The organism is Umezawaea beigongshangensis (assembly GCF_016464305.1).
Classification (GTDB): Bacteria; Actinomycetota; Actinomycetes; order Mycobacteriales; family Pseudonocardiaceae; genus Umezawaea_A; species Umezawaea_A beigongshangensis.
The window spans coordinates 330,635-388,305 of sequence record NZ_JAEIOJ010000005.1 but is presented as its reverse complement, the minus strand read 5'-3'; the positions used below and the strand labels follow the sequence as shown (position 1 = coordinate 388,305).

Genomic DNA, 57,671 nt, shown 5'->3' with positions numbered 1-57,671 from the left:
GACGAACGCCGACCTCGTCGTGCACGCCGCACGCGCGTACTCCGTGCTCAGCGGACTCGGCAGGAGTTCGGGCGACCACCTGTGGGACCGGGCGACCCGGCTGGTCGACCAGCACCACGACTTCAGCCGCGCGTCGGGGCTGGAGCTGCCGCAGAACGAGTACGACATCACCGGCGTGGTCGCCCTGGCCCTGCGCGACCACGGACCCGACGCGGCGCGGGAGCGCGCCCTCGCCCTCGCGCAGCACTTCGGCACCCAGCGGCAGACCGACGACACGACCACCGGGAGCGAGGTCCGGGAGCGCGGCACGGCCGCCCCGGACGCGCCGCCGGCGAAGCCGAACACCGACGACCTGTCCTACGTGCCCTTCGTGGACGACGACGGCTCGGTGATCGAGGTCGGCTACAAGCCGCTGACCGACAAGAACGGCAACGTCGTCGGCATCGCCTTCCCCACCCGTACCGGCGACGCCGAGTTCATGCAGACCTCTGCGGAGAACCGCGCCACCAACGACCAGGACGGCACCTACCGCCAGTACCCCGGCGCGGTACCCGACCGCGGCGGCAAGCCCGGCGACTGGACCGACGTCAAGGCGCCCTGGGTCGGCAAGCCCTTCTACACCGACGGCCACGCCGGCGCCCGCGGCATCGACGTGCCCACCCCCAACGGCGTCAAGCCCCTGCGCGGCGACCAGATCGCCCGCATCGTCGACGCCACCGGGTTGATGGCCAAGGCGAACGCCACCCCCGACACCCCCGTCGTCATGCTCCAGTGCGAGACCGGCAGCAACACCGACGCCAGGACCGGCACCACCCAGGCCCAGTCCTTCGCCGACGAGATGCGCGCCCTGGGCCACCGCGGCGAGACCCACGCCGCGACCACGAAGGTCTACACCAGCAAGAGCACCGGCTGGACCGGCGTCCGCGACGGCGGCACCTTCCAGCGGTTCGGCACCCGACCCGGCACCAACGGCACCACCACCCCCACGACCTCCACCGACACCACCACCGAACAGCGCACCGACGGCGACGAGATCCTCGAACGCCCCAACCGGGACAGCGGCCCGTTCGACCTGCGCTCGGTCCTGGACGCCCTGGAGGAGAACTCGTTCGACCCGCTCAGCGACGAGAGCTGGACCAAGGCCAAGATCGAGTTCTTCGAGCGGGCCGAGGTCTTCGAAGAGCGTCTGGGCCAGTACCTCGCCCAGCACGAGGGCGCGAACGCCGAACTGGCCAAGGTGCTCGAAACCGCCTGGAACGCCATGCCGTACACGTGGCGCGAACAGATCGGCGAGACCAACCCCTCCCTGGTCGGCGCGATGGACAGCACCGGCTTCCACCAGGGGCAGCGCATCGTCTCCAGCGGAACCCCGCGCGAGCGGATGACGCTGTACTACTCGATCGTGCGCCACGGCGTCCTGGACTCCCTGCTCGGCAAGGTCCACCCCGCGCCCGAGATCACCGCTGAACGACCCGACCGCAAGTTCACCAGGGCCTCCGACAACCAGGAGAAGGCGCTCAACCGCCTGGTGTGGGACGACTCCCAGCGCGCCGAAGCCCTCGCCACCGCCTGGCAGGCACTGCGGCGTGCCCGGCGACTGGCCGCGATGACCGACGAGCAGCACGCCGAGCTGGTCGAGCGGACGCGCGCCGCGCTCGACCACGCCGAGCAGATGACGTGGTACGCGGACGCGCAGCAGCGCGATGAGATCGTCGGGGCGGCCAGGGCCGAGCACGAGCGCGCGGTGCGGGAGCAGAACCTCACGCCGGGTCAGCGCGAGCTGCGCGCGACCGAAGCGCAGGAGGACTACGACGCCGAGGTCGCGGACCAGGACGCCACCTACGAGCAGCGGTTGCAGCGGGTGGAGGACGCGGCACGCCTGCTCGTCACCAGCCGTCGCCCCGACGAGGTGCGCCCGCCGCTGAGCGAGGCCGAGCGCGCGATCGCCGTGGACGAGAACGGCGCGCTGCGCTGGCTCTCCATCGACAAGCAGTTCGACCTGGCCCTCAGCTCTGACTTCCAGCGCAACACCCACAGCACCGGCGGCATGGTCAAGGGCGGGACCTCCGGTTCGACCTACCTGCTGCTGAAGTTCGCCCAGCGGTTGCAGGAGCGGCGGGGCGTGGACGTCGACCTGGCGAAGCTGCAACTGGCGCTGATGGGCCACATGCTGCCCGGCCGCATGCACACCGTTCACGAGATCCGGCGCGCCGGTGCGCTGGCCGACCCGAGCCTGGCCTACCACGACAACTTCGGCCGCTACCGCAGCATCCCCGGACTGACCGAGCAGGAACTGCGCGACAACGTCGCGGAGAACGGACTCTTCCCCGACGAGTACGCCTTCGCCGACGCCGACGACCTGGCAGACGGCCTGACGACGGTCGACGAGACCGCACCGGACACACGTTCCGACGAGGACGAGGACGAGAACTCCCCCGATCAGTGGCTCGCCGACGTCCTCGCCCTCTCCGGCGACTCCGCGCAGAGCACCCGACCCCCTCGGCCGTCGGACCCCGCCGGGCTGGAGGCCACCGCGCTGGACCTGGCCGAGCGCGACCTGCTCTACCGCGAGGAGACGGGCGAACGGGGCCGCACGTTCCCGCCCGCGCCGCGCACCACCATCAGGTTCTCGAACAACGGCCTGGGGGTCGACAAGCACGAGATCGAGATCCTGCGCGGTCTCGGTCACGGCCTGTACGAGGAACTCGTCCAGCAGCACCGCGCCGGGCAACCCCCCACCGACATCTGGGTCACCGGTTTCGGCAACACCGGCGACACCGACGACATCCTCAGCCAGACACGCGCCAACGCGATCGTCGACGCGCTGGTGGGCTACTTCTACGAGGAGTACGACCGCCTCAGCAGCAACGGCGTCTCCCGCGACGGCCTGCCGCACCCCACCCGCATCCGGTTCCACAGCGGACCCGGACCGCTCAACAGCGTCAAGCGGCTCGTCACCGTCGACCTCTACCGGCCCACCGGCGACACCGGGTCGCCGGACCTGTGGACCCACGCCGACCTCGTCACCAGGGCCGACCACGCGCGCACCGTGCTCGCCGGGCTCGGCCGCACCTCGCGCGACCACCTGTCGCGGTCGGCGCTCGGTCTGGTCAACCAGCACCACGCCTTCGTCGGCGTGCCGAAGGTGAACCCGGACGACATCACCGCCGTGGTCGCCCTGGAGCTGCGCGACAACGGCCCCGCGGCGGCCTCGGACCTCTCGCTGAACCTGGCCCGCCGGTTCGACACCCACCGGCTCGGCCAGATCGTCCCGGACCCCGACGTCCTCGCCCGCGGCGACGAGGACGGCGACACCTCCGGTGCGGCGGACCGCGCGGCGGCGGACGCCCGCGCCCGCGCGGAGTTCGGGAAGCTCGTGCAGAAGCTGCACGACATCGACCCGTTCTTCGACGAGAACGACGGCATCGCGGACCTCGTGCAGAAGATGCACGACCTCGATCCCTTCTTCGACGAGCTGGACACGATCGTCGAGGAGCCCGAGCCCGAGGACACCCCGCCGACGCGGAGGCCCCGTCCGCAGCACCCCGCCGAGCAGGCCGACCCCTCCTTCGGGGACTTCGACGGCACGCACCGCTCCGACCAGGAGCTGACCGACGCCGAGCGCGACCTGCTCCGCCGCGAGGAGGCCGGCGAACGGCGTCCCACGCTGCCGCCCGCGCCGAGCACCACGATCGCGTTCACCGAGGAGTCGCGGAGCCTCACCAGCGCGCAGGCCGAGGCCGTGCGCGACCTCGGCCGCGGCCTGTACGAGGAACTCGCCCAGCAGCACCGTGCCGACCAGCCCTCCACCGAGGTCCGGGTCACCGGTTACGGCAACTCCCGCACCCACGCCGCCCGCGCGGGGCAGGAGCGAGCCGACGTCGTCACCGCCGTGCTGCGCGACGTCTTCCGCGCCGAGCACGACCGCCTCGTCCGCAACGGCGTGGACCCGGCGGCGCTGCCGTCCCCGGACGGCATCACGATCCGCAGCGAGTCCGGCGGGCGCAGCAGCGCACCCCGCACCGAGGGCGCGGACCTCGACGCCCGCCGCCGCGGCGTGGCCGTCGAACTCACCCGCCCGGCCGGGGACACCGCACCGCTGGGCCGGTGGAGCGTCGCCGACCTCGCCGCGCACGCCGACCGCGCGCGCGGTGTGCTCCGCGAGCTCGGCCGCAGTTCGCGCGAGTGGTTGACGGCCGAGGCGGCCCGGCTGGTCGACCAGCGCCACGACTTCAGCGACACGTCGGCGCGACGGAACCCGGCGAAGCGGGAGGACGTCGTCGCCGTCGTCGCCCTCGCCCTGCGCGACAGCGGTCCCGACGCCGCGCGCGAGCGCTCCCGCGCCCTGGGTTACCGGTTCGACACCCTCCGGCTCGGCCCGATGGACCCGGCCCCCGCCGACGGGGACGACGACGTGCTCGCCCGCGGCGACGAGGACACCGGCGACTCCTCGGCCGCCGACCAGATCGACCCGGAAGACCTCAGGGTCGCCGTCCTCCAGACGATGGACGGCAGGACGGCCGCCGCCTACGTGTACCCGCCCTCGGCCAAGTCGATCGACACCGACGAGTTCGCGGCCAGCACCATGGTGCGCACCCTGCGCAGTTACACGAGCCGAACCGGCGACGAGAACTCACCCGGCACCGAGGTGCGCACCGTCGATCCGAGCGCCCAGCCGCCGTTCTTGTTGATCGGGCACACCAGCGGTGACACCTACGAGATCAGCACCGGTATCGGCAGCGACGAGCAGGTGACCCGTCAGCGGTTCGGCGCCCTCGTCGCAGCCAACTCCGTCTTCCGGAGGCTGGCCGGCACCGATCCCGACCGCGCGATCGTGCACCTCACGATCAGCGACACCCCCCGCACCGCGCCCGACCCGGCCGACGTCGTCGACGGCCGGATCAGCGAGATCCAGCGGTCCATGCGCGAGAACGGCCTGCTCCGCGCCATGCTCATGGGCACCACCGACGCCCACCTCGGCCGATCGGGCAAGTACAGCCTCACCCACGGCGGCACGCTGGTCCGGCAGAACCCCCCGGCGCCCTCACCGCACGACCTCGACCTGATCGTCCACTCCACCCCCGGTTCTCGCTACGTCGTCGCCGAGTTCCCCAGCAAGCCCCACGACCGGACGATGAACGAGGAGTGGATCGGCAACACGGGCACGAACGAGCTCAAGCACTACTGGGTCCACCCCGGTGCGGTGTCCGACGACAACGCGCCGAAGACGAAGCAGGAGCGGGACGCGCACCCGAGCTGGTCCAAGAAGGCCGCCCCGTGGGCGCACGCGCTGGACCGCGGCGACGAGTCGGTGCTGAAGATCATCTTCCACGCGAGCCAGGGCGACGAAGCCGGCGCGCGCTACCGCGGCAACGACATGATCGTGGTCGACTTCGGCTTCATCGCCAGGACGCTCGCCGAGCGGTCCGTCCTGCGGCATCCGGAGATGCGCGGCAGGGGTGAGATCATCGCCGCCGCCTGCTACGCCGACTTCCCGAACCCAGACGGCCTGTCCGGTGCGATCCGCCTGTGGAACGACATCAAGCTGCGCGGCTACGACATGGGCATCAGCGCGGCCCCCACGGCTGTCGCCCGGATGGCCAAGACCGGTGGTACCGGCCTGGCGAACAACAACCAGTACCAGCACTACCCACGACCGAGCTTGACCGGGAACCGGACGCAGACAGCGTGGAAGAACGTGGTCGCCATCCCGATCGACCTCGGGGAGCACGGCACCGCCACGTACTTCCCGTCGAGCGATCCGCCCCGGCTGGACACCCGGGACTTCCAGAGCGGGGCATCTCGAAGCACGTTCAGCAGCTACCTCAGCCTGCACACCGACGCCACGTCCACGGCCACGTCGGTGAACCTGCCGACACGTTCCGACGGCAAGCCGGTGTCGCTGATCCTCACCGAGACGAACGGCACCTCTCACAAGCTGCTGCTGAACAACGGCGACACCGCGCAGGTGAACCCGCTGGGCTTCGGACGCATCGCCGGTTCCCACCAGGTCGTGCGGAACCAGGCCGGGCGGGACACCGACGTGCCGCTGATCGTGATGACCTTCGACAAGCACGCCGGCACCGGCCCGGTGCGGCCGGACGAGCAGTCGCAGCCAGCGGACGACATCAGGACCGGTCTCGCCGAGCAGGGCTTCCTGCGGCAGGTGCTGATGGGCGACACGAGCGCGACCCTGAAGCGGGGCGGCGAGTTCGGCCTGCTCAACAGCGGGCGCCTGCACAGCTTCGCGCCACCGAAGGTGCGCCCTCAGGACATCGACCTGGTCACGCACACCACGCCCGACGGCAAGGTCGTCGCCGTCGACGTCGTGAGCGAGCAGGACCAGGCCCTCAGGACGCAGGAGTGGTTGAACTCCCTCGTCCCGGACTCGCACAACCGGCGCCTGGAGCAGCCGCAGCTCACCGGCGACGCGACCGAGCACGCACGCCCCCTGGAACGGCCGTCCGAGTGGGGCGACGCGGCGACCAAGCCGGGCGAAACCCTCGTCTACGTCGTGGGCACCGGCGATCCCGGTTTCATCAGGGCTCAGTTCCGGGGTCACGACCTCGCCAAGATCAGCGGTGCGGTGGCCGCGTGGTCGATGGTGACCAACGGCGTGTTCGGCACCGGAGTCGCCGGCCGCAGGGGAAAGGTCGTCCTGCACGTGCCGGGCGCCGCCGCGGCGTCGACGACCGGTCCAGCGGTACTGGACGACATCAGCGACGTGCTGAAGACGCAGCGCCTGCAATTCGACGTCTACGGTGGCGCCGGTCGAATCGGCCGGGTCGCGCCACTGCCCGACACAGATGTGCCGAGCACGTTCGTCGAGGGCGTTCCGCCGCGACACGTGGAGCGTTCTCCCGCTCAACGGATCGACGCGCACTCGGTGACGAGGCCCGCGTCCAGCACGAGCGCGACCACCTTCGAGAACGTCGAAGGCCAGCCGCACGGGAAATCCGGCGGCTCGGCAGCCGACCGCTTGGCCCGCGTGCAGGAACGCGGCGGCAAGCAGGCCGCCGACACACCGGTGACCACGACCGCGGACCCCGACGTCCTGGCCCGCGGCGACGAGGACGGCGACACCTCCGACGCGGACTCCTACGTCGAGCCCTCGGTGCCGCTGATCAGGGACTCGGCGATCGACACGGGGCCGATCAACCCCGAGAGCGTCGTCCTGCACCCCATCACCACGCAGCGCGGCACGGTCATCGGCGCGTACGTGTACCCGTCGCACCTGAACATGGCGAACACGTACGGCTTCGCGCACAACAGCACCTCGGCCAACGTGCGCACCTACGTGAGCCGGGTCGGTGACGAGGCCTCGAACGGGTTGCAGCTCCCGACCGTGAAGGACGGCGAGAAGACGCCGTTCCTGCTGATCGCGCACGCCGACGGTGACGTCTACCAGCTCGGCAGCGCCACGGGCGTCGACCGGCACGTGGTCCGCCAGCGGTTCGGCGCGCTCATCGCCGCCAACTCGACCTTCCAGAAGCTGGTCGGGGACTCGCCCCACCCGATCGTGCACCTCACGATCAACGACTCGCCTCGGACCAGTCCCGACCCGGAGAGCCTGATCCAGGACCGGATCAGCGAGCTCCAGGGTCCGCTGCGCGAGCACGGCGTGCTCCGCGCGATGCTCATGGGCACCACCGACGCCCACCTGGGCCGGGCCGGCGAGTTCGGTCTCACCCACGGCGGCGCGCTGGTCCGGCAGGACCCCCCGGTCCCGTCGCCGCGCGACATCGACCTGATCGTGCACTCGGTCCCCGGCTCGCGGTACGTCGTGGCCGAGTTCCCGAGCAAGTCCTACGACCAGAAGATGAACGTCGACTGGATCGGCAACACCGGCGACGACGAGCGCCGGAACTACTGGACCGGCCCCGACGACTCCCCGCAGACGCGCCAGGAGCGCGACTCGGACCCGATCTGGTCCAAGAAGGCCGCTCCCTGGGCCGCCGCTCTGGACCGCCAGGACGAGTCGGTGCTTCAGGTCGTCGTCCACTCCGGTCCGGACGGCTCGGCCGACGTGCGCTACCGCGGGCACGACAAGCTCCCGGTCGACTTCGACTTCATCGCCAGCACGCTCGCCGCGCGCGATGTCCTCGACCACCCGGAACTGAGCCGGAAGGGCGAGGTCCTCGTCGCCGCGTGCTACGGCGACCACCCGAACCCCGACGGCCTCTCCGGCACCACCCGCCTGTGGAACTCGCTCAAGCAGCGCGGTCTCGACATGGGCGTCGCCGGAGCGATCACGCCCGTCACCAGGATGGTCCGCACCGGCGGCACGAGCCTGCCGCGGAACACCGAGTACCAGCACTACCCGCGGCCGAGCCTGTTCCCGTCGTCGCGGACGGAGACGGCGTGGAACAACGTCGTCGCCATCCCGATCGACCTCGGCGAGCACGGCAGCGCCACCTACTTCCCGTCGAGCGTCTCGCACAAGCTGGACACCTGGAAGTTCCGCAAGGGCGCGAGCCAGAGCACGTTCAGCAGCTACCTGAGCCTGACCACCCACGCCAAGTCCAGGGCCAGGTCGGTGGACCTGCCGACGCGGCCGGACGGCAAGCCGGTGTCGCTGGTGCTCACCGAGACGGAGGGCACCGAGCACGGGCTGCTGCTGAGCAACGGCGACACCCTGAAGGTGAACCCGCTGGGCTTCGGGCGCATCGCCGGTTCGCACGAGGTCGTGCGGGGTCAGGCCGGTCGGGACACCGACGTGCCGCTGATCGTGCTGACCTTCGACAAGCGCGGTGGCTCCGGCCCGGTGCGGCCGGACGAGCAGTCGCAGCCAGCGGACGACATCAGGACCGGTCTCGCCGAGCAGGGCTTCCTGCGGCAGGTGCTGATGGGCGACACGAGCGCGACCCTGAAGCGGGGCGGCGAGTTCGGCCTGCTCAACAGCGGGCGCCTGCACAGCTTCGCCCCGCCGAAGGTGCGCCCTCAGGACATCGACCTGGCCACGCACACCACGCCCGACGGCAAGGTCGTGGCCGTCGACGTGGTGAGCGAGCAGAACCAGGCGACGTCCACGCAGGAGTGGCTGAACTCCCTGACCAGCACCTCGCACGACGGTCAGTTGCGCTACGAGCAGCGGTACGCGCCCGGCAAGGTCGAATCCGCGGCGTGGAGCGGCGCGACGAGCAAGCCGGGTGAGACGCTCCTCTACGTCGTGGGCAGCGGCGGTCCCGGTTACGTCAGGGCGCAGTTCCGCGGCCACGACCTCGTGCGGGTCAGCGGCGCCGTCGCGGCCTGGTCGATGGTGGCCAACGGCGTGTTCGACGGCAAGGTCGCCGGCCGCAAGGGCGAGATCGTGCTGCACGTGCCCGGCAGCGCCACGGCGTCGAAGATCGGTCCGGCGGTGCTGGACGACATCGGCGACGCCCTGAAGAAGGAGCGCCTGCGGTTCGGCGTGACCGGGGCGGCCGGTCAGATGGGGCCGTTCGTCCAGAGGACGGGCAACGACCTGCCGGGCACGTACGTGCTGGGCACCCCGCCCCGGCACGTGGAACGCCCGCCGGTGCAGCCGATCGACGTGCACGCGGCGGCGAAGTCCACGCTCAGCCCGACCACGACCACCTTCGAGAACGCCGCCGCCGAGACGCACCCGATCCCCGGCAACGCGGCGACCGAGCAGCTCACCCGGATGCGCGAGCGCGGCGAGCAGCAGGCCGCGGACGCGGCGGCGAGCATCGAGGTGGACGTCGCCGAGCGCGGCACGGCCACCCCGGACGCGCCGCCCGCGAAGCCGAACACCGACGACCTGTCCCACGTGCCCTTCGTGGACGACGACGGCTCGGTGATCGAGGTCGGCTACAAGCCGCTGACCGACAAGAACGGCAACGTCGTCGGCATCGCCTTCCCCACGCGTACCGGCGACGCCGAGTTCATGCAGACCTCGGCGGAGAACCGGCAGGACTCCACCTACCGCCAGTACTCCGGCGGCGTCCCGCACCGCGGCGGCACGCCCGGCGACTGGGCCGACGTCGACTCACCCTGGGTGGGCAAGCCCTTCTACACCGACGGCCACGCGGGCGGACGCGGCATCGACGTGCCCACCCCCACCGGCGTCAAGCCCCTGCGCGGCGACCAGATCGCCCGCATCGTCGACGCCACCGGGTTGATGGCCAAGGCGAACGCCACCCCCGACACCCCCGTGGTCATGCTCCAGTGCGCGACCGCCACCAACACCGACGCCAGGACCGGCACCACCCAGGCGCAGTCCTTCGCCGACGAGATGCGCGCCCTGGGCCACCGCGGCGAGACCCACGCCGCGACCACGAAGGTCTACACCCACCGCACGCAGGGCTGGACCGGCCTGCGCGACGGCGGCACCTTCCAGCGGTTCGGCAACCGACCCGGCACCAACGGCACGCCCAAGCCGACCACGCCGTCCAGCGACACCACTGCCGAGCAGCGCACCGACACCGACGAGATCCTCGCCCGGCCCAACCGGGACAGCGCCCCGTTCGACCCGCTCGACGACGAGAGCTGGTCCAGGGCCAGGATCGAGTTCTTCGAGCGGGCCGAGGTCTTCGAAGAGCGTCTGGGCCAGTACCTCGCCCAGCACGAGGGCGCGAACGCCGAACTGGCCAAGGTGCTCGAAACCGCCTGGAACGCCATGTCCCCCGCGTCGCGCGAGCAGATCGGCGAGACCGACCCCTCCCTGGTCGGCGCGATGGACAGCACCGGCGTCGACCGGGGGCAGCGCATCGTCTCCAGCGGAACTCCGCGCGAGCGGATGACGCTGTACTGGTCGATCGTGCGCCACGGCGTCCTGGACTCCCTGCTCGGCGAGGACCCGTTCCCGCCCGAGATCACCTCCGAACGACCCGACCGCAAGTACACCAGGGCGTCCGACAAGTACGCCGACGCACTCCGCCACTTGTCGCAGGACGACTCCCAGCGCGCCGAAGCCCTCGTCGTCGTCCGCGACGCGATGCAGCGTGCCCGGCAACTGGCCGCGATGACCGACGAGCAGCACGCCGAGCTGGTCGAGCAGACGCGCGCCGCGCTCGACCACGCCGAGCAGACGACGGAGTACGCGGACGCGCAGCAGCGCGACGAGAAGATCGAGGCGGCCAGGGCCGAGCACGAGCGCGCGGTGCAGGAGCAGAACCTCACGCCGGGTCAGCGCGAGCTGCGCGCGACCGAAGCGCAGGAGGACTACGACGCCGAGGTCGCCGACCAGGACGCGACCCACGAGCAGCGGTTGCAGCGGGTGGAGGACGCGGCACGCCTGCTCGTCACCAGCCGTCGCCCCGACGAGGTGCGCCCGCCGCTGAGCGAGGCCGAGCGCGCGATCGCCGTGGACGAGAACGGCGCGCTGCGCTGGCTCTCCATCGACAAGCAGTTCGACCTGGCCCTCAGCTCTGACTTCCAGCGCAACACCCACAGCACCGGCGGCATGGTCATGGGTGGAACGTCAGGCTCGGCCTACAAACTGCTGAAGTTCGCCCAGCGGTTGCAGCAGCAGCGGGGCGTGGACGTCGACCTGGCGAAGCTGCAACTGGCGCTGATGGGCCACATGCTGCCCAGCCGCATGCACACCGTTCACGAGATCCAGCGCGCCGGTGCGCTGGCCGACCCGAGCCTGACCTACCACGACAACTTCGGCCGCTACCGCAGCATCCCCGGACTGACCGAGCAGGAACTGCGCGACAACGTCGCGGAGAACGGACTCTTCCCCGACGAGTACGCCTTCGCCGACGCCGACGACCTGGCAGACGGCCTGACGACGGTCGACGAGACCGCACCGGACACACGTTCCGACGAGGACGAGACGCGCTCGATCCCCGGCGACGACACGACCACCGGGAGCGAGGTCCGGGAGCGCGGCACGGCCGCCCCGGACGCGCCGCCGGCGAAGCCGAACACCGACGACCTGTCCCACGTGCCCTTCGTGGACGACGACGGCTCGGTGATCGAGGTCGGCTACAAGCCGCTGACCGACAAGAACGGCAACGTCGTCGGCATCGCCTTCCCCACCCGTACCGGCGACGCCGAGTTCATGCAGGCCAGCGCGGAGAACCGCGCCACCAACGACCAGGACTCCACCTACCGCCAGTACCCCGGCGCGGTTCCCGACCGAGGTGGCAAGCCCGGCGACTGGACCGACGTCAAGGCGCCCTGGGTCGGCAAGCCCTTCTACACCGACGGCCACGCCGGTGCCCGCGGCATCGACGTGCCCACCCCCAACGGCGTCAAGCCCCTGCGCGGCGACCAGATCGCCCGCATCGTCGACGCCACCGGCCTCATGGCCAAGGCGAACGCCACCCCCGACACCCCCGTCGTCATGCTCCAGTGCACCACCGGCACCAGCACCGACACCGAGGACAGCACCAAGACCCAGGCCCAGTCCTTCGCCGACCAGATGCGCGAACTCGGCCACAAGAACGACACCTACGGCGCGACCACGAAGGTCTACACCAGCAAGAGCACCGGCTGGACCGGCCTGCGCGACGGCGGCACCTTCCAGCGGTTCGGCACCCGACCCGGCACCAACGGCACCACCACCCCCACGACCTCCACCGACACCACCACCGAACAGCGCACCGACGGCGACGACGTCCTCGTCCGGCCCGCCGCGGGCACGAAGGTCGAGACCGGGAGGATCGACCCCGAGCGGATCTTCGTCCAGGGCTTCACCACGGCGGACGGCCACGCCGTCGGCGCCTACGTGTACCGGTCGCACGAGAGCAAGAACGCCAGCAGGTTCGCCTTCGCGGAGGGCATCACCCGGCAGGCCGTGGAGACGTACACGAGCCGCGACGGCGACGAGAACTCGAGCGGGATCGAGTTCCGGACCGTCGGGGCGAACGACTCGTCGCCGTTCCTGCTGATCGCGCACACCGACGGCACCGACGTCTACGAGTTCGGCACCCAGTTCAGTGGCGGCGACAAGCGGGTGACCCGTCAGCGGTTCGGCGCGCTCATCGCCGCCAACTCGACCTTCCGCGAGCTGGTCGGCAGGCACGGCCGGCCGATCGTCCACGTCACGCTCAACGACTCGCCCCGCGTGGTCGCCGACTCCGAGATCGACGTCGACGCGCGGATCAGCGACCTCCAGCAGTCGATGCGCAAGAATGGCCTGCTGCGCGCGATGCTCATGGGCACCACCGACGGCTACCTCGGCAGGGGCGGCGCGTTCGGCCTCACCAACGGCGGGGCACTGGTCCGGCAGGACCCGCCGAACCCGTCGCCGTGGGACCTCGACCTGGTCGAGCACCGCGAGTTCGGCTCGCGGTACGCCGTGGCCGAGTTCCCGAGCGAGCCCGGCGACCGGACGATGAACGCCGAGTGGATCGGCAACGCCGGGACGAAGGAGCGCAAGAGCTACTGGACCACCCCCGGTGACATCGACGAGAACCGGGACCCCAAGACGAAGATCCAGCGCGACCTGAGCACGACGTGGTCCAAGAAGGCCGGTCCCTGGGCCGCCGCTCTCGCGGACAAGCAGGACTCGCTGCTGGAGATCGTCGTGCACGGCGACGACAAGGACGGTTCGGCCTACGTCGGCTACAAGGGCCACGACCAGCTCCGGGTGCAGTACTCCTCCGTCGTCCAGGCCATGTCCACGCGCAGCGTCCTGCCGGAGGACGGCGGCACGCGGGGCGAGGTGCTGCTCGCGTCCTGCTTCGCCGACCGGCCGACCCGCGACGGCTCGTCCGGCGCGACCCGGCTGTGGAACCTCCTGAAGGAGGGCGGCCACGACCTCGGCGTCAGCGCGGCGCCCACCGAGGTCTTCCGCATGGTCAAGACCGGTGGCGCGGGTCTGCCGCGCAAGGCCGTGTTCCAGCACTACCCGCGCCCGAGCCAGAACCCGAGGCAGGTGGAGGTGGCGTGGCGGGGCGTCGTCGCGATCCCGCTCGACCTGGGCAAGAACGGCACCGCCACGTACTTCCCCGGAGCGGGCCGCACGGACGACGCGGTCCAGACCTTCGCGAAGCACGCGCGGAAGAACACGTTCAGCACGTACCTCAGCTCCGCGGACCAGACCGCGACGAGCGCCGACCACGTGGATCTCCCGAAGCGCGCGGACGGCAGGCCGCTGCCCCTGCTGATCACCGAGACGGACGGCCGGGACCACTCGCTGCGGCTGGCCAACGGCCAGACGGTGGAGGTGGCCCCCGAGGGCTTCGGACGCATCGCCGGAGCGCACGAGGTCGTGCGCAAGCAGCTCGGGAACGACACCGACGTGCCGGTGCTCGTGCTGACGCTCAACACGAACCCGGACGACCGGACGGGCCCGGTGGCCTCCTGGTCGTCGAAGACGGCCGACGGCATCAAGCAGGGCCTGAACGAGCAGGGCGTCCTGCGCGCGATCCTGATGGGCGACAGGGGCGGGTTCGTCGGCGAGTTCGGCGAGTTCGGCCTCTACGACAAGGGGCGGTTCCACAGCTTCGACGCGCCGAAGAACCCCGTGCCGAGCACGCTGTCGGGTCCCGGTGGCCTGACCACGACCGCCCTGCACGCCGCTGCGCGGGTCAGCGGTGGCGACCGAGCCAAGGTCGACGACGTCCTGGCCGCCTGGTCGATGCAGACCGGCACCACCGGCCGCGGGGGCGACGTCCTCCTGCACGTGCCGGGCACGGACGAGGACGCCGACCTGCTCGCCCGCGGCGGCGACGACGCCGCGGTGACGGACCGGCCGGTCGCGGCGGTGGACAACGCGGGCATCGACCCCTCCCCCACCGTGCCGGTGACGGACGACGCCGAGCGGTCCGGCGACGCGAACGAGCGCGAGTCCGGCACCGGCCAGGACACGACCACCCGGCCGGAGACCACCGCCGAACGGGGCGACGACGCCGAGCAGGGGAACGACGCCGACCGCCGGGGCGACGACGCTCCGCAGGACGGCGGCACCACCGGGACGGCAGCCGCGGGCGAGCCGTCGTGGCCCGCGGGTCGCCTGCCGTCGTTCTTCACGGAGAACAAGTCGCTCGGCACGATCGGCGCCGACGAGGTCGACGCGGGCAACGCCGTCGACGACGTCGAGCGGCTGGTCCGCGCCGCGGAGGCCAGGCGCCTCTCCAACTCCGCCTCGAAGCCGGTCGAGGGCCTCGACGCGATCAGCTCGGCGCTGAGCCAGGACTTCCCGTCGTTCGTCGGCGACGGCCGCTCGTTCCCGGTGCAGGTGCGCGGCCACGCCTACGAGGCGCACGTGCAGGCGGTCCTGGTGCCGCCGGACGACTTCGACGCGGAGCTGAAGGACTCGGCGCTCGGCGGCAAGACGCTGGCGGTCAACCAGGCCGAGATCACCTCGACCAAGACGACCACCCTCGCCAACGCCGTCGACGTCGGCCCGAACGTCCTGCTCACCCAGGGCGCGGGCGGGTACGTCCAGGTGTCCGTCAAGGGACAGCTCGCCACGCCCGCCGAGAGCCACGCGCAGTCGCTGACCGCCAGCGACAACCGGCAGGTCCACTCCGGCTCACCGGCGAAGAACCTCACGCCCCGGGTCCGCTACGTCGTGACGCTCACCGACGCCTCCAACCAGCCGGTCACCCCGCTGGGCAGCAAGAACACGCAGCTCGTCAGCGAGGGCAGCGTGAAGCTGCACGTCCCCGGCGAGCTGCTGGACCTCGACCACACGCACGACTCCACGACCCCGGTCGCGCTGCCGCCGTCCGCCGGCACCGACCTGGAGAACGCGGTCGCCGAGGCCGTGGTCATCCACCCGCCGGACCCGTTCGCGGCCGTGAGCTCGACGATGCACCCGTCGATCACCAAGATCGGCGCGCCGGGACGCACCGAGCTGAAGCACGTGCTGAGCCCGTCGTTCCTGCGCGACCACACGAGCAGGATGCTGCACGGCTGGGTGCAGTCGCCCGACCTGCTCAGCCCGCACGGCAGCCGGGCCGGTGCGACGAACCTGACGGCCGTGATGCGCTCGGCGAAGCTCGCGGGCGTCACGTCGAGCGGCCACACCAGGACGTTCAACACCGTCACGACGGACAGCGGCGTCCAGTCGACGTCCAAGACCGGGTTCGACGTGGCCGCCGGCGCCGGTGGCGGTGTGGTCGCGTCGTCGATGATCGATTCGGTCGGCGGGACCGGTGGCGTCACCACCTCGTTCTCCACGCGCACCGCGGACACCTCCCCGGCCGGCAACTCCGACTCCAAGAAGTCGGCCCTGTTCGCGAGGGACACGGCGGGGATGTACGAGGTCGAGATCGACGTCGTGGCGCACTCGCCGCACGGCGACCCGGTCACGATCCGCACCACCACCTTCATGCGCATCCCGCTGTCGGAGGCCAAGGACGCCGGTTTCCCCGTGCCGCCCGGCACCCCCGACCTGTTCACCAGGCCGAAGCAGCAGGAAGCGGGGTCCACACCGGAGTCCGTGGCCGAGGACACCCGCTCGGTGTACGCGCGCTCCGTCGCGCCGCAGGACAACGACGCGCCGTCGTTCACCAGGGAGCGGTCCACCACGGTGTCGAGCGACGGAACGCGGTCCGGCGCGCCGACGCTCACCGGGCAGCCGTCCAGCCGGGCCGCGGGTGATGACGCGCGGTCCACGGCGAGCGCCCCCGTGGACTCGGCCAGGTCGGTCCTCGATCCGGTCCTCCGGACCGGCACCGAGGAGTCCTCGGCCCAGCAGTCCACCCTGGACATCCCGACGATCGGCGCACCCGAGCTGTGGGACGGGGACCACCCGTCCACCGAGAACGGCTCCCAGGCGAACGACTCGCAGCTGATCCGCTCCCAGCTCGCGCCCACCGACGAGGGCTCGGTGCTGGACAGCTCCGCCAGCACGACGAGCAGGGACACCAGCGAGCGCTTCCTGCCGCCCTACTTCGGCGCCGCCGGGGCGGCGGGCGACGTCCACGTCGGGCGGTTCCCGGCGCTGGAGCAGGTCCAGGGCAGGGTCGAGAGCGCCCTGCGCGGGTTGAAGGGCTTCGAGGACTTCCTGCCGAACTGGGGCTCGTCCAAGAACAAGAACAAGATCGGCCGCAACGCCTTCGACCTGACGCAGCAGCTGGCCAACCAGCGAGACCTGACCGCGCAGCTGAGCCCGACGGCTCTGCGCGGCCAGATGGACAGCCTGCTCGGCGAGGGCGTGCCGGTGCGGATCAAGAGGCGCGGTCTCTGGACGAGCGACTACGTCAACATCGTCGTCAAGGCCAAGCGGCGCGGCCAGGAGACCTACCTCGGCCAGGCCGAGAAGCACACCGTGCGCGACGCGACGTCGGGGGCGTCCAAGCTCGACGCCGCGAAGACCAGCACCAAGGCGACCTCCGTCGGCCTCGAGGGCAAGCTCGTCATCCCGAAGAAGGCGAACGGCATCTCGGTCGTGCCGACGCCCGTGGGCGGCGTGAAGTACAACTACACCCGCAGCAAGAAGAGCGCGGCCGGTCCGTCCACGCAGATCTCGACGGCCACCGCGGGCAGCCTCGACGCCGAGGTCTTCGACGTCGAACTCGACTTCGACATCGAGATCAGCTCGTTCAGCAGGCACCGGTCGTGGGTGAAGCGGCTGTCGCCGGGACACCCGAAGCTGCGCGTGCCCGAGCCGAAGACGGTGGCGACGACCGGCGACACCACCGGCACGGACGCGAAGAAGATCGAACCCCTGGGCGGCAGGGGGCGGCTGTGGTGGTCGCAGTTCGCGATCTCCAAGACCGATCTGTCGCAGTTCAAGCCGAAGGACCCGAAGACGTCCGACCTGGACCCGATGCTGGTCAACGAGCTGCTCGGCAACATCAAGCCGAAGTCCGCGGACTCGTCTCCCGCCAGCACCGCGCCGAGCACGCCGACGAGCGCCACGTCGAACTCCCCGCTCAGCACCGCGCCCACGACGCCGTCGGACACCGCGCCGTCCAGCCCGGTGGACACCCGCCCGCCGGCGCCGACCGGCGACGTCACCGACCCGAACACCGGCACCGACCAGGCCCCGCCCGCGCGGAAGGACCAGCTCGCGCCCGAGCGCGCCGAGGGCGGCACCAGCACGCCGGAGACGGCCCCGGAGGTCGAGCCGGAGCGCACGCCGGACAGCACCGACCCAGACGGCACCACCCAGGACGGCACCACCCCAGACGGCACCACCCCAGACGGCACCACCGCTGACGCCACTCCGGACAGCACGACCCCGGCGGAGACCGGCCCGGTGAAGCTGCGCAGCGACCAGTGGGCGCACGTGGTGGCCATCGCGCACACCGGCGCCGTCCGCCAGGCGGGGATCGACGTCGTCACCGGAGCCGCGAACGGCGACTCCTCGCTGGTCCAGCCCGGCACGGTGTCCCGTCGGCAGATCGACCGGATGTTCAGCCCGGAGCACCTGAAGGCGCACCTGCGGAAGCTGATGGCCACGGGTGACCAGGAGGGCGGCCTGAAGTACGGCCGGCGCTGGAAGGACCGGGTCGGCGCGGTCGGCCTGAAGGTCGAGCTGAGCAACCCGGTCGTCATCTCCGTCGACGAGAACACCGAGACGGAGAACGCGACCGGCGCCACGGTGAAGGCCGGGTACAGCAAGAGCGTCACCAAGGGCTACGACCTCGGCGTGGGCCTGGGCGCGCCGATCCGCGGCGGCAGCACGCCGACCGGCGCTGGCGGCCTCACGGTCAGCGCGAAGCTGCGCAGCTGGTTCCGCACGAAGGTCCGCGGCCTGGAGATCGGCGCGTCCGTGGACCGCAACCGGGTCACCCCGTACTCCGGACGCTCGGTGCTCGTGCAGGTCGACGCGAAGTGGACGGTCGTCGGCGAGAGCAAGAACCGCAACGTGCTTCCCCTGGGTGGCGGGAAGGCGAAGGGCAGCGCCAAGCTCGTCGAGGTCGAGGGCGGCATGTACCTGCGGCTCAACGAGCAGCACGCCCGCGAGCTGAAGCTCCTGCCCGAGCTGACGAAGAAGGTCGACCCGCCCGGCGTCCTGGAGACCCCGGCCGGTCTGCGCAAGGGCGAACCGGCGACGATCGGCATCGGCGCGTTCGAGGAGTCCCCCGACCTGGAGGAGATGCGCAACGAACTGCGCGAGAGCCTCGGTGAGCTGGGCAAGCGGCTGCTGCCCGACTCGGTGCTCGACGACTCCATGAACAACCTGCGCAGGCTGACGGACTTCACGACCCCCGGCAGCGTCCAGTCGCTCATGGACGGCGCGCTGGACGGCGGCGTCCCGCTGCTCCTGCACGACCCGAAGATCTTCACCAAGGACTCGTACCAGGTCCTCCTCGAAGCCGAGATCGACGAGGACGCGACCTTCCGCGACGTGATCAACGACGGCATCGGCTTCGAGTACCTGGGCTCGGGCCAGGTCAAGGTCAGCGAGAGCGAGGGCACCGGCAGCGGCTGGGGCATGGGCGCGCGCGCCACCGCGTCCGGCGCTCCGGACACCACCAAGGCCAACCTGAACGCCGGCACGGGCACCGGCACCGGGACCTCGACCGGTTCCGGCACCGGCATCGGCACGAACATCGGGCCGAGCGGCGGCGTCAACTACTCGCAGACGAAGTCCTCGGTCCAGAACCGCTCGGTGACCGACAGGCAGGGCCACGTGCGCCTCGCCAGTGGTCCGAACGCCCTCTACGACGTGCCGGTCCGCTTCACGATGACCGTCATGAAGGGCGGCAAGCCGGTCGGCAAGCCGGTGCGCACGTCCACGCCGCAGCGCCTGCCCCTGCGGTTGTTCGCCGACGACGTGAAGACCCCCGGCGGTACTCCCCCGAAGCCGTTCGCGCCGACGACCAGCGAGGTCTCCGCCGAGCCGCCGACGCCGGACGAGTTCCGCGGCAAGGCTCCCGTGGTGATGCAGACCATGTCGTCGGTGGAGACGCTGCGCGGCAGCGCGGCGATCCGCAAGGCCGTGACGCACGCGCTGCGCGACGCCGGAGCGCGGCCCGAGCTGACCGGCGAGGGCGACATGGGTGCGCACTCCCTGTTCTCCGCGATCTCCCCGGAGATGCTGAAGGCCCACGTCCCCAGCACGCTCGGCCACCACGCCGATCCGTTCTCGGTCCCCGGCCTGCGCGCCCACGCGCTGCTGGCCGGGCAGGAAGCCGACGTCAAGATCTACCCGCGGCTCAAGAACCCCCGGCTGCACGCGGTCAGCGACGGCGTGACGGTCTGGGACCTGCGCAGCCGGACGCACTCGTCGAGCGCGGACGTCAAGCAGAGCGACGCCTTCGACGTCTCCGCCGCGCCGGCGGGTGGTGGCGTCTCGTCCACGAAGAGCCCCGACCTCGGCTTCAACACGGCGCCGGTGGAGAGCAAGCACGCGGCCGAGGACGCCACGACCGACGGCAGCGACGTGTCCGACACCAGGGGCAGGACCGCGACCTTCACGGGCACCAGCGGTCTCGTCGGCTACGACGTGGAGTACCTCGTCGTGGTCGAGGTCGACGGCAAGAAGCGCGGTGTCGTGGTCGACGCGCCGGAGTCCACGACGTGGCGGGTGCCCGAGCAGCACCTCGGAGCGCTGTTCCCGGAGGCCGACGGCAAGCCGGGGACGGGCCTGCCCGAGCAGATCACCCGGCTGCGCACCGAGCTGACCACCAAGCAGGTCACCTGGCGAGAGGCGAAGGTCGCCGCCGACAAGGCGGAGCGCGACGCCGTCGACACGATCAACAGGACGGCCGCCGAGCAGCAGAGGGCGCGCAACGAGATCGACCGGCTGAACACCGAGGTCGACCGGCTGAACTACCAGAGCTTCGCCGAGGTCGAGCAGCTCACCACCGCCTCGAAGGAGCTGTCCGAGGTCGAGGCGGAGCGCGACCGGTCGACCGAGCGCCTCCAGGCCCTGGCCGACCTCTCCGAGGACCAGGCGGAGGCGGTCGCCGAGGCCGAGGCCGCGGTCGACCCGCGCAACCCCGCCACGCGCGCCGGGCTGGAGTCCGCGCGCGCCGCGCAGAAGGCGACCTTCGAGACCATCCGGTCCCTGACGCCCGAGTGGAACCGGCTCGACCGTCAGGTGCGCGCGGGCGAGGCGCGGCTGGAGGAGATGCGGGCGGAGCACACGAGGACGCTGGCCGAGCGCACGCTGGCCAATCGGGACGTCCGCGCGAACGCCTCGGTGATCGAGGCGCAGGAGGAGCTGAAGAAGGCCGCGGCCGAGCGGCTCGACGAGGCCCACGGCGCGCACGTGGAGGCCGTGCGGGCCTGGATGGAGACCAAGGCCGAGCTCGACCGGGCCGTCGACGGGTTCAACGACGAGCACGCGCGGAAGTCCGCGCCGCCCTCCGGTGACGACGCTCCCGGCGACGACACTCCCGGCGACGACACTCCCGGTGACGACACCGCTGGCGACACCCCGTCCGCGGTGGAGAACGACGAGCGCGGGACCGGCGGAACCCCGCCCGAACCGGCCGTCCAGCAGGACGACGACCTGCCGGGCGGTGACCGCGACGACATCGCGCTGAACGACCTCCGACCGCGCGACCCCGCCCACCGCGACACCCCGCCCACCACGGCGGACGACGTGCGGGAGACCCCGTCCGAACCGGTCTCGCAGCACGACGACCCCGCTCGCCGCGGCAGCGAGCCGGACGACCGGGTGCCTCCGACGACGACGCCCCCCGGCACCCCGACCACCACGAGCGAGCAGGGCGTGCCGGCCACGGCGGCGGAGATCGCGGAGGCGCTGGTCGCGGACGCGGACACCCGGATCGCCGAGGGGCGCCGCGCGCTGGAGGAGATCGGCAGGAGGATCTCCCCGCTGGAGCGCGCCGTGTTCGGCCGCATGACGGAGGACCAGATCGCGAAGGAGGCGCACGAGACCGCGACGAAGCGGTTGGCGGAGCTCGCCGACTCCGGCGACCTGGCGACGCGGCTCGCCGCCTCCGAGGAGCTCACGTCGCGGACCCGCGACGTGACCGCGGCGGCGCGGGCGCTGCGCGAGGCGCGCGACGCGCTGACCGCCGAGAAGAAGAAGCGGTCGAAGGTCGAGCGGCAGGTCGAGTTCGCCGAGGACGACCGCGCCGAGGCGCGGAAGGTCCTGGACGAGACGGCCGCGGACGTCTCCGACACCGGGTCGGAAGCGTCCGCGGAGCAGGAGGTCCCGCGGCTCCCCGAGCAGGTGCCGCACGTGGACCTGCCGGCCGACTTCGTGCCGGGCAGGTTCGTCGAGGAGCTGTTCGACTCGCTGGACGACAGCGGGGCGACCCGCCTGGCGGACCTCACCCCGGAGGGGCGCGACACCGTGGCGGACGGCACGACGCCGATCTCCTCCACCCGGCTGCGCGACGAGATGGGCATGCCGGTGGTGAACCAGCGGCGGCTGCAGAACATGGCCGACCGGTTCGGGCTCGTGCTGGACGTCCGCCCGACCAACCCCGCCTCGGTGGCGTGGCTGGAGAAGGGCGCCGTCCCCAAGCCCAAGGAGGTCAAGGCCAAGACGATCGGGCCGTGGGACGTCCACCTCGGCGCGCGCGGCGAGGACGTCGGCCTCGTCGGCTACTTCCAGCCCGTGCTGCCCCCGCAGGACGTGCTGGACGCCATGCCGCCGGCGGACGCGGCGAAGGTCCGCACGCAGTTCCAGCGGCGCAGCGAGGAGTACGCGGCCCTGGCCGACGAGGTCGCGGCCCTGGAGGAGAGCGGTCGGTTCCAGCGCGACGGCCAGGTGATCAAGCAGCGCACCCCCGACGGCGCGTTCGCCGACATCACCGGCGACCACGACGTGTACAACGTGCTGGTGTCCGGCGACAGCCGGATGACGGACGAGGCGTACGAGGCCATCACCTGGTTGATGGTGCAGCGCAACGCCGGTGTGCAGCACGGCGCCCACCTGTACTGGAAGCCGCAGAACGAGGCCCAGCAGCGCATCTACCAGGCGATCGTGGACCGGCACAGCGGCGACGAGCGCAGCGGCGCCGAGCCCCTGGTCAGGTTCGCCCCCGGCAGGCTGCCCGGCCTGGTGTACGCCGACGGCGCCGGACCGTCGCGGCGCTCCGGCGAGGACACGGCGACGACGACCGGCGGCGACACCGCACTGCCGACGTACCACGACCTCACGGCGGACGACGTCGTGATCGTGCCGCTGCACGACTCCGCGGGCAACGTCGTCGGCGCCGGTTTCCCGTCGCGGAGGGGCGACGCGGAGAAGATGGCCACGACGGCCGTCTACGACGACGTCTCCGCCTACCGCAGGTACACCGGCGAGCACACCGGGGACGACGGCGCCGAGGGCCTGGACTACACCGTCGAGTCGCTGACCGGCCCCGACGGGGCCCGCCCGTTCATCCACGACGGCCACGGCCAGCGCGACGGCGGCGAGCGGGGCGGCTTCGACGTGACGCGCCGCAACGGCGTCGTGGAGCGGGTGCCGGGCGACGTCCTGGAACGGCTGATCCGCGGCAGCGGCCTGATGTCGAAGGCCGGCGCCACGAACCTGACGCCCGTGGTGTCGCTGGCGTGCTACGCCGACCACGTCCGCCAGGACGGCACCAGCCCGGCCGGTGAGCTCCAGGCCGCCCTGCGGCGTGCCGGGCACGACGGCCCGGTGCGCGCCGCGCGCGGCGAGGTCCTCGTGGAGGACCGCCGGGGCCGGGTTGCGTGGATCGGCACGACGAACGGCGACTCCTTCGGCACCGTCGGGGAGCCGCGCACCCGCGACACCGCCGAGCGGCGCGACGACGCGTCGGACGGTCCCTCGCGACGGAGCGGTCCGACGCGGGCGACGGGAAGGGTGCTGCGCACCGGCAGGGAGATCACCTTCAGTTTCGACGCGGTCGACAAGCAGGCCGTGCGCGACCGGAACGGCGATCGCACCGGCCTCGTCTTCAGCAGCGACCCCGAGAGCAGGCGCACGGTCCAGGAGTGGCTGGACAGCGCGCCCGTCCACGACACCGTCATCAGGACGCTGCCCGGTGAATCCGTCACGGACGCGGCGGACAGGGCGTCGAGCCGGCCCGGTGGAGCCGTGTACGCGCCGTGGGCCGCGGACTACGACAACGGCGGCCCCGGCCCCGTCATCATCGACTTCAAGACCGATCTGGGCCAGATCGTCGTCCCGGTCGAGGACCGCCGGCAGGACGAGGACGTCGCGATCAGCGGGAGGGCCTTCGCCCACCTCCTGGACGACTCCAGCAGGTTCCGGCGGATGCTCGAAGGACGTCCCAACCGCTCGCTGGTCCTGACCATCGACGCCGCCGAAATCGGCCTCCAGGGAGTGCGCTTCGCGAACACCCTGCGCGAGCTGGGGTACCGGAACCCGATCCACATCGCCGGTGGCCCGGTGGCCCTGACGAGCACCACCCCCACGAGGGTGGGTGTGCTCGACAACGGCGGGTGGGGAACCTACGTCAACGGATCGATCCGCTGGGACACCGACAGCCGGTTCACCGCGACGGAGATCAACCAGATCCTGGACGCCGAGCGAACGCCGCCGCCGTCCCCCACGGAGTCCTCGGAGTCTGTGTCCTCGGAGTCGGGGTCACCGCACGGGTCGCCGCCGCTCTCGCCCCTGCCCGACGGCACGCCGCCGTACTCCTACATCCCCGCGACGTACGACGACTCGGCGCCGCCGTCGCCGGTCGCCCCGACGCCCGAACCGCAGCCCGCGGTGACGCCACAGCCGGCGACGACGAACACCTCGCCGCCCGTGGCGCCGGCACCCGAGGCGACCGTGGTCCGGGGCGAGCGGATGGACGACGGCGAGCCGGTCGTCCTCTCGGCGGACGACGTCGTCGAGGCGGTCGTGCGCAACGGCAAGGGCGCCACCACGACCATCGCGTACTCCCAGCGGCAAGTCGCGACGGACTTCGTCCGCCAGTGGGCCGCGCACAGCGACCGGCACCACGAGATCGTCAAGACGCTGCCCGGCGAGACCCTGGCCGAGGCCGAGGCGAAGCTCGGCTCGCGTCCTGGCGGTACCGCTCCGGCCCCCTGGCTGGACGACTACGCCGACGACGGCGACGGCCCCATCGTGCTGGTCTACCGGGCGCAGGAGAACAAGCTGGTCGTTCCGGCCGGCGACCACGAGGGCGACGTCGCCGACGTGCTCGTCAGCGGTGACGCGGTCGCCACCCTGACGGAGGAGTCCGGCCCGTTCCAGATGCTGTACGCGAAGAACCCCGACCGGTCCGTGCTGATCGTCACCGACCTGCACGAGGCCGGGCGCGCCCTGCACGACTTCGTCGCGAAGATGCGCGAGAGGGGCTACGACAACACGTTCCACGTGGGCGAGGGCCGCGTCGAACTCACCCGGAACGGCCGGATCGGCGTGGCCGACAACGGCAGGTGGGGAACCTTCACCGGCACCACCCTCCGGTGGAACGACGGCACCCGGTTCACCGGGGACGAGGCATCGGAGATCACGGCCGCCGAGCAGGCGCCGCCGACGCCCGACTCCCCGTCCACGTCGTCGAGCGACGCCGAGACGCCGCCGCTCTCGCCGGTCGACCAGACGCCGCCGCTCTCGCCGGTCGACCAGACGCCGCCGTCACCGGTCGCCCCGGCACCGCAGCCGACCCCGCCCGCTCCGGCGCCGCAGCCGACCCCGCCCGCTCCGGAGTCCGCGACGCCGAGCACTCCGCCGTACGTCGCGCCGGAACCCGAGATCACCCCGGTCCGGGGCGAGCGGATCGACAACGGCGAACCGACCACCATCTCCGCCGACGACCTCCTCGAAGAGATCGTGCGCAACCGCAGGGGTGTCGCCACGACCATCGTGTACTCCCGGCGGCCGGCCATGACGGACCCGGTCCGCAAGTGGAACGCGCAGAAGGACCGGCACGACGAGATCGTCAAGACGCTGCCCGGCGAGACCCCCGCCCAGGCCGAGGCGAAGCTCGACTCGCGGCCCGGCGGCATCGCGCCCTCGCCCTGGCTGGACGACTACGCGGACGGCGGCGACGGCCCCGTCGTGCTGGTCTACAAGGCCCAGGAGAACAAGCTCTCCGTCCCGGCTCGCGACCAGGACAACAAGGCCATGGACGTGCTCGTCAGCGGCCGCGGGCTGGCCACGCTGATGGACGAGTCCGGCCCGTTCCAGATGCTGCACGCGAAGCACCCCGGCCGGTCCGTCCTGATCGTCACCGACCTGCACCAGGCCGGGCGCGCGGTGGACGAGCTCATCGCGGCCCTGCGCGAGAAGGGCTACGACAACACGTTCCACGTGGGCGACGGCAGCGTCGAGTTCACCCCGAACGGCCGGATCGGCGTGGCGAACAACGGCGGCTGGAAGTCCTACCGGAACGACGGGGTCGTGCAACAGGACGCCAGCACGTTCACGCCCGCCCAGGTCGCCGCCATGACCACCCCGCCGGCGCCCCCCGCCCCGCAGCCCGGCACGGATCAGCAGAGCACCGGTCAGCAGAACGCGAACCAGACCGGCCAGACCGGCCAGACCGGCCAGACCGGCACGCCGCCCCGCCCCCCGCAGAGCGACCAGACCGGCACACCTCCGCGCCCGCCGCAGACCGGCCAGACCAACACACCTCCGCGCCCGCCGCAGACCGGCCAGACCGGCACACCCCCGCGCCCGCCGCAGAGCAGCCAGACCGGCCAGAGCAGCACGCCGCCCCGCCCCCCGCAGAGCGGCGGGCAGTCCAACAACACCCAGCAGCAGCACAAGCCGTCCCTGAAGGTGAGCGGCAAGGTCCGCGACAGCGAACAGGTCATCTCGTTCAGCTTCGACGACCTGAACGTCGGCGCTGTCAAGGACCGGCGCGGACGCAGGATGGGCTTCGTCTTCTCCCCGAAGTCCTCGCGCATCAAGGGCATCCAGGAGTGGGCGGCGACGAAGGACCAGCACGACCGCATCGTGAAGACGCTCCCCGACGAGAGCGTGGCCGACGCGGAGAGCAAGGCTCAGCGACGGCCGGACGGTGAGGTGGAGGCGGCGTGGACCGCCGACTACGTCGACGACGGCACCGGGCCCGCGCTCCTGGACGTCAAGGCTCGCGACGGCAAGTTCATCGTCCCGGTGAAGCGGGGCGACGGGCGGATCAGCGAGGTCGAGGTCACCGGAAAGGCGTACGCGATGCTGCTGTCGGGCAGCCACGCGTTCAGCCGGCAGATGGTCGAGCAGCCGAACAGGTCCCTGGTGATCAGCGCGAACCAGGCCGACCTCGGCGACGCCTTCGAGGAGTTCGTGGCGACCTCGCGAGAGCTCGGCTATCGCGGTGACGTCTACGTGGCGAACGGCGTCGTCGAAGTGACGCCGACGGGCTCGATCGGCGTCGCCGGCAACGGCGGCTGGTTCGTCAACCGCAAGGACCGGACCACCGCGCCGGTGCGGAACACCGCCTACACCGCCGAGCAGATCAGCCGCATCCAGCAGGACGAGCAGGGCACGGCTCCCGGCGGCCAGCCCCAGACCGGGTCGTACGGCCCACCGCCCCAGACCGGGTCGTACGGCCCACCGCCCCAGACCGGGTCGTACGGCCCACCGCCGCAGACCGGGTCGTACGGCCCACCGCCCCAGACCGGTTACGGCACGACCGGTTACGGCACGACCGGTTACGGCGTGCCTCCGTACTACGGGGCGTACGGCACGCCGCCGTACTACGGGACGTACGGCACACCTCCGTACTACGGCGCCTACGGCACACCTCCGTACTACGGGACGTACGGCACACCTCCCTACGACGGGACGTACGGCACACCTCCCTACGACGGGACGTACAACGCCTCCAGCTCGTACAACCCGCCGCCTCAGCAGAGCAGCGGGCCTTCCGGCAGCACTCCGCAGGGCAACCAGCCGGGCACGTCCTCGCCCTTCACCGGGCCGCTCCACGACGTCGTCGTGTACGTGCCCGACCTCAACGCCACGGTCACGATCACCGCACGCGACGTGTTCTTGCGGCCGATCAGGAACTCCCGCGGCGACCACCAGGCCATCGTCTACTCGCACGATCCGTTGCAGACCGAGAGTTTGCGAGACCTGTTCCGCGCGCGCCCGGTGATCGACACGGTCGTCAAGACCAAGCCCGGCGAGTCCGTCGAGGTGGCCAACGGCTTGGCACGCCGGAACGGCGTGGCTCCCGCTCCCTGGGCAGCCGACTACGCGAACGGCGGCACGGGACCGGTGTTCCTGGATCTCGGCGCCAAGCACATGCAGTTCGTGGTTCCGACCAGGTCCTCCATCGGCGAGGGGCTGGCGACCGGTAGGGCCTTCGCGGAGCTGCTGACCGACTCGCCCTCCTTCCGCCGGGGGTTCGCCGAGCAGCCGTCCCGATCGCTGGTGCTGTTCGTGGGTGTCAAGGAGCTGGGTCCGACCATGGACCAGTTCGTCGAGGCCATGCGCGCCCTGGGCTTCCGCAACGACATCCACATCGCCAACGGGCAGGTGGAGATCGGCAAGAACAGCACACTGGGCGTCAGTGACAACGGCGGCTGGATCACCTACCGGAACGGCGTCAAGCAGGCCGCGAGCGCGACCACGTTCGCTCCGAACGTGCCGCCTCCCCACCAGGGCACCACGTCCAGCGCGCCCCCTCAGCCGTCCACGTCCAGCGCACCCCCTCAGCCGTCCACGTCCAGCGCACCCCCCCAGCCGTCCACCTCCACCGCACCCCCCCAGCCGTCCACCTCCACCGCGCCCTCCAGCGACCCGGTCACGACCTCCACACCCCTGACCACCCCGCCCCGGCCCGTCTCCGTGCGCATGCGCCGCACCGGGGGCACGACCGTGATCACCGCGAAGGACACGAGCACGTTCGAGTGGCCGATGACGAACAAGCGCGCTGGCTTCCTGGGCATCGTCCAGTCGGGCGACGTGACGCAGGCCGCGCACTTGCAGGTGCTGTTCGACAAGCGCCCCAAGATCGACACGGTCGTCAAGACCATGCCGGGCGAGCACATCTCGGACGCCAGCGCTCTGGCACGTCCCGACCACGACGCCCGCGCTCCCTGGGTGGAGGACTACGCGAACAACGGCCAGGGGCCGCTGTTCGTGGACGTCGAAGGCTTGACCGGAGCGTTCGTGGTTCCGTTCGGCTACTCGGAGGCCCCGATCGACGGGCTGGCCAGCGCTCAGGGCTACGCGCACCTGCTCACCGACTCGAAGAACTTCCGCAGCGCGCTGGCCGCCCAGCCGTCCCGGTCGCTGGCGTTGTTGCTGAACGTCAACGACGTCGGGGCGACGACGGTGGACGAGTTCGTCCGGCACCTGCGCGACCAGGGCTTCCGGAACAAGGTGCACATCGCCAACGGGCCGGTGCAGCTCGGCACCGGCAGCTCCGTCGGCGTCGGCGACAACGGCGGTTGGATCACCTACGAGAACAACGTCGGGAAGGTCGCGAGCGGGACCACGTACGACCCGGCCGGGTCGACCCCCCAGCAGGGGAGCACGACCGGTCCGGCCCAGCCCGGCGGGTCGAGCTCCACCGGCGGGCAGCCGCAGCCGTCCACGTCCTACCCGTCCACGTCCTACCCCTACTCGTCCTACCCCTACTCGTCCTACCCGTCCGCGTCCAACCCGCCGCCGCAGCCGTCCGCGTCCAACCCGCCCCCGCAGCCGTCCACGTCCAACCCGCCGCCGCCGCAGCCGTCCGCGTCCAACCCGCCGCCGCCGCAGCCGTCCGCTCAGTCCTCGAGCCAGGCCAAGCCGAAGACGGGCACGCTGCCCTCGGTCATGGACTACGTGGACCAGTGGACCGACGGCTACCACGTCGTCAAGGGCCAGGTCAACGAGAGCGACCACAACCTCGCGGGTACTTTCTCGAGCGGCGAGACGATCCGGTTCTACGTGCGCAACGTGAACCAGCGTCCGGTCCTGAACAACAAGAACGACGAGATCGGCGTGTCCTTCATCGAGAAGAACAACCAGTACCGGGCCACTCTCGACTGGTCGCAGGCCGACGACCAGTTGTCGGACGTCTGGCGCTCCATGCCCGGCGAGAGCAGCAGCGACGCGGTCAGGGCAGGCCGCGACGACGGTCTCGTGGTGGCGCCCTGGTGGAAGGACTACCGCGAGGGGCCGAAGATGGGGCCCATCATCTTCGACACGCACGGCAGCAAGAACATCTTCAGCACGCCGCTGCACCCCGGTGCGGTCCTGCCGGACGGCCGGGTGCTGCACAAGACCCTTCACGTCGTCGTCGATGGAGACGCGTTCGGCGACATCGTGCACCGGTCGCAGATCTTCCAGCGGGTCTACGCGAAGAACCCCGGTGCGTCGTTCATGGGGTGCATCTGCCACGTCGGCGGCGGGTACGGCGCCACGGACTTCATGAAGCAGATGCGCCTGCTCGGCTACCGCAACGCCGGGCACTTCGCGCGCGACACGCTGTCGGTCCACAGCGGCGACCTGGGGCGGTACGGGCGAGCAGGCGCCACGTCCGTTGCCAACAACGGCGGCTTCATCACGATCGACCGGGGCAGCAGCACCTCGCTGAACGTCTGGACCCGGTTGGAGACGCGGTACACCGACGACCAGATCATCCAGATCCAGGTCGCCGAAAACCTGGGCATGGGACGGCGAGGGCTCTCCGAACCGTCTGCCCCGCCACCCGTGCAGACCTTCGGCACGCGGCCGGCCCGGCGGCGCGACGACGAGGACCAGGACACGCCGTGATCGAACGGCGTCCCCCCTCCCGGCCGTCTCGCCGGCCGGGAGCACCCGACACGATCGACAGGACGGAAAGCACATGACCGCCACCGACCGATCCGACGGCCGCGGAGCGAACCGCACGTGAGCGCACGACGGGAGAGCCCCGCGGACGAGGCGCCCCGACCGCGGGACGGTGGGGAGGAGACCGGCGGGGCACGGTCCGAGCGGTGGGCCTTCCTGATCGACCCCGCGTGGCGACCGCACGAGGAGGGCGCGACACCGCCCGCCGAGGCGATCGTCGGCGGCTGGTTCGTGACGGCGGACGACCGCCAGGGGCGCTTCCGCCCCAATCCCGCCTACCAGCCGTCCTCCCCCGACTCGCCGACCGATCCCGCGGACGCGGCCGTGCGGCTCGTGGCCGGGGGCGACGCGAGCGGCGACGACGTGCTGACCGCCCTGCGGCAGGTCGTGCTCGGCGTCGCCGTCGACGAGGACGGTGACGCGATCGTCATCCCGTCCCCGGACGACGTCCCGTCGATCGTCGTCACCACGGCGCCCCTGCACCGCAGGACGGTCCGGGTTCCGGGGTGGCGCGACGCCCTGCTGCCCGAGGTGGCGGCCGCCCTGTCGGAGTCCGGGGTCGACCTGCTGGTCAACCCCGGTTCGGCGGCGTCGATCCGGCTGCTCGCCTCCGCCGTCGTCGAATCGCTGGCCGAGGCGGAGGACGACGACTTCGCCGACGACCCCTTCGGTCCGTCCTTCCCCGTGCCGGCCGACCCGGTCGACCTCGCCCTGCACGAGCTGCTCGACGAGCGGGCGACCCCGGAACGGCTCCAGGTCGCGCTGCGCGGCGCGGTGGTCGACCTGGCGCTGGACGACGACGACCGCGCGCTGCTGGTGACGACGTCCGACGACGACGCCTGTGTGATGGTCGCGACCACGCAGGAGCAGCGCGACCGCGTGAAGGTCGAGAACTGGGCCAGGGTGGGCCTCGCGGGACTGGTCGACGCCCTACCCGACGACGCGGCGGTGCTGTTCAACCCCGCGGGCGGCGCGTCGGTGCGCGTGCCGGGCGACTTCGTGCGCGCCGCGCTCGCCATGACCGACGAGGAGGCCTTCGCCGTCGTGAGCGCCTCAGAAGCCGGACGCCCGGTGCAGGACTGACCTGGTGAGCCGTACGATTTCACCGCTGACGCGACAGAAGGGGCTGCCGTGACGAACGGAACGGCCGGTACCGGGGCCTACGAGAACTACTTCCTGCTCATGGACCCGCAGTGGCGTCCGGCGGAGGGCTCTCAGGTGCCCGATCTGAAGTCGATCGTCGGGCTGTGGCCGCTGGACGACGACGGCGGCATGGGGCGCTTCCGGAGCAACCCGGACTACGAGCCCATCGACGAGAACTCGCCGACCGACCCGGTCGACGCGGGCCTGCGCCTGATGCTGCGCGACGAGCTCGCGCCGGAGCAGTTGCAGGTGCTGCTGCGCGACGTGCTGGTCGAGGTGGCCGTGGACGGCGACGGGCGCGCCGTGTTCGCGAAGTCGCCCGACGACGTGGCCTGCGTGATCGTGGCCACCGCCGAGCGGCACCGCGCGCGGGTGGCGCTGGAGAACTGGGACCGGGTGGGCGTGGAGACCCTCGCGGGCCTGCTGCCCGAGGGCGTCGACGTGCTGTTCAACCCCGGTGGTCCGGCCTCCGTGCGGCTCGTGGGCGACTTCGTGCGGAAGGCGGCTGAGCTGACCCCGGCCGAGGTGAGCAGCGCGCAGGCCGTCAACGAGGACGAGCGGCTCCTCGTCCTCCCGTGGGACGTGCCGGCGGACGGGGAGCAGCAGCGAGACCGGTGAGGTGACCCACGCCCAGCCGTACTGATCCTCCAGCGGGGAAGAGCATGTCGAGGCGAACCGAGTCGAGCGATGGCGTGCTTGCGCTGCCGGACCCCGACTGGACTCCTGCGGAGCCGGACGACGTTCCGGCCGCCGACGCGATCGTCGGCGGCTGGCCCGTCGTCGACGGCGCTGTCGGCCGGTTCCGCAGCGCGCCGGGACGCGCCCCCGCGGGAGATCCCGTGGGGACGACGCTGCGCCTGCTGCTGGACGGCAGGGTGGAGACCGGCCTGCTGCTGCTCGCGCTGCGCGACGCCGAGCTCCACCTGGCGGTGACCGAGGACGGCACGCCGCTGGTCGGGACCGGTGACGACGGAATCCTCAACGTGGCCGTCACCAGCTCGGCGGAGTACCGCGCCGAGGTCGACGCTCCCGGCTGGCACCGGGTCGACGTGCGCACGCTGCTCGAACTGGTGCCCGACGACACCGGCGTGATGCTCAACGCCGGTGGCCCGGCACCGGCGCAGCTGTTCCAGGACTTCGTCTCGTCGGCGCTGTCGCTGAGCGACGACGACGTCGACGCCGCCACCAGCAGGGGTCTCCCCCTGCTGGACCCGGCCGCGCTGGACGACCCGCTGGACCTGGACGGGTTCGGCCGGTTCCAGGTGGACGAGACCGGTCAGCCGACCGGGTTCCGGCCGAACCCGGCCCACGTCCCGGCCGACGACGGCCCCACGGACCCGTTCGACGCCGTGCTGCGGCGGTTCGCGGCGAGTCTGCTGAAGATCGACGCCCTGCGCTTCGTGGTCGACGCGGCGGACTTCGCGCTGGCGCTGGACGAGTCCGGCGCACCGCTCGTGATGTCCTCGCCCGACGAGGAGAAGTACGCCGTGCTGACGACCGCCGAGCAGCACCGCGAGCAGTGGCCCGCGCCCGACTGGCGCCGGGGATCGCTCGGCGAACTGGTGGCACGGGTGCCGGACGACGCCGACGTGCTGTTCAACCCGGCGAGCCCGGCGGCGATCCTGATGGGCGCGGGCTACCTGACCACGAACATCATCGCCGCAGCGGCGGCCGAGCCCGACCCGGTCGCGCCCGAGCCGGAAGCCGTCGCGCCGGAGCCCGAGCCGACCGGGGTCGAGCCCGGCACGGTCGAGCAGGAGCCCGAGCCGGTCACTCCGGAGCCCGACGAGTCGGCGGACACAGAGCCGGAGAACACAGAGCCGGAGCCCGCTGAGCCGGAGGACACAGAGCCGGAGAGCACCGTGGCAGGACCCGAGCCCGACTCGGCCACTCCGGAAGCCGAGCCCGCCGCGGCGGAGCCGGAGCCCGTCGCGGACGAGCCCGTCACCCCCGAGCACGAGTCGACCGCTCCGGAAGCCGAGCCCGTCCCGGTCGAACCGGAGCCCGTCGCGGTCGAACCGGAGCCCATCCCGGTCGAGCCCGAGATCGCCGCACCGGACCCCGTCACCCCGGAGCCGGACCCCGTCACCCCGGAGCCGGAGCCCGTCACCCCCGAGCCGGAGCCCGTCACCCCGGAGCCGGAGCCCGTCGCGGACGAGCCCGCCACCCCCGAACCCGAGCCGGTCCCGGAGGCGGAACCCGCCACCGCGGACCCCGAGCAGGTCACCCCCGTGCCCGACGCGGGCGACACGGGCACGGCTGGCGCGGCCACCGCCGGTCCCGTCGCGGCGAGCGGTGCCGAGACCCCCGCGCCCCCCGCCGAGCCCGCTCCGCCCGCCGAACCCCCGGCGCCGCCGAAGAAGCGCAAGAAGGGCGTCGTCAAGGTCAAGCCGCGCCGCCCCGCACCGCGCCGCGTGCTGCGCGTCGCCGAGGTGCCCGCGCTGCGCTTCGCCGTGCGGACCGGCGACGCGAGGACCCTCGCCGTCGCACGGCCGCACGTGCCGCCGCACGGCGTGCAGATGACCACCGAGCAGGTGATCGCCCGGTTCGCCGGCACCTACCAGGGCGCGACGGCCGGTCTGACCACGCTGGCGCTGGGCGTGCACGAGCTGGGGATGCTGCTCCACCAGTTCGCGGCGATGGCCGTGAACGGCAGGCTGGAGGAGTACGCGCCGGACGTGCTGGGCGCGCTCGACGTGCAGCAGCTCGTCCGCGACGTGGACCGGGCGCTGGGCGCGACGGGCGACGCCGTGCTGCGCGGGCGGGTGCGCGCGCTCGTCAACGACGCGGTGCTGCTGACCTGCCTCGCGCCGTCGCGCGAGCACGACTTCCCCGACTCCACGGGGCTCGGCGTGCTGCGCGACCGCAGGGCCGTGCAGCCGCTGTCGGCGAACCGGCTGCGCCAGATCCTCTCCGACGTGGCGTGGACGCTGCTCGGCCGCGCGAACCCGTTCACCGAGGAGCAGTCGGCGCTGGTGGGCGTCGACTACCGGGTGGACGAGGCGCTGCCCGTGCGGATCGCGCGGCTGAGCCTGGTGAACTTCGCCCCCGCCGCCCGCGAGACCCTCCAGCGCGACGCGCTGTTCACGTCGCTGGTCGCGAACCCCGCGGCGATGACGGAGGCGCTGTTCGCGAGCGCGGGGCACGACCAGCGGCACTTCCCCGGCACCGGGGGCGTGGCGGCGGCCACCACGGACCTGCGCGACGACGTGCCGGGGCTGCCCGGTCTGCTGATGATCGGGCGGGCCGTCCTGGGCGCCACGATCCAGCGTCTCGGCGTGGCCGCGCCGGAGGAGATGGCGGCGAGCGACCCCGTGTTCGGGCGCACGCTCGGCGACGTCGCGGGCAAACGGATCGCCGAGGTCATCGCCGAGTTCGAGAGCGTGGAGAAGCGCGGCCACGCGCTGCTCGCGGTGCCCGGCGGCGACTGGGACGAGCTGACCACGGCGTGGAGCCGCGCGCTGCAACGGCTGGCCGCGCGCCCGTCCGGCCGGCTCCACCTCGGACGCGTGCTGTTCTCCCCGCTCCGCACGGACGCCGCGGGGGAGCAGCTGTTCCCGCTCGACGTGCTGTCCTACCAGGACGCCTCGGCGCGGGTGCTCGCCCCGGACCCGCTGGAGAGCGGTCCGGGCGAGCTGGCGCGCGACGAGCTGGAACCGCTGACCCCGCTGCTCGGCGGGGAGGCCGCTCGGGTGGAGTTCTGGCGGCGCGTGCGCAACCGCGGCGGGTTCCCGGTGCTCGCGCGGGGCCGGGCGCTGCACCTGCGCGCGGTGCGCCAGCCCGGCGTGCAGGCGTTCGTCGTCGGCGACCCGGAGGAGCGCGCGTTCCACTACCTGACCGCGGCGGAGTTCGCCGACTGGACGTGGGAGCACGAGGTGCTCGCCGGTTCGGGTGTGCTGCACGGCACACCGGTGCTGCGCAAGCCCGACGAGATGTCCACGACGACCGTCATCCCCTTCCCCGGAGCGGCGCCCGCGACGTCGGCTCCCGGCGTGCCGCGGCCCGCGCCCGTGTCGCCCCTGCGCCAGCCCGACCCGCAGGAACTGGTCTCGCTCAGCGCTCAGGTCGGCGTTCCGGTGGCCGATCTGACGTCGATGGTGACGTTCATGCACAAGGGGCTCCCCGACGACGCCATCGCGACCGCGCTGCGGCTCAACCCGCCGTTCGTGGAGCGCTTCCGGGAGTGGCTGCACGGCTGATCCGGACGCCCCTCTGCGGCCCGGATCACGCTCGGGTCTCGCTCGTCCACGCGTCTGAACCGGTGCAGGTCACCCGGGCGCCCGGGAGCGTGTCTCATCCATCACAGAGCGGGTGGAGCCGTTGGGTCGGTCGGCTGGGGCGGGGCTAGCATTCCAGTGGTCACGGTCCCCGCACCCCCTGTGAGGTGGACCAGTCCACCACTGACGTTGGAGGCCGCTGCACATGGCCAGTACCACCGCAACAGAGCGGACGGGCACCTCCCGAGGAGGCGGAACGCTGTACCGCGGCGATCTGGGCATGTGGTCGTGGGTCGCCCACCGCATCACGGGTGTGCTGACGTTCTTCTTCCTGTTCGCCCACGTTCTCGACACCGCTCTCGTGCGGGTGTCGCCGAACGCGTACGACCAGATCATCGAGACCTACAAGAACCCGATCGTGAACCTCTTCGAGGTCGGTCTGGTGGGCGCAGTGCTCTACCACGCGCTCAACGGCGTCCGGGTCATGCTGATCGACTTCTGGGAGAAGGGCGCGAAGCACCAGAAGACGATGCTCTGGACGATCCTCGTCGTCTGGGCCCTGGTGATGCTTCCCGGCACCTACTTCATGATGGAGCGCACGGTCTCCGAGCTGCTCGGAGGACACTGATCATGAGCGACGCACTGATCCTGGACAAGCCGCGCTCGCCGCGCCGCCCCGCCGCCCGCCGCAGCAACTTCGAGCTGTACAGCTGGCTGTTCATGCGCATCTCGGGCCTCGCGCTCGTGGTTCTCGTGCTGGGCCACCTGTTCATCATGAACATCCTCGACGGCGGTGTGCACCGCATCAACTTCGGGTTCGTCGCCGGTCGCTGGGCCTCGCCGTTCTGGCAGGTGTGGGACCTGGCCATGCTGTGGCTCGCCCAGATCCACGGCGGCAACGGCCTGCGCACGGTCATCAACGACTACGCGCGCAAGGACAGCACCCGCTTCTGGCTGAAGATGCTGCTCTACGTGTCGATGGTCCTGATCATCTCGCTCGGCACGCTCGTGATCTTCACCTTCGATCCGAACATCACCGGCTGACTCGCCACCCCACCACACTCGGACCGGGCGGCCAGGGAGAACTCGCATGCAGTTCCACAAGTACGACGTCATCATCGTCGGTGCCGGCGGCGCCGGTATGCGCGCGGCCATCGAGTCCGGCCAGCGCGCCCGCACCGCGGTGCTCACCAAGCTCTACCCGACGCGTTCCCACACCGGCGCGGCCCAGGGCGGCATGTGCGCCGCCCTGGCGAACGTCGAGGAGGACAACTGGGAGTGGCACACCTTCGACACGATCAAGGGCGGTGACTACCTGGTCGACCAGGACGCCGCCGAGATCATGGCGAAGGAGGCCATCGACGCGGTCCTCGACCTGGAGAAGATGGGCCTGCCGTTCAACCGGACGCCCGAGGGCAAGATCGACCAGCGCCGGTTCGGCGGTCACACCCGCAACCACGGCGAGGCCGCCGTGCGCCGGGCGTGCTACGCCGCCGACCGCACCGGTCACATGATCCTCCAGACGCTGTACCAGAACTGCGTCAAGCACGGCATCGAGTTCTTCAACGAGTTCTACGTGCTCGACATCCTGCTCAGCGACACCCCCGACGGCCAGGTCTGCACCGGCGCCGTGGCCTACGAGCTGGCCACCGGCGAGATCCACGTGTTCCAGGCCAAGTCCGTGGTGTTCGCCACCGGCGGTTTCGGCAAGGTCTTCAAGACCACCTCGAACGCGCACACCCTGACCGGCGACGGCATGGGCATCGTGTTCCGCAAGGGCCTGCCGCTGGAGGACATGGAGTTCTACCAGTTCCACCCGACGGGCCTCGCGGGCCTGGGCATCCTGCTGACCGAGGGCGCCCGCGGCGAGGGCGCGATCCTGCGCAACGCCTCCGGCGAGCGGTTCATGGAGCGCTACGCGCCGACCATCAAGGACCTCGCGCCGCGCGACATCGTCGCCCGCTCGATGGCGCTGGAGGTCCTGGAGGGCCGCGGCGCCGGTCCCAACAAGGACTACGTGCTGCTGGACTGCACGCACCTCGGCGCCGAGGTGCTGGAGACGAAGCTGCCCGACATCACCGAGTTCGCCCGCACGTACCTCGCGGTCGACCCGGTGAAGGAGCCGGTGCCGGTGTACCCGACCGCGCACTACGCGATGGGCGGCATCCCCACCAACGTCCACGGCGAGGTGCTGCGGGACAACGACAACGTCATCCCCGGCCTGTACGCCGCCGGCGAGTGCGCGTGCGTGTCGGTGCACGGCGCGAACCGCCTGGGCACCAACTCGCTGCTGGACATCAACGTCTTCGGCCGCCGCGCGGGCATCGCCGCCGCGGAGTACGCCTCGACGCACGAGTTCGTCGAGATCCCGGAGAACCCGACCAGGGTCGTCGAGGAGCAGATCGCGCTGGCCCTGTCGGAGCACGGCCACGAGCGGGTCGCCGACATCCGCACCGAGCTCCAGGCGTCGATGGACGCCAACGCGTCGGTGTACCGCACCGAGGACACGCTGAAGCAGGCGCTGCACGACGTGCAGGCGCTGAAGGAGCGCTACTCCCGCATCCAGGTGCAGGACAAGGGCAAGCGGTTCAACACGGACCTGCTGGAGGCCGTGGAGCTGGGCTTCCTGCTGGAGCTGGCCGAGGTGCTGGTCGTGGGCGCGCTGGCGCGCAAGGAGTCCCGCGGCGGTCACGCGCGCGAGGACTACCCGAGCCGCGACGACACGAACTTCATGCGTCACAGCATGTACTACAAGCAGGGCGACGAGCTGACCTCCGACATCCGGTTGGACTACAAGCCCGTCACCTTCACCCGCTACCAGCCGATGGAGCGCAAGTACTGATGTCCGCACCCGCTGAAGAGAAGACCGCTTCCGGCTCCAGGGGTTCCGAGCCGCCGGTGCCGGACGGCGCGATCACGGTCACCGTCAAGATCCGCCGGTTCAACCCGGAGTTCGACGACGAGCCGCGCTGGGACACGTTCGAGGTGCCCGCGCTGCCGTCGGACCGCGTGCTGAACCTGCTGCACTACTTGAAGTGGTACGTCGACGGCACGCTCACGTTCCGCCGCTCCTGCGCCCACGGCATCTGCGGCTCCGACGCGATGCGCATCAACGGCGTGAACCGGCTGGCGTGCAAGGTGCTGCTCAAGGACCTGCTCGCCGGTGGCGGCAAGGCCACCACGATCACCATCGAGCCCATCAAGGGCCTGCCGGTGCACAAGGACCTCCTGGTCGACATGGAGCCGTTCTTCGAGGCGTACCGCGCGGTCAAGCCGTACCTGATCTCCTACGGCAACGAGCCGACGCGCGAGCGCATCCAGTCGGCCGCCGACCGCGAGCGCTTCGACGACACGACCAAGTGCATCCTGTGCGCGGCGTGCACCACGTCGTGCCCGGTGTACTGGACCGAGGGCTCCTACTTCGGCCCGGCCGCGATCGTCAACGCCCACCGCTTCATCTTCGACAGCCGCGACGAGGCCGCCGAGGAGCGCCTGGACATCCTGAACGACGTGGACGGCGTGTGGCGCTGCCGCACGACGTTCAACTGCACCGACGCGTGCCCCCGCGGCATCCAGGTGACGAAGGCGATCCAGGAGGTCAAGCGCGCGCTGCTGTTCAAGCGCACCTGATCCGGGGTTCTCCCGAAGGCCGTCCGCGTCCGCGCGGGCGGCCTTCGGCGTTCCGGAGGGCGGTTTCGGCGGACAGGCGGACCGGGCTGCTGGCTGGCGTCGTTCACCCGGCCGTACCATCGGCGGTGACACCACCGGAGGAGATGCCGTGGCAACCGAGACGACGGAAGCCGGATCGCAGGCGGAGACCACGAGCCAGGAGAACTTCTTCCTGCTGATGGACTCCCAGTGGAAGCCGAAGGAGGGGCAGCTCACCCCCGACCTGGAGTCGATCGTCGGTGTCTGGCCGCTCGACTCCGAGGGCAACGTCGGCCGCTTCCGCAGCAACCCGTACTACGAGCCGATCGACGAGAACTCGCCCACCGACCCGTTCGACGCGGGCCTGCGCCTGCTGGTCGACAACCGCATCGAGGGGCCACAGCTCCAGCTCCTGCTGCTCGACGTCCTGTTCGACGTCGCGATGAACGGCGACGGCCGGCCGCTGGTCGCCAAGTCCCCCGACGACGTCCCGTGCATGGTGATCGCGACGTCCGAGCGGCACCGCTCCCGCGTGGCGTCGCCGGACTGGCGGCGGATGAGCGTCGAGCAGCTCGTCGAGGTGATCCCGGACGACGTGGAGCTGCTGTTCAACCCCGGCGGCCCGGCGATGGTGCGGCTGTCGGCGGAGTTCGCGACGTCCGCGCTGGAGCTGACGCCCGAGCAGGTCGAGAAGGCGCACGACAGCTTCCGCGACGAGGACGAGGGCGTGCACGTCCTGCCCTGGGAGGTCACCGAGACCACCGGGACCGACGCGACCGACGAGGGTGCGACGCCGCAGAAGTCGTGACGACGCACGACGGGGCCCCGCCGGATCGGCGGGGCCCCGTCGCACGCGTGGATCAGCAGGCGTCGTAGACGTACTCGCCCTCGTCGTCGTCCTCGTCGCCCGGCGTGGTCAGCGGCACGTCGCGCAGCACGACCGACAGCTCGTCGCCGAACTCGTCGCACGTCGCGTCGAAGTACTGCCGCTGGTACTCGACGACGAGCACGGCCGAGCCGTACTCCCCGACGTAGTCGTCGCACTCGTTCCACTCGCCGCACTCCTCGGCCACGGCGAAGTCGAACCCGATCGCCCTGCCCTCGGCCACGATCTCCGCGGCGTTCTTCTGCCCGATCGCGAGCCCGGCGTCGTGCGCGGTGGTGACCAGCAGCTCGGCGTACTCCAGCGCGTCGGACTGCTCGACGAACTCCGGGAAGCGGTGGAACGTGTCGAAGTTGTCGATCTCCACGGCCTGGAAGCCGTCCGCGGCGCAGCCCTCGATCCACCCGCCGACGATCCCGGCCAGCTCGGCCCTCTTCTCCGGCGTGGTGACGTCGAGCACCAGCTCGTCCCACTCGACGTCGCCGACGTACTCGCCGTCGTCGTCGCGCAGCAGCAGGTCGTCGTGCTCGGACTTCCACCAGTCGATCTCGTCACCGGGCTGGGTCTGGAAGCCGTTGACGTAGCAGACGTTGTAGAGCTCGTCCGCCGGCTCGGCGGTCCGGTCGCGCACGACGACACCGGTCCCGCTCGGCGGCGCGTACGCCCCGCCCAGCTGGTAGTCGGCCTGCACGTTCGCGGGCAGGTTCGCCGGAGCGTCGGCGGACGCCTGCCCGTACGTGGTGCCGACGACCAGCGCGGTGGCCGCCGTGAGGACGAGCGCGGTCGCGGTGCGACGCGCGGTGAAGAACTGCGGGGTCACGTTCTCTCCAGTGCGGGTGCGAAAGTGGTTCGAACCCGTACGAACCAACAGGTGATCCGCGGTGGAGTCAACCTCCGGCGGCCAACACGCGATTTTCGCGATACCCGGCCGGATCGCGCCCGCCCGCCGCCGCTCAGGTCCAGAAGACCGCCAAGCCGACGTTGAGCACCACGAGACCGGCCAGCGTCGGCGTGAGCCACTTCGGCGCCGCGGGCTTGCTCACGAACACCGCCGCCAGGCCCGCGACCACCACGAGGACCGCGAGCTTCACGCCGATCTTCGCGTGCGAGTAGTCCTGGTCGGTCAGCGGCGCGAGCCCGACCAGCGCGACGCCGGTGAGGAGCTGGAAGGCGGCACCGTGCAGCCAGCCCTTGTTCAGCGGCGCACCGGCACCCGCCCCGAGCTGCACGAAGACCATCGCGATCAGCATTCCCATGCCCAGCAGGTGCAGGAACACCAGCAGCAAGCGCACGAACTCCACGGTTTCAGACCTCCGGATCGGACGGGGTGCGCAGCGCCCGCAGGCCGCGGACGCCCAGGACGGCGATGACGGTGCCGAACACCAGCGACACGACGACGAGCACCAGGTGCACGAGGAAGAACGACGTCGGGCCGTCCTCCCAGGACCTCCCGTCCTTCCAGATGTTGCGCAGGAAGGTGGGCCAGATCACCCAGGACCAGGCCCCGAAGGCGAGCAGGAACAGCGACGCGCCGCGGGAAAGCCTCACCGGAGCAGTATCCGCCGTGGTGGGTGAAAGTCCGTCGGGCGGGGTGGATAGCCTGGAGGACGTGCCTTCCACCGCTCGACGGCCCGTCGTTGCCCTGGTCCTGTCCGCGTGCACGCTGATGGCCACCGCGCTCTTCGCCGCGCCCGTCGGCTCGGCGCAGCCCACCTCGTCGTCGTCGACGCAGCCCTCGGGCTCCGGTCGGCCGTCCGCGCCGGGCACGTCCGGCGCCGACGAGCCCGACGACAAGACGTCCGCGCCGCCCTCCTCGGCCTGCACCAACCGCGAGGCGCCACCGCCCGCCGTCACCGAGTCGGAGAACCCGGCTCCCGGTGAGCGCGCTCCGGCGCCGCTGCCCGTGCCGGAGAAGCCGCTGGGCGGCGACCGCATGGGCGAGTGCGGCCTGGTGCTGCCGCCGAACTCCGACTCCCCGCCCGCGACGGTCACCGCCGACTCGTGGCTCCTGGCGGACCTGACGAGCGGCGCCGTGCTGGCCGCGAACGACCCGCACGGCCGCCAGCGGCCCGCGTCGACGACGAAGGTCCTGCTGGCCGTCGCGGTGGCGCGCGAGCTGAACCCGAACGCCACGGTGACCGCCACGCAGGAGGACGTCGAGCAGGAGTGCACCTGCATCGGCCTGCGGGTCGGCGGCCAGTACACCGTGCAGGAGCTCACCCAGGCGCTGCTGATGGCCTCGGGCAACGACGTGGCCAACGCCCTGGCCCGCCAGCTCGGCGGTCAGGCCAACGCGCTGCGCAAGATGAACGCGGTGGCGAAGGAGCTGGGCGCCCAGGACACCAGGGCGGTCACGCCGACCGGCCTGGAGGCCCCCGGCACCAGCACGTCCGCCTACGACGTCGCCCTGATCTTCCGGGCGGCCATGAAGTTCAGCGTGATCAGCGAGGCGTTCGCGACGCCGCGCATCGACTTCGGCGCGAACAGCGGCAAGGGCACCGTGCCGGTGCTCAACGACAACCGGCTCCTGGAGTCCTACCGGGGCGCGCTGGGCGGCCGCAGCGGCTACACCGACGACGCGCTGCACACCTACGTCGGTGCGGCGGAGCGCAACGGCAAGAAGCTGGTGGCGGTGCTGCTGCGCGGCGAGGCCCAGCCGCTGCCGATCGCCGACCAGGCCGCGAAGCTGCTCGACTGGGGCTTCACGATCCCCGAGGCGGACGCGAACCCGGTGGGTCAGCTCGTCGCGGGCGCACCGCAGGCGAACACGAACGAGCCGCAGACGTCGACCAGCGGTGCCCCGGACGACGAGGCGGGCGCCTCGACCGCGTCGCAGCCGACCGCGATGAACCGGGCGTTCGGCAACGTGGGCGGTCCGATCACGGCCGTCGCGGCCGTCGGCGTGCTGGCCGCGATGGTGCTGGCGCTGCGCAGCCGTCGCGCACGGGCGGCGCGCGCCAAGCGGATGGCGCAGCAGCAGGCCCAGTTCTGACGCGCACCCGGCCCTGAGACGCCGGAGCGGCCCTCGCGAGGTGGATTCCCACCCGCGGGGGCCGCTCCGGCGTGTGCGGGGCTCAGCGGCGGCGCAGGAGGCTGCGCAGCGCGATCCCGGTCACCGCGCCCAGCCCGAGCAGACCGGCGGCGGACCCCGTGCCCGCGGCGCGGACCTCCACCACCGGCTTGATCACGGCGGGCGGCGGCGGCTCGATCGGGTCCGCGAGCAGGTTCTCCCGCGCCGTGGCCGTCCACGCGGCGATGAACAGCAGGAACTGCGCCACGAGGTTCGCGAACAGCAGGACGCCGATGACGGAGCCGAACGCCGCGCCCGCCGGCGAGTTCGCCACGACGCGCAGGTAGATCGCGCCGACCTGCTTGAGGATCTCGAAGCCGACCGCGGCGGCCGCCGCGCCCTTGACCGCGCTGCGCCAGCCGACGGGCTTGCGCGGCAGCTTCGCCAGCACCCACAGGAACACGAGCCAGTTGGCGACGAGGCCGAGCAGTATCGTCGCGACCTTCAGCACCGCCTCGGCCCACCCCACGCCGTCCAGGTTCACCAGCCGCAGCACCAGGTGCGCGAAACCGCTGCCCGCCGCGGTGATGCCGAGGGAGATCAGCAGCGCCACGCCGAGTCCGAGGAGCGCGAGCAGGTCCTTGAGGTAGGTCTTGATCAGCGGCAGGTCCTCCTTGGCGCGGCCCCACTGCGCGGTGAGCGCGTCGCGGAGGTTGCCGATCCAGCCGAGGCCGGAGTAGGCCGCGCCGAGCAGACCGAAGACGCCGACCGTGCCCTTGGAGCTCACGGCCTCCTCGACCGCCGTGTTGATCGTGCCGCCGAGCTCACCGGGGACGGCCGTGCTGATGCCCTCCTTCAGCTCGTCGAGCAGTCCCGGCTGCGAGGCCAGGACGAATCCCGCGACGGCGAAGCCGATCATCAGCAGCGGCACCAGGGACAGCACGCTGAAGTACGTCACCGCGGCGGCGAACTGCGTGCCGTACCGGGAGGTGTAGCGCTCCGCGGCCCGGACGAGGTGGTCGAACCAGCGGTGTTCACGACGCAGCTTGTCGAGCTTCGTCTCGGTCTTCGGAGAATCCTGCGTCACGCGGGAACGGTAACCAGGTGGGGGTACCCCCGCCACCCGGCCGCCGCTGCCGCGGATCAGGTCCCGGCGAGGAACCCGATGCGCTCGTACGCCCTGGCGAGGGTCCTGGACGCGACCTCCCTGGCGCGCTCCGCGCCGCGGGCGAGGATCTCGTCCAGCTCGGCGGGATCGGCGAGGTAGGCGTTGACGCGCTCCTGCACCGGCGTGACGAACTCGGTGAAGATCTCGCCGAGGTCCTTCTTGAGGTCGCCGTAGCCCTTGCCCTCGTAGGAGGCGACGAGGTCGTCGAGCGTGCGGCCGGTCAGCGCGGAGGCGATCACCAGGAGGTTGCTGACGCCCGGCTTCGCCGCCGGGTCGTAGGTGATCTCACGACCGGTGTCGGTGACGGCGGAGCGGATCTTCTTCGCGGACCGCTTGGGGTCCTCCAGCAGCTCCACCACACCGGCCGGCGCGGACTTGCTCATCTTCGACGTCGGGTCCTGGAGGTCGTAGATCTTGGCCGTGTCCTTGACGATGTGCGCCTCGGGGAGCCGGAAGGTCTTGCCGTAGCGGCTGTTGAAGCGCTGCGCGAGGTCGCGGGTCAGCTCCAGGTGCTGGCGCTGGTCCTCGCCCACCGGCACGTGGTGCGCCTGGTACAGCAGGATGTCCGCGGCCTGGAGGATCGGGTAGGTGAACAGGCCGACGCCGACGTGGTCGGCGCTCTGGCGCGCGGACTTGTCCTTGAACTGCGTCATCCGCCCGGCCTCGCCGAAGCCCGTGATGCACTGGAGGACCCAGCCCAGCTGGGCGTGCTCCGGCACGTGGCTCTGCACGAACAGCGCCGACCGGTCGGGGTCGATGCCGAGGGCGAGGAGCTGCGCGGCGGAGAGGCGGGTGTTCTGCCGCAACACCTTCGGGTCCTGCTCGACGGTGATGGCGTGCAGGTCCACGACGCAGTAGAAGGCGTCGTGGGTGTCCTGCAACGCCACCCACTGCCGCACCGCGCCGAGGTAGTTGCCGAGGTGGAACGAGCCGGCCGTCGGCTGGATGCCGGACAGGACGCGGGGACGGGCGACTGGTGCTGCGCTCTCCGTGGACACGGAGCCATTATCCCGAGGGCCGCCGCGGCGGTCCGGGGGGTGTCCGGCTCAGACCCTGGTGCTCGCCGGAGGGGTGACGCTCGTCGGCAGGACGTCCTCGGCGGGCAGCGCGATGCGCTGGTTCTGCACGCTCACGCTCACGACCGCCTTGCGCCGCCGGAGGAAGCCGAGCACGAGGCCACCGGCGCCCAGGGCGACCGTGGCCAGCCCCACCGGGCCGGACAGGGAGCCGGAGATCCGGCTCTCGGCGGCCGTGTCGGCGAGAGCGAGCGGGGCGCTCGCCAGGACGAGGCCAGCGGTGGTGCAGGTGACCACTCCCAGGGCCGCGGCCCCGCGGAGCAGACCCGTCCGCGCCAAGTCCTGCTGGACCGACTCCTGCTGGGCCGAATTCCGCTGCGCTGAATTCTGCTGCGCTGAATTCTGCTGGGCGACACCGCCACCCACCACGGAACTGCGCACTGCCGAGCCTCCTCGGAGACAGACTCCTTCACCACTACGGGTGAACTCATCGGACTGGTGACCGCGAAACTACCGAAGCTGTGCAACGCTCGTGTTGACTTCCGGTGAAACGCGTCCGGTGGCGAGACTAGTGGTGGTCGATCTTCACCCGTTGGTGCCCCCCCGGCTCGTGGCGTCCACTGCTCCGTACGTCGTAGTCCTCTGCCGCGCGGTGCGTCCCGCGAGCGCCGCCGTCGCCTCCAGTTGCCGCACGGTCCGCGCCGAGCCGTGCTCCGAGCCCGCCATGCGGCTGATGGTCTCCTCCATGAGCGTTCCACCGAGGTCGTTGGCGCCGCCGCGCAGCACCTCAGCGGTGCCCTCGTCGCCCAGCTTCACCCAGCTGACCTGCACGTTGTCCACCCGGCCGTGCAGCGCGAGGCGGGCGAAGGCGTGCACGGCGCGGTTGTCGCGGCGGCTGGGGCCCGGCCGGGCGACCCCGGCGAGGTAGATGGGGGCGTTGCGGTGCACGAACGGCAGCCCCACGAACTCCGTGAGACCGCCGGTGCGGTCCTGGAGCGCGGCGAGGGTGCGGAAGTGCCCGAGCCAGTGACCGGGGTGGTCCACGTGGCCGTACATCATGGTCGAGGACGAGCGGATGCCCACCTCGTGCGCGGTGGCGACGACCTCCAGCCACGTCGCGGTCGGCAGCTTGCCCTTGGTGAGCACCCAGCGCACGTCGTCGTCGAGGATCTCGGCCGCGGTGCCGGGGATCGTGTCGAGCCCGGCCTCCTTCAGCTCGGTGAGCCACTCGCGGACGCTCACGCCCGCCTTGGCGGCCGCGCTGACGATCTCCATGGGGCTGAACGCGTGGACGTGCATGCCGGGCAGTCGCCGCTTGATGCCGCGCACGACGTCGGCGTAGTAGGTGACGGGCAGCTTCGGGTCGATGCCGCCCTGCATGCAGACCTCGGTGGCCCCGGCGTTCCACGCCTCCTCCGCGCGGTCGGCGACCTCGTCGATCGACAGCCGGAACGCGTCGGCGTCGCGCTCGCGCTGCGCGAAGGCGCAGAAGCGGCAGCCGACGTAGCAGACGTTGGAGAAGTTGATGTTGCGGTTGACCACGTAGGTGACGTCGTCGCCGACCACGGAGGCGCGCAGCTCGTCGGCGAGCCCGGCCATCGTCTCCAGCGCCTGCCCCTCCGCGGTGAGCAGCGCCATCGCCGCGTCGGTGTCCTCCAGGATCTTCGCGGGGTCGTCGGCCGCGAGCGCGAGGCCGCGGGCGACGTCGGCGGGCAGCCGCTCGGGGGCGCTCACCCGCGGCACGGACGTGCGCAGCTCGGCCCAGTCGCCGTAGACGGAGTCGAAGTCGCCGCGCCGGTCGTCGGTGCGGCCCTCGGTGTCGACGGCGGTGTGCAGGTCGGCGCGGCCGGTGGTGTCGAGGCCGCCGTCGGGTTCCTGCCACTCGCGGCCGACGACCGCGGCCGCGGGGTCGGCCAGGCCGTCGGGGGCGGCGAGCGCGTCGACGTGCGCGGTCAGCCTGCTGTCGATCCACTGGCCCGCCCCGGCGCGGACGTAGCGCGGGTACGCGGTGAGGCGCTCGCGGAGGGTGAAGCCGGCGGCGGCGGTGCGCTCGGCCAGCTCGTCGATCAGCGGCCACGGGCGCTCGGGGTTGACGTGGTCCGGGGTGATCGGCGAGACGCCGCCCCAGTCGTCGATCCCGGCGCGCAGCAGCAGCGCGTGCTCGTCGCCGATGAGGTTCGGCGGCGCCTGGACGCTGACGCCCGGCCCCAGCAGCAGGCGGGCCACGGCGACGGTCGCGGCCAGCTCGTGCAGGTCGGCGTCGGGCATCCCGCGCATCGCCGTGTCCGGCTTGGCGCGGAAGTTCTGGACGATGACCTCCTGCACGTGCCCGTACTGCCGGGCGCTGGCGCGGATCGCCATCAGCGACTCGGCGCGCTCGGTGATCGTCTCGCCGATACCGATGAGGATGCCGGTCGTGAACGGCACGTTCACCCGGCCCGCGTCGGTGAGCACCCGCAGCCGGACCGCCGGCTCCTTGTCCGGGCTGCCGTGGTGCGGGCCGCCCTTCTCGCTCCACAGCCGCTCGGCGGTGGTCTCCAGCATCATGCCCATGCTGGGCGCGACGGGACGCAGCCGCTGGAGCTCCTCCCAGGACAGCACGCCGGGGTTGAGGTGCGGGAGCAGGCCCGTCTCCTCCAGCACGGCGATGGCGCACGCGCGGAGGTAGTCCAGCGTGGACGAGTAGCCGCGCGCCTCCAGCCACTCCCGCGCGGCCGGCCAGCGGTCCTCCGGCCGGTCGCCGAGGGTGAACAGGGCCTCCTTGCAGCCCGCCGCAGCGCCCTCCCGCGCGATCTGGAGCACCTCGTCGCGCTCCAGGAACGCCGCGGGCAGCTTGTGCGGCGCGGTGGCGAACGTGCAGTAGTGGCAGCGGTCGCGGCACAGCCTGGTGAGCGGGACGAACACCTTGCGGCTGTAGGTGACGATCCCGCTGCGGCCCTCGGCGAGCAGGTGCGCGTCGCGGACCCGTCCGGCCGCCGCGAACAGCGTCTCCAGGTCCGCGCCGCGCGCGTGCAGCAGCACGGCGGCCTCGGTCACGTCGAGCGTCGCGCCGTCCCCCGCTCTGCGCAGGGCTCGCCGCAGCGCGGCGTCGCTCGGGACGGGCTCGGGCGGCGTCACGGAGATGTCCACAACCACGTCAACGACCCTAGGCGTCCCGTGTTCCCCCGACTGTGCGTAGTGAGGTTGCGCACTCGCCCGATCAGGTGGCCGGCCGGTCCGTGCGCGGCGGCGCGGCGAACCCGGTCCCCGGTGGCAGCAGCACGCCGACGACGGTGCCGGTGCGGTCGACCAGCGGCACGGAGACCTCGGCCTCCGCGGTCCGCAGCTCGCGCAGCGCCTCCGCGCGGGCGGCCAGCACGGCGTCGCGCTCCCGGCGGGCCTGCTCGAAGCGGCGCAGCGCGTCGGCCGTGTCGCTCCGCAGCTCGTTGCGCTCCTCGGAGAGGCGCGCGGTCTCGGCGGCGATCCGGCCCAGCTCCTCGTCCAGCCGGTCCCGCTCGCGGCGCAGGGTCGCCTCCCGCTTCTCCGCGTCGGCGATCCGGACGGCGTTCCCGGAGGCGACGGCGTCCTCCAGGTCGACGGCGTGCCGCCGGATCGCCCGGTCGACGCGCGCGACGTCCCGGTTCAGGGCGTGCGCCGAGTCGGCGAGCGTCCGCAGTTCCGCGATCACGGCGCGCAGGGCGTCGTTGGCCTCCGCGTGCACGTCGGCCGCGTCACGCATCCGTTCCTCCCCGGCAGCGAGGTCCCGGTCTCGTCGGTCGAGCTGTTCGGTGGCCCGCTCGACCCGCCGCCGAGCGGTGTCCGCCTGCTGCTCGCGGACCGTGCGCTCCACCTCCCTGGCGAGGTCGAGCGCGATCCCCGACCGACTGGCGGGTCCGGACAGCGGGGCGTCGTCCTGCCGCGCCTCACCGGCGCGCAGCAGCGCGTCCAGCGCGGCGGCGGCCCGCTTCTCGGCCCGCGCGAGGTGCTCCTCCGCACCGGTGACGTCACCGCCGGAGCGGTGGGCGACGTGCAGGTCCACCTCGGCGTTGATCCGGTCCACGACGGCCCGGTCGTAGGCGCTCGCCGCGGCACGGACGGCCGGGGTGACCGAGGGGTCGCCGAACGGCTCGTCGTGGTCGTCCGAGTCGCTCGTCGGCGTCGGCGGCGTGACCTCGATCGTCGGGGTCGGCGGCGTGACCTCGATCGTCGGCGGCGTCGGAGGCGGCAGCGGCGTCGGAGGCGGCAGCGGCGTCGGAGGCGGCAGCGGCGTCGGAGGAGGCGGCGGCGGAGTCCCGGGGGGCGGGGTGGGCGAGTTCAGCTCGTCCACGGCACGACCCACCTCCACCTTGCGATCCCACCACACGACCTGCTTCGCGTCCGCCTCGTCGCGCGCGGCGTCCGCGGCCTCCCTCAGCGCCGCCTCGCCCGACACGAGGTCGGCGTGCGCCCGCACGGCCTCGTCGCGCCGGGCCGCCGCGGTGTCGCGCGCGCGCTCCAGCTCGGCGGTGCGCGCCGCGTCGCGGTTCCCGGTCAGCGCCTCCTGGGCTGCGGTCAGCGCCTCGGTGCGGGTCCGCACGTCCTGCTCGGCCCTGCGGGTCGCGAGCCACAGGTCGTCGACGGCGCGCTGCGCGCGGTCCACGGCCTCCACGGCCGTGCGCCAGTCGGCCGCTGCGGTCGTCGCGGCGTCCTGCGCGGTGGTGATCGACTCCGGCAGGGCGTCGAGGCCCAGCACGGCGGCGGTCTCGGGACCGGTGGCGCGGACCTGCACCGAACCGGGCGTGCGGACCTCCACCACGCCCTTCCGCCCCCTGCCCACGTCGGCCACGACGCGGTACTCGACGTCGTAGGTGATCACACTGCTGCGTCCCTTCGGCTTGAGCGTCCCGGTCCGGCCGTGCGCCGTGCCGCCCTGCGCGGAGTCCGCCAGTTCGGAGGCGTGCCGCGGCTGCACGCCGGAGCCGGAGAAGTTGACGTCCGGGTTCTGGTGCGCGAACCCTCCGCTGCCGAGACCGACCGCGACGTCGACCCCGGCGGTGTCGCGCACCTCGCTGGACACCGAGGTCACCGACGTCTCGGGCCGCTCCAGTTCCACGCCGTCGCTGACCGCGGTGAGGCGGGGGTTCACCAGCCGCGCGTAGACCCGCACGTCGCCGTGCTGCCGGGAGCCGAACAGCGCCGTGTCGTGCAGCGACGGCACGTCCAGCGCGCCGTCGAGCATCTCCGGCAGCTTCGCCTCCAGCACCTCGGTGGTCAGGCCGGACCACAGCGCGTTCGCGGCGCCGCTGCCCTCGTCGACGAGTTCGCGGCGGGCGCCGGCACGCCGCAGCGCCTCCCGCGCGGCCTCCCGCACGGCCGACGCGCCGCGCAGGCCCTGCACCGACGCCGAGGGCGGCAGCGGGTCACCGGCCATCAGCTGCCACGCCGCCGCGTTCAGCGGGTGACCGTCGCGGGAGTTCAGCGGTGTGCTGGTGGGGGCGTGCGCGGTGCTGCCGGGCCGGGACCCGGTGGAGGTGATCCGGACGTCGTCGGCGAGCGTGCGGACCACCATGTCGCGCTGCTCGGTCGACACCGCGGCGACGGGCACGCCCCCCTTGGTGACCACCAGCTCGAACTCCACCGGGACCGCGAAGCGCGCGGCGGGACCGTTGGCCTTGCGGACCCGGCCGGACTGGTCGGTCGTGGAGCGGGAGTCGGCGATCGAGCGGCCCTGGCCGTAGGAGACGGCGGCGGTGCCGCCAGCGGTGCCGGTGATCGACGGGTCCTTCGCCGGGTCGGCCACCACGCCCGCGCCCGGCGCGCGCAGGCCGGTGCGCCACGACCAGCCGCGGCCCTTCGACGTGGACGACTTCGACGAGCCGGTGACGACGTGCTCGATCTCCACGCCGTCGTTGACGACGTCGGTGAACCTCGGCGCACCGGTCTTCGCCCGCAGCACGACCTGGTAGGTGTCCTTGCCGATCACGGTGCCCGGCTGGTGCAGCAGCAGCGGCACGCCGCCGTCGAGCGCGCTGTCGACCAGGCCGCGCACGTTCTCCTTCGACGTGAGGTCGAGCATCCGGCGCAGGTTGTTCATCGAGTCGTTCAGCACGGCCTCGGGGACGAGCTTCGCGCCGAGACCGGCGTTCTGCCGGTCGAGCGCGGCCCGCGCGGCCAGCACGAGGCCGTCGGTGTCGGGCAGGTCCTCCACGAGGCCGAGACCGATCGCGCCCGGCTCGCCCTCCCGCAGCATCTCCGGGGCGGCCATGGTCCGGCCGGTCGCGGCGGGCGGCCGGTCGGGCAGCGGCGGCAGCAGTCCCGCCTCGCGGGCCTGCGCCTCGTCCAGCCGGACGAACACGCCGCCCGGCAGCTCCACCCGCGACCCGGCCGGGCGACCGGCGCCGTCCCGCAGCAGGTTGGCGTTCTTGCTCTCCGCGACGACGTCGACGTCGGCGGTGTAGCGCACGAGGAACGTGCGGCCCTTCGGCGCGGTCTTGGCGTTGCGGTCCACCGAACCGGCGATCTCCGACTCGGCGGCGCTGGACTCCGACCACGGCGTGACGCGGGCGAACGGCGCCGCGCCACCCGCGCCCGCCGCGTTGCGCGACGGCCTGACCGGAAGCGACAGCTCGGCGGTGACGTCCACCGAGTGGCCCGTGGCGGAGCTGGAGGACGCCTTCGACCCGCCGGACGCGGCGTTCTCGACGACGCCGTCCTCCGCGGCCACGACGAGCTGCGGGTCCCGCAGCGACATCCGCAGGCCGAACGCGCCGTGCCGGTCGGCGATCCGCCGGTCGTGCACGAGGCCGCCCTCCTGCACGCCACCGTCGACCATCGCGCGCAGCGTCGACTTCAGCGCCTCCGGGGTGAACACGGCGTCGATCCGCTTGCGCGCCTCGCTGCCGGGCAGCCCGAGGACGTCGTCGCCGCCCGCCGACTCGGTCAGCTTGGCGATGGTCTCCGCGCGCAGCGCCTCGGTCCCGGTGACGGCCTCGACGTGCAGCCACCTCGGCGGCGGCGGCGCGTCGGCCGGACGGGGCTCGGTGAGGAGCTGTTCGATCGTGCGACCGGGTCGCGCGGACGGGGTGACGACCGGCTGTCCCGGCTGGAACTCCGACAGGTCGCGGGTGGAGGTGGCGCCGGTGGACACGTAGGCGTGGAAGCGGCCCTCGATGGGACGCAGCTCCACCTCGGAGCGCGGGGACGCCGTCTCGGCGCGGGTGTGCACGGCCGGCGTGTGCTTGCCGGGCCGTCCCGGCAGCAACCGACGCACCCAGCGCTTCTTCCTGCTGTGGCTGGTGATCGTCACGTCGAACACGACGTCGTGGCCGAAGACCTCCGAGTCGGCGGTGCCGGTGTTGAGGGTCGTGCTCGCCGCGGTCGGCCCGGCGGAGTTCTTCGTGGTGGACGTGCGGTTGTAGCGGGCGGTGACGATCGGCGACGGCGCGAGCGTCGCCCTCGCCAGCGGCTTCGGGATCACCGCGCGGCCCTGCACGCCGACCGAGGTGGTCTTCTGCGTCGTGGTGGAGCTGGTCAACGACGGGGACGCCGCGTTGCCGCTGCGGACGTTGCGGTCGCCCGCCCGGCCCAGGTGCTCGCCGGGGCCGAGCAGCCGCGCCTTGACCGTGACGGTGACGTACTCGTCGCTGGCCTTCCCCTCGCGCTTGAGCCGCGCCTGCACGCCGGGGCCGAGCAGGGTGTCCATCGACGCCTTCAGCGCGCCGGGCGAGAGCTTCGCGTTCAGCTCGCGCTGGTTCTCGCTCTGCGCGGTGACGCCGCCGAGCAGGTCGCCGCCGCTGCGTCGCGGCGGCTTCCAGCTCTGCGAGAACGACGGGAGGGCGTCGGCGAAGCCCGGCAGGCCGCGGATCGCCCGCTCCACCTGCTGCTGCACCTCGTTCGCGCCGTCGAACCTGCCGATCTTCACGTCGCCCGCGGCGAGCTGCGCGGCCAGGTACGGCGGTTCGTAGCGGGTCTCGTCCTTCACGAACTGCTCGGCCGGCGTGCCGTCGGGCACGGGCAGGCCCTGCGCGACGGCCTCCGGCAGGCCGACCCGCAGGAACGCCGTGGCGTCGTAGAGCCTGCTGCCGTTGGGCGTCTCGATCTCCAGGTCCACGCCCATCTCGTAGAGCCCGGCGTCGCCCCTGAGCGCGACTCCCCTGCGGGACGTGGTGGACGTGCCGGTCTGCGAGGTCTCCTCGGTGCGCGCGGAGTGGCCGAACACGGCGCCGCCGAGCCCGCCCGCCGGTGCGCCGTCGGTGCCGCTGAACGAGCCGACGACCCCGCCGCCGACGCCGCCGGACACGTCGTAGCCGCTGCGCACGGCCGACTGGAGGCCGGTGGACGTGGTGGTGACGTCGTGCAGCCGCAGCTCGGGCGAGCCGGTCACGCCGACCAGCGCGGCGGTGCGCGGGCGCAGCCGCATCCGGACGACGCCGCGCTTCGCGCCGTGCGGGCTGACCAGGTCGGGCGAGGTGACCCAGCCGCCCTCCAGCAGCTCGCCCATCCGGTCCCGCACGCCGGTGGCGCTGACGAAGTCCCGCAACTCGCGGCGGCCGTCCGCGCCGAACTTCGTGATCGAGGGGTGCAGCAGCGCGGAGACCTCGTCGAAGATCCGGTCGGAGTCCAGGTCGGTCACGGCCTCGGGCACGGGGTGCTCCAGGCGCGGCCCCGTGCCGGGCGGCAGGGTCACCGTCCCCAGCTCGGGGTCGGCGGGCGTCAGGTCGGCCAGGTCGTCCGGCACGTGCAGCGTCACGCCGCCCTCGACGAGGCCGTGGCGGCGCAGGCCGGTCTCCGGGATCAGCTCGATCAGGTAGTCGACCGGCGTGTCCAGCGCCTTCGAGCCGCCGCCGGAGCGGATCTGCCGCTGGTCGGTGACCGACGACGACGTGGAGGCGGTGGTCACCGGGGTCGCGAGCGGCGTCGTGGCGGCGAGATGGCCGTAGACGCCGGGGCCGGTCGCGAGCGCGGCCACGGTGACGTCGTGGGCGTTGCTCACCGACGACGTGGTGCCGGCCGAGCCGGTGTGCGCGGACGTGACGTCGATGCGGGTGTTGACCGCGGGAGTCACCGGTGGGGCGGGCGTGCGCAGCCGGGCGGTGACCTTGACCTCGTACTTCGTCCCGCCGACGCTGACCGGGAACCTCCGGCCCCGCCCGGTGAACGACTCGAGGTCCTCGCCGAGCGCGCGGGCGACGGCGTCGACGCCCACCGGCACCACGCCGTCGCGGGCGGGCAGCATCCGGGTCACGGTCGCGGCGACCTCCGGGCCGCCGCGCACGCCCGTCGGCACGACGCCGCCGAGCGCCTGGTTCTCCTGGAGGTAGCGCGGCAGGTTCGGCAGGTCGCGCACCAGCAGCGCGTGCGACGGCGGTGCGCTGCGCGGTGCGGGGACGAGGCCGGCCAGCTCGGTGCCGTCGTCACCGGGCCGTGAGCCCGGCACGTCGCCGAACCGCTCGAAGTCGCGACCGCCGTCCACACCGACCCACCCACCCGAAGGATCGATCGTGGTCACCGCCGGCGCCGCGTACACCTCGCCGCTGTGACCCGTGGCCCGCAACCGCTCCAGCAGATCCCGCGCCGGACTCCCACCCGTCGCCGGATCGACCGCCCCCACCTCGCAGGACCACGCCACCACCGGCGAATCGGAAGCCGTCCCGGCAGCACGCATCAGAGCGGTGCCGCGGATCAGGTCGGCCATCGCCGCACCACCGACCCGCACCACCCCACCACTCCTCAACCGCACGTCGAACCCGTCCGAGTGGCCGTGCGAATCCACGTGGAACGCCGTACGACCATCACGCCCCCACGGCGTGCTCACCACGTCGAAGTCCACACCCCCGACCCCGCCACCACCGGTACCCGCGAACGTCTCCCCGTACCGCCGGTACTCCGTGGCCCCAACGCCCGTGGCCGCCCCCATCGCCACCTCGTCACCCGCACGACTCGGAAACGCCACACCCACGACCCGACCCGACGCATCCGTCAACGGCAGGAAGTCCACATCAGCCGCCGTGAGCCCCTCCACCAGAGGAACACCACCACCACCGCGCTGCGACGGACCGGGAGGGGCGTCGACCCCGGCGACGTCCGCGTCGGTCCGCAGCCGCTCCGCCTCCGCCGTGCGTGCGGTCGACTCCGGCAGCTCCTCCGCCCGCGCGGTCGCCTCGGCGTGCGCGGCCTGCGCCCACGTCAGCTCGTGGTCGGCGCGCAGGTAGTCGCCCCACACCTCCTCCAGCGACGACGGCTCCGACTCCTCCGGGGCGGTGTCCGGCTCCTCGGGAGCCGGGGTGGAGTCGCTGCCGGGGTCCTGGTCGGCGGGCGCGGGGTCGTCGGCGTAGACCAGCGCCGGAGGATCGCCGGGGCTGAACCGGACGAGCGGCTCGTTGCTCGCGCTGTCGGCCTGGTGGCGGGCGACGATGTCCTCGTAGATCGCGTGCTGGAAGTCCCCTTCGGGCGACCAGTAGAGGTGCGCACCGTGCTGCACACCGACGTTGCGGTGCGTGAGCAGCCAGACGACGTGGTCGTAGTCCTCCTGCGACAGGCTCGTCCCGTCCTGCGGCAGGCGGACGTGGAACAGGTCGTGATCGCCGGTGACCTCGCGGAACTCCCCGTCCGCCGTCCTGGCCCGCACCACGCCGCGCTCGTCGACGTCGAAGCGCCCCTCCTCCTGGAGGCGCCGCATCTCCTCGGAGAGTTCCGCGTGCTCGCGCTGGCGCTTGGCGAACGCCGCCTCCACCGCGGTCCTGGTCTCCGGGGTCATCGCGGCGAGCTCCGCGCTCGGCGGGAGCACCGGTGAGAAGAACCCGACCAGGCCGATGTCGTCGGGGGAGGCGCCGATGAAGGTGTCCCACTTGTTGATCGTCTTGGCCTTGACGTCCTTGGGCTTGGGAACGGCGCCCTCCTCCAGCCTGCGCACCGCCGTCGGGTTCGTCGGCCGGACGTCCAGGACGAGCCCGAACCGGTCGACCACGGCCTGGAGCCGCTGCTGGTTCTTCCGGGGCAGACCGAGGTTCTGCTCCAGCTCCTGCGCGGTGACGGTCTCGGTGTGCGGCTGCGCGGAGCTCCAGTCCTCCGACGGCGTGGTGCGGCCGTCGCTCCCGGTCCGCTGAGCGGACGGGGACGTCCACTCCGACGTGCGGAAGGGCGTGCGACCGGCGGGGCTGCTCTCCGGCGCGGTCTGCGGGTTCGCGTCGAGAGCGTCGAACAGCTCCTCGACGAAGGTGTCCGGTGCGAAGCCGAGTTCGACCCTCGGAGGGGTGGCCGACACCCGCGAGGAGCTGTCCGACTCGTCGTCCGAGGAGGGCGGGGTGTCGTCGTCGGACATCGGTGGCGTGTCGTCGTCCGAGGGCGGCGGTGTCTGGTCCTGCGGCACGTCGCCGAACCGCTCGAAGTCGCGACCGCCGTCCACACCGACCCACCCACCCGAAGGATCGATCGTGGTCACCGCCGGCGCCGCGTACACCTCGCCCGTGTGACCCGTGGCCCGCAACCGCTCCAGCAGATCCCCCGCCGGACTCCCACCCGTCGCCGGATCGACCGCCCCCACCTCGCAGGACCACGCCACCACCGGCGAATCGGAAGCCGTCCCGGCAGCACGCATCAGAGCGGTGCCGCGGATCAGGTCGGCCATCGCCGCACCACCGACCCGCACCACCCCACCACTCCTCAACCGCACGTCGAACCCGTCCGAGTGGCCGTGCGAATCCACGTGGAACGCCGTGCGACCGTCCCTGCCCCACGGCGTGCCCACCACGTCGAAGTCCGCACCTTCGACCCCGCCGCCGTCGGTGCCCGCGAACGTCTCCCCGTACCGCCGGTACTCCGTGGCCGCGACCCCCGTGGCCGCCCCCATCGCCACCTCGTCACCCGCACGACTCGGAAACGCCACACCCACGACCCGACCCGACGCATCCGTCAACGGCAGGAAGTCCACATCAGCCGCCGTGAGCCCCTCCACCAGAGGCACACCACCACCACCGCGCTGCGACGGTCCCGGCTTCACCGCGTCGTGCAAGGCGTCGATCTCCGCGACCTCGCGGTCGATCCCCCGCTGCTCGGAAGTGGTGCCCCGCTGGGAGGTGCTGGCGGCGGTGGTGCCGTCGTCCACCTCGCGACCTTCGCTCCCGTCCC

Annotated in this window: 18 protein-coding genes (2 of these 18 running past the window's edge); 10 read left to right on the top strand and 8 right to left on the bottom strand. The window is 72.2% G+C overall.

What is annotated here, in order from left to right; translation table 11 throughout:
- The 9 genes from IMZ35_RS16135 to IMZ35_RS16095 all read left to right on the top strand — a co-directional run.
- Window positions 1-30,445, top strand: partial view of a hypothetical protein gene (locus tag IMZ35_RS16135; RefSeq protein WP_229372028.1) — the 3' portion only. Its footprint begins 9,740 nt before the window's first position; only the last 30,445 of its 40,185 coding nucleotides appear in the window; its start codon lies beyond the left edge, outside the window; it ends in the stop codon at window positions 30,443-30,445.
- 117 nt (window positions 30,446-30,562) lie between these two features.
- Entirely contained in the window at window positions 30,563-31,585 is a 1,023-nt protein-coding gene (locus IMZ35_RS16130; RefSeq protein ID WP_199441884.1) for a type VII secretion system-associated protein, read from the top strand.
- Window positions 31,586-31,633: 48 nt separating this feature from the next.
- Window positions 31,634-32,263: a type VII secretion system-associated protein gene (locus IMZ35_RS16125; protein ID WP_307868211.1), complete on the top strand. Its 630-nt coding sequence runs from the start codon at window positions 31,634-31,636 to the stop codon at window positions 32,261-32,263.
- 74 nt (window positions 32,264-32,337) lie between these two features.
- Window positions 32,338-35,844, top strand: a complete 3,507-nt coding sequence (locus tag IMZ35_RS16120) for a type VII secretion system-associated protein (protein WP_199441883.1) — start codon at window positions 32,338-32,340, stop codon at window positions 35,842-35,844.
- Window positions 35,845-36,067: 223 nt separating this feature from the next.
- Entirely contained in the window at window positions 36,068-36,490 is a 423-nt protein-coding gene (gene sdhC / locus IMZ35_RS16115) for a succinate dehydrogenase, cytochrome b556 subunit (protein ID WP_199441882.1), read from the top strand.
- A gap of 2 nt (window positions 36,491-36,492) precedes the next feature.
- Complete coding sequence (locus IMZ35_RS16110; protein WP_199441881.1) at window positions 36,493-36,906, top strand: succinate dehydrogenase hydrophobic membrane anchor subunit; 414 nt, start codon at window positions 36,493-36,495, stop codon at window positions 36,904-36,906.
- A 46-nt stretch (window positions 36,907-36,952) separates the two neighbouring features.
- Window positions 36,953-38,704, top strand: a complete 1,752-nt coding sequence (sdhA, locus tag IMZ35_RS16105; protein ID WP_199441880.1) for a succinate dehydrogenase flavoprotein subunit — start codon at window positions 36,953-36,955, stop codon at window positions 38,702-38,704.
- Window positions 38,704-39,492 (top strand): succinate dehydrogenase iron-sulfur subunit, encoded by a 789-nt coding sequence (locus IMZ35_RS16100; protein ID WP_199441879.1) that lies wholly within the window; start codon window positions 38,704-38,706, stop codon window positions 39,490-39,492. The genes sdhA and IMZ35_RS16100 overlap by 1 nt, the downstream gene beginning before the upstream one ends.
- Window positions 39,493-39,640: 148 nt before the next feature.
- Window positions 39,641-40,318, top strand: coding sequence for a type VII secretion system-associated protein (locus IMZ35_RS16095; RefSeq protein ID WP_199441878.1), 678 nt, complete (start codon window positions 39,641-39,643; stop codon window positions 40,316-40,318).
- Window positions 40,319-40,370: 52 nt separating this feature from the next.
- On the opposite strand, the gene IMZ35_RS16090 is transcribed toward IMZ35_RS16095, so the two are convergent.
- The 3 genes from IMZ35_RS16090 to IMZ35_RS16080 form a co-directional block, all read right to left on the bottom strand.
- Window positions 40,371-41,213, bottom strand: coding sequence for an endo alpha-1,4 polygalactosaminidase (locus tag IMZ35_RS16090; protein ID WP_199441877.1), 843 nt, complete (start codon window positions 41,211-41,213; stop codon window positions 40,371-40,373).
- 133 nt (window positions 41,214-41,346) lie between these two features.
- The gene (locus tag IMZ35_RS16085) at window positions 41,347-41,694 is read right to left on the bottom strand and encodes a hypothetical protein (RefSeq protein ID WP_199441876.1); all 348 of its coding nucleotides are present in this window, start codon (window positions 41,692-41,694) and stop codon (window positions 41,347-41,349) included.
- 4 nt (window positions 41,695-41,698) lie between these two features.
- Window positions 41,699-41,941 carry an SCO4848 family membrane protein gene (locus IMZ35_RS16080; protein ID WP_199441875.1) on the bottom strand — a complete coding sequence of 81 codons (243 nt, stop codon included), beginning with the start codon at window positions 41,939-41,941 and terminating at the stop codon, window positions 41,699-41,701.
- 61 nt (window positions 41,942-42,002) lie between these two features.
- Between IMZ35_RS16080 and IMZ35_RS16075 the strand changes: the two genes are divergently transcribed.
- Entirely contained in the window at window positions 42,003-43,385 is a 1,383-nt protein-coding gene (locus IMZ35_RS16075) for a D-alanyl-D-alanine carboxypeptidase family protein (RefSeq protein ID WP_307868209.1), read from the top strand.
- 82 nt (window positions 43,386-43,467) lie between these two features.
- On the opposite strand, the gene yhjD is transcribed toward IMZ35_RS16075, so the two are convergent.
- The 5 genes from yhjD to IMZ35_RS16050 form a co-directional block, all read right to left on the bottom strand.
- Window positions 43,468-44,490 (bottom strand): inner membrane protein YhjD, encoded by a 1,023-nt coding sequence (gene yhjD / locus IMZ35_RS16070; protein ID WP_199441874.1) that lies wholly within the window; start codon window positions 44,488-44,490, stop codon window positions 43,468-43,470.
- A 56-nt stretch (window positions 44,491-44,546) separates the two neighbouring features.
- Window positions 44,547-45,569, bottom strand: coding sequence for a tryptophan--tRNA ligase (gene trpS, locus IMZ35_RS16065; protein WP_199441873.1), 1,023 nt, complete (start codon window positions 45,567-45,569; stop codon window positions 44,547-44,549).
- 48 nt (window positions 45,570-45,617) lie between these two features.
- A complete protein-coding gene (locus IMZ35_RS16060) occupies window positions 45,618-46,028 on the bottom strand; it encodes a hypothetical protein (protein WP_199441872.1) in 411 nt (136 codons plus the stop codon).
- A gap of 144 nt (window positions 46,029-46,172) precedes the next feature.
- Window positions 46,173-48,722, bottom strand: coding sequence for a bifunctional FO biosynthesis protein CofGH (locus tag IMZ35_RS16055; protein ID WP_199441871.1), 2,550 nt, complete (start codon window positions 48,720-48,722; stop codon window positions 46,173-46,175).
- A 64-nt stretch (window positions 48,723-48,786) separates the two neighbouring features.
- Window positions 48,787-57,671 carry the 3' portion of a hypothetical protein gene (locus tag IMZ35_RS16050; RefSeq protein ID WP_199441870.1) on the bottom strand. The gene runs 5,713 nt beyond the window's last position, so only the last 8,885 of its 14,598 coding nucleotides appear in the window; its start codon lies off the right edge, out of view; it ends in the stop codon at window positions 48,787-48,789.

Excerpts from the sequence above, each read along its gene's own strand:
- sdhC (WP_199441882.1), top strand. The coding sequence starts at position 36,068 with ATGGCCAGTACCACCGCAACAGAGCGGACGGGCACCTCCCGAGGAGGC.
- IMZ35_RS16110 (WP_199441881.1), top strand. The coding sequence starts at position 36,493 with ATGAGCGACGCACTGATCCTGGACAAGCCGCGCTCGCCGCGCCGCCCC.
- sdhA (WP_199441880.1), top strand. The coding sequence starts at position 36,953 with ATGCAGTTCCACAAGTACGACGTCATCATCGTCGGTGCCGGCGGCGCC.
- IMZ35_RS16100 (WP_199441879.1), top strand. The coding sequence starts at position 38,704 with ATGTCCGCACCCGCTGAAGAGAAGACCGCTTCCGGCTCCAGGGGTTCC.